The 57671-nt window shown below is 71.9% G+C and carries 40 protein-coding genes (2 of these 40 only partly in view); 25 read left to right on the forward strand and 15 right to left on the reverse strand.

Translation table 11 applies throughout. The features are described 5' to 3' along the window. Both ACIBUY_RS01455 and ACIBUY_RS01460 read left to right on the forward strand, forming a co-directional pair. Positions 1 to 579 carry the final stretch of a glycoside hydrolase family 43 protein gene (locus ACIBUY_RS01455; RefSeq protein ID WP_399151361.1) on the forward strand. The gene continues 885 nt to the left of window position 1, outside the view, so 579 of the gene's 1464 nt are visible here — the last part of the coding sequence; its start codon lies beyond the left edge, outside the window; its stop codon occupies positions 577 to 579. A gap of 12 nt (positions 580 to 591) precedes the next feature. Then, entirely contained in the window at positions 592 to 2382 is a 1791-nt protein-coding gene (locus tag ACIBUY_RS01460; protein ID WP_399151362.1) for a cellulase family glycosylhydrolase, read from the forward strand. A 6-nt stretch (positions 2383 to 2388) separates the two neighbouring features. On the opposite strand, the gene yicI is transcribed toward ACIBUY_RS01460, so the two are convergent. Next, positions 2389 to 4614, reverse strand: a complete 2226-nt coding sequence (gene yicI, locus ACIBUY_RS01465) for an alpha-xylosidase (protein ID WP_399151363.1) — start codon at positions 4612 to 4614, stop codon at positions 2389 to 2391. Continuing rightward, the gene (locus ACIBUY_RS01470) at positions 4611 to 7442 is read right to left on the reverse strand and encodes a glycoside hydrolase family 3 C-terminal domain-containing protein (RefSeq protein ID WP_399151364.1); all 2832 of its coding nucleotides are present in this window, start codon (positions 7440 to 7442) and stop codon (positions 4611 to 4613) included. Before ACIBUY_RS01470 ends, yicI begins: the two co-directional genes overlap by 4 nt. 246 nt (positions 7443 to 7688) lie before the next feature. On the opposite strand from ACIBUY_RS01470, the gene ACIBUY_RS01475 reads away from it, so the two are divergent. The 6 genes from ACIBUY_RS01475 to ACIBUY_RS01500 are packed head-to-tail and all read left to right on the forward strand — an operon-like array spanning position 7689 to position 16320. Next, complete coding sequence (locus tag ACIBUY_RS01475) at positions 7689 to 9368, forward strand: Tat pathway signal sequence domain protein (RefSeq protein WP_399151365.1); 1680 nt, start codon at positions 7689 to 7691, stop codon at positions 9366 to 9368. Further along, on the forward strand, positions 9368 to 10396 hold the full coding sequence (locus ACIBUY_RS01480; protein WP_365574767.1) for an ABC transporter permease subunit: 1029 nt from the start codon (positions 9368 to 9370) through the stop codon (positions 10394 to 10396). Before ACIBUY_RS01475 ends, ACIBUY_RS01480 begins: the two co-directional genes overlap by 1 nt. Then, complete coding sequence (locus tag ACIBUY_RS01485; protein WP_365574764.1) at positions 10393 to 11319, forward strand: carbohydrate ABC transporter permease; 927 nt, start codon at positions 10393 to 10395, stop codon at positions 11317 to 11319. The genes ACIBUY_RS01480 and ACIBUY_RS01485 overlap by 4 nt, the downstream gene beginning before the upstream one ends. Before the next feature lie 8 nt (positions 11320 to 11327). After that, complete coding sequence (locus ACIBUY_RS01490) at positions 11328 to 13352, forward strand: beta-galactosidase (RefSeq protein WP_399151366.1); 2025 nt, start codon at positions 11328 to 11330, stop codon at positions 13350 to 13352. Then, positions 13342 to 15555: a glycosyl hydrolase family 95 catalytic domain-containing protein gene (locus tag ACIBUY_RS01495; protein ID WP_399151367.1), complete on the forward strand. Its 2214-nt coding sequence runs from the start codon at positions 13342 to 13344 to the stop codon at positions 15553 to 15555. The genes ACIBUY_RS01490 and ACIBUY_RS01495 overlap by 11 nt, the downstream gene beginning before the upstream one ends. Before the next feature lie 42 nt (positions 15556 to 15597). After that, positions 15598 to 16320: a hypothetical protein gene (locus tag ACIBUY_RS01500; RefSeq protein ID WP_365574756.1), complete on the forward strand. Its 723-nt coding sequence runs from the start codon at positions 15598 to 15600 to the stop codon at positions 16318 to 16320. 18 nt (positions 16321 to 16338) lie between these two features. On the opposite strand, the gene ACIBUY_RS01505 is transcribed toward ACIBUY_RS01500, so the two are convergent. Continuing rightward, a complete protein-coding gene (locus ACIBUY_RS01505; protein WP_365574753.1) occupies positions 16339 to 17358 on the reverse strand; it encodes a LacI family DNA-binding transcriptional regulator in 1020 nt (339 codons plus the stop codon). 244 nt (positions 17359 to 17602) lie between these two features. Between ACIBUY_RS01505 and ACIBUY_RS01510 the strand changes: the two genes are divergently transcribed. Next, entirely contained in the window at positions 17603 to 20329 is a 2727-nt protein-coding gene (locus ACIBUY_RS01510) for a hypothetical protein (RefSeq protein WP_399151368.1), read from the forward strand. 30 nt (positions 20330 to 20359) lie between these two features. Here ACIBUY_RS01510 and ACIBUY_RS01515 read toward each other — a convergent pair whose 3' ends face one another. Together ACIBUY_RS01515 and ACIBUY_RS01520 are read right to left on the reverse strand one after the other, a co-directional pair. Continuing rightward, positions 20360 to 21298 carry a TIGR03564 family F420-dependent LLM class oxidoreductase gene (locus ACIBUY_RS01515; protein ID WP_399151369.1) on the reverse strand — a complete coding sequence of 313 codons (939 nt, stop codon included), beginning with the start codon at positions 21296 to 21298 and terminating at the stop codon, positions 20360 to 20362. A gap of 66 nt (positions 21299 to 21364) precedes the next feature. Beyond that, positions 21365 to 22552: an ROK family protein gene (locus tag ACIBUY_RS01520; protein ID WP_365574741.1), complete on the reverse strand. Its 1188-nt coding sequence runs from the start codon at positions 22550 to 22552 to the stop codon at positions 21365 to 21367. 245 nt (positions 22553 to 22797) lie between these two features. On the opposite strand from ACIBUY_RS01520, the gene ACIBUY_RS01525 reads away from it, so the two are divergent. Beyond that, the gene (locus ACIBUY_RS01525) at positions 22798 to 23784 is read left to right on the forward strand and encodes a TauD/TfdA dioxygenase family protein (RefSeq protein ID WP_399151370.1); all 987 of its coding nucleotides are present in this window, start codon (positions 22798 to 22800) and stop codon (positions 23782 to 23784) included. Between the two features lie 167 nt (positions 23785 to 23951). Here the strand turns inward: ACIBUY_RS01525 and ACIBUY_RS01530 are convergent, their stop codons facing one another. The 5 genes from ACIBUY_RS01530 to ACIBUY_RS01550 all read right to left on the reverse strand — a co-directional run bounded on the left by ACIBUY_RS01530 (position 23952) and on the right by ACIBUY_RS01550 (position 30688). Then, positions 23952 to 26417: a CBM35 domain-containing protein gene (locus tag ACIBUY_RS01530; RefSeq protein ID WP_399151371.1), complete on the reverse strand. Its 2466-nt coding sequence runs from the start codon at positions 26415 to 26417 to the stop codon at positions 23952 to 23954. Positions 26418 to 26491: 74 nt separating this feature from the next. Beyond that, positions 26492 to 27307 carry a carbohydrate ABC transporter permease gene (locus ACIBUY_RS01535; protein ID WP_365574733.1) on the reverse strand — a complete coding sequence of 272 codons (816 nt, stop codon included), beginning with the start codon at positions 27305 to 27307 and terminating at the stop codon, positions 26492 to 26494. Further along, complete coding sequence (locus ACIBUY_RS01540; RefSeq protein WP_365574730.1) at positions 27304 to 28215, reverse strand: sugar ABC transporter permease; 912 nt, start codon at positions 28213 to 28215, stop codon at positions 27304 to 27306. The genes ACIBUY_RS01535 and ACIBUY_RS01540 overlap by 4 nt, the downstream gene beginning before the upstream one ends. Position 28216: 1 nt before the next feature. Next, positions 28217 to 29548 carry an extracellular solute-binding protein gene (locus tag ACIBUY_RS01545; protein ID WP_365574727.1) on the reverse strand — a complete coding sequence of 444 codons (1332 nt, stop codon included), beginning with the start codon at positions 29546 to 29548 and terminating at the stop codon, positions 28217 to 28219. A gap of 81 nt (positions 29549 to 29629) precedes the next feature. Then, a complete protein-coding gene (locus ACIBUY_RS01550) occupies positions 29630 to 30688 on the reverse strand; it encodes a LacI family DNA-binding transcriptional regulator (RefSeq protein WP_365574724.1) in 1059 nt (352 codons plus the stop codon). A gap of 100 nt (positions 30689 to 30788) precedes the next feature. Between ACIBUY_RS01550 and ACIBUY_RS01555 the strand changes: the two genes are divergently transcribed. From ACIBUY_RS01555 to ACIBUY_RS01585, 7 genes are all read left to right on the forward strand, one after another. Beyond that, positions 30789 to 32918, forward strand: coding sequence for an alpha-galactosidase (locus ACIBUY_RS01555; RefSeq protein ID WP_399151372.1), 2130 nt, complete (start codon positions 30789 to 30791; stop codon positions 32916 to 32918). Positions 32919 to 33254: 336 nt separating this feature from the next. Beyond that, positions 33255 to 33740 (forward strand): GNAT family N-acetyltransferase, encoded by a 486-nt coding sequence (locus ACIBUY_RS01560; protein ID WP_399152145.1) that lies wholly within the window; start codon positions 33255 to 33257, stop codon positions 33738 to 33740. 73 nt (positions 33741 to 33813) lie between these two features. After that, the gene (locus tag ACIBUY_RS01565) at positions 33814 to 34527 is read left to right on the forward strand and encodes a YoaK family protein (protein WP_365573960.1); all 714 of its coding nucleotides are present in this window, start codon (positions 33814 to 33816) and stop codon (positions 34525 to 34527) included. A 285-nt stretch (positions 34528 to 34812) separates the two neighbouring features. Beyond that, positions 34813 to 35040 (forward strand): type A2 lantipeptide, encoded by a 228-nt coding sequence (locus ACIBUY_RS01570; RefSeq protein WP_399151373.1) that lies wholly within the window; start codon positions 34813 to 34815, stop codon positions 35038 to 35040. A 141-nt stretch (positions 35041 to 35181) separates the two neighbouring features. Beyond that, a complete protein-coding gene (locus ACIBUY_RS01575) occupies positions 35182 to 35982 on the forward strand; it encodes an HlyD family efflux transporter periplasmic adaptor subunit (protein ID WP_365573965.1) in 801 nt (266 codons plus the stop codon). Next, positions 35979 to 38216, forward strand: a complete 2238-nt coding sequence (locus tag ACIBUY_RS01580) for an NHLP family bacteriocin export ABC transporter peptidase/permease/ATPase subunit (protein ID WP_399151374.1) — start codon at positions 35979 to 35981, stop codon at positions 38214 to 38216. Before ACIBUY_RS01575 ends, ACIBUY_RS01580 begins: the two co-directional genes overlap by 4 nt. Before the next feature lies 1 nt (position 38217). After that, positions 38218 to 41058 (forward strand): NHLP bacteriocin export ABC transporter permease/ATPase subunit, encoded by a 2841-nt coding sequence (locus ACIBUY_RS01585; RefSeq protein ID WP_399151375.1) that lies wholly within the window; start codon positions 38218 to 38220, stop codon positions 41056 to 41058. Between the two features lie 17 nt (positions 41059 to 41075). Here ACIBUY_RS01585 and ACIBUY_RS01590 read toward each other — a convergent pair whose 3' ends face one another. From ACIBUY_RS01590 to ACIBUY_RS01605, 4 genes are all read right to left on the reverse strand, one after another. After that, positions 41076 to 41702, reverse strand: coding sequence for a response regulator (locus tag ACIBUY_RS01590; RefSeq protein ID WP_399151376.1), 627 nt, complete (start codon positions 41700 to 41702; stop codon positions 41076 to 41078). Between the two features lie 136 nt (positions 41703 to 41838). Beyond that, complete coding sequence (locus tag ACIBUY_RS01595; protein ID WP_365573977.1) at positions 41839 to 42963, reverse strand: sensor histidine kinase; 1125 nt, start codon at positions 42961 to 42963, stop codon at positions 41839 to 41841. A 41-nt stretch (positions 42964 to 43004) separates the two neighbouring features. Then, positions 43005 to 43472, reverse strand: a complete 468-nt coding sequence (locus ACIBUY_RS01600; RefSeq protein WP_365573980.1) for a hypothetical protein — start codon at positions 43470 to 43472, stop codon at positions 43005 to 43007. Between the two features lie 69 nt (positions 43473 to 43541). Then, positions 43542 to 44240, reverse strand: a complete 699-nt coding sequence (locus ACIBUY_RS01605) for a GntR family transcriptional regulator (RefSeq protein ID WP_365573983.1) — start codon at positions 44238 to 44240, stop codon at positions 43542 to 43544. A gap of 196 nt (positions 44241 to 44436) precedes the next feature. Between ACIBUY_RS01605 and ACIBUY_RS01610 the strand changes: the two genes are divergently transcribed. The 5 genes from ACIBUY_RS01610 (at position 44437) to ACIBUY_RS01630 (ending at position 50821) form a co-directional block, all read left to right on the forward strand. Next, positions 44437 to 45771, forward strand: coding sequence for an MFS transporter (locus ACIBUY_RS01610; protein WP_365573986.1), 1335 nt, complete (start codon positions 44437 to 44439; stop codon positions 45769 to 45771). After that, a complete protein-coding gene (locus ACIBUY_RS01615; protein WP_399151377.1) occupies positions 45768 to 46931 on the forward strand; it encodes a GAF domain-containing protein in 1164 nt (387 codons plus the stop codon). Before ACIBUY_RS01610 ends, ACIBUY_RS01615 begins: the two co-directional genes overlap by 4 nt. Before the next feature lie 15 nt (positions 46932 to 46946). Then, positions 46947 to 47852, forward strand: coding sequence for a polysaccharide deacetylase (locus ACIBUY_RS01620; RefSeq protein ID WP_399151378.1), 906 nt, complete (start codon positions 46947 to 46949; stop codon positions 47850 to 47852). Between the two features lie 130 nt (positions 47853 to 47982). Beyond that, complete coding sequence (locus tag ACIBUY_RS01625; protein WP_399151379.1) at positions 47983 to 49275, forward strand: purine-cytosine permease family protein; 1293 nt, start codon at positions 47983 to 47985, stop codon at positions 49273 to 49275. A gap of 13 nt (positions 49276 to 49288) precedes the next feature. After that, positions 49289 to 50821, forward strand: a complete 1533-nt coding sequence (locus ACIBUY_RS01630; RefSeq protein WP_399151380.1) for an amidase — start codon at positions 49289 to 49291, stop codon at positions 50819 to 50821. On the opposite strand, the gene ACIBUY_RS01635 is transcribed toward ACIBUY_RS01630, so the two are convergent. Further along, positions 50764 to 52020, reverse strand: coding sequence for a hypothetical protein (locus ACIBUY_RS01635; protein ID WP_365574001.1), 1257 nt, complete (start codon positions 52018 to 52020; stop codon positions 50764 to 50766). The two genes, ACIBUY_RS01630 and ACIBUY_RS01635, sit on opposite strands and share 58 nt — an antisense overlap. Before the next feature lie 355 nt (positions 52021 to 52375). Here ACIBUY_RS01635 and ACIBUY_RS01640 point away from each other — a divergent pair, with 355 nt between their 5' ends. The 3 genes in view from ACIBUY_RS01640 to ACIBUY_RS01650 are tightly spaced (at most 60 nt apart) and all read left to right on the forward strand, a layout consistent with a single transcriptional unit that may run on beyond the window. Then, positions 52376 to 55270: a peroxidase family protein gene (locus ACIBUY_RS01640; protein ID WP_399151381.1), complete on the forward strand. Its 2895-nt coding sequence runs from the start codon at positions 52376 to 52378 to the stop codon at positions 55268 to 55270. Then, positions 55257 to 56660, forward strand: a complete 1404-nt coding sequence (locus tag ACIBUY_RS01645; RefSeq protein WP_365574007.1) for a hypothetical protein — start codon at positions 55257 to 55259, stop codon at positions 56658 to 56660. The genes ACIBUY_RS01640 and ACIBUY_RS01645 overlap by 14 nt, the downstream gene beginning before the upstream one ends. A gap of 60 nt (positions 56661 to 56720) precedes the next feature. After that, a protein-coding gene (locus ACIBUY_RS01650; protein WP_399151382.1) for a serine hydrolase domain-containing protein crosses the window boundary here: on the forward strand, positions 56721 to 57671 show its 5' portion. The gene runs 195 nt beyond the window's last position; the window shows 951 of its 1146 coding nt (coding positions 1-951); its start codon is at positions 56721 to 56723; its stop codon lies beyond the right edge, outside the window.

The following is a 57671-nucleotide window of genomic DNA, read 5'->3' on the forward strand; positions in this document are numbered from 1 at the left end:
GACTTCGACGACGCCGCTCTGGCGCACTGCTGGATCTCGCCGCGCCGGCGTTCCCCGCTGCACTGCACCACGAAGGAGCGCCCGGGTTCGCTGACGCTGCACGCCCTCGGGGATTCGCTCGACGCACCCGACGTGGTGTTCGCCGGGTACCGGCAGCAGCATCCGTCGTGCCGGGTCCGGGCACGCGTCGACCCGGCGCACGGGTGCGGCGGCCTCGCCGTCCGGCTCGACGAACAGCACCACTACGAGATCGAGGGCGACGCCGACGAGGTGCGGGTGCTGGCTCGCATCGGCCCGTTGCGCACCGTCGTGGCGTCGCGGCCGGTGGCGGACGGGCCGCTGGTCCTCGGTGTCGACGTGATCGCGACGAAGGAGCTGCGGGGCGCGCGCTCGGGCCCCGACACGCTCGCGTTCGGGGTCGAGGAGTCCGACGGCACGTTCACCGCGCTCGCCTCCCTCGACGGCCGCTATCTGTCGACCGAGGTGGCCGGTGGCTTCACCGGCCGCGTCATCGGCCTCTACGCGGCCGACGGCACCGCCCACTTCGACTGGTTCCACTACGAGCCGCTCGCCCACTGAAGGGAACCGCACATGAATCTGCGTACAAGACATCTGCGTACGAGACATCCGCGTACCAGGCATCTGCGTACAAGGCATCTGCGTGTGAATCAGGGAGCCCGCAGACGCGGCGTCGCACGCGTGGCGGGCCTCGTCCTCGTCCTGCTCGCCGTGCTGGGCGCCCCCTCGGCCGCGGTGGCGGCACCGGTCGCCCACCACCCGGCCCGCGCGGCCACCGCCACGGAGACCGTCGCGGCGATGCAGCCCAGCTGGAACCTGGGCAACACGCTCGACGCGATCCCCGACGAGACGTCCTGGGGCAACCCGCTCGTCACCAAGGCGCTCTTCGACACCATCAGGGGACAGGGCTTCCGCAGCGTCCGGATACCCGTCACCTGGGGCAACCACCAGTCGGCGCAGGCGCCTTACACGATCGACGCCGCCTTCATGAGCCGGGTCCGGCAGATCGTGGACTGGGCGCAGGCGGACGGTCTGTACGTCGTCCTGAACGTGCACCACGACTCGTGGCAGTGGATCAACAAGATGGCCACCGACCACGACGCGGTGCTCGCCCGCTACGACGCGAGCTGGCAGCAGATCGCCGCCGCGTTCCGGGACGAGCCGCGCACGCTGCTCTTCGAGAGCATCAACGAGCCGGCCTTCGACAACGCCGACGACGCGCAGAAGATGCGCCTGGTCGACGAGTTGAACACCTCGTTCCACCGCATCGTGCGCGCCTCCGGAGGCACGAACGCGGACCGCGTCCTCGTCCTGCCCACCGTCGGCTCCACCCCGGACCAGGCCCTGATGGACAGCCTGGCCACGACGATGGACGGGCTCGACGACCCGAACCTGGCGGCCACGGTGCACTACTACAGCTTCTGGCCGTTCAGCGTGAACATCGCGGGATACACGAAGTTCGACGCCACGGTGCAGAAGGACCTGACCGACACCTTCGGGCGGATGCACGACACCTTCGTCGCGAAGGGCATCCCCGTCTACGTGGGCGAGTACGGGCTGCTCGCGTACCCGGACCAGTTCCACGTGGACTACCTGGAGCGCGGTGAGGCCCTGAAGTACTTCGAGGCGATCGGACACGCGGCGCGCACCAGCGGGGTCACCACCGCACTGTGGGATCCGTACTCGCTGCTGAACCGGGAGACGCTGCAGTGGCGCGACCCGGCCCTGTTCGCGCTGATCAAGGCGAGTTGGACGACGCGCTCGGGGACCGCCTCGTCGGACCGGGTGTACGTCGCGAAGTCCACGCCGATCACCGCGCAGCAGCTCACCCTGGACCTCAACGGCAAGAAGTTCAGGGGACTTTGGCAGGGCGGGACCCGGCTCACCGTGGGTGCCGACTACACCGTGTCCGGCGATCAACTGACCCTGACGGCGGCCGCGTTGACCCGGCTGACCGGTGACCGGGCGTACGGCGTGAACGCCACGCTCCAGGCCAGGTTCTCCTCCGGGGCGCCCTGGCGGATCGACGTGACCACGTACGACGCGCCGGTCCTCGCCGCCGCCACCGGGTCGACCGCGGCCCTGGCGATCCCGGCCGACTACCGCGGCGACAGCCTCGCGACGATGGAGGCCAGGTACGCCGACGGCAGCAACGCGGGGTCGGCCACGTGGACCCCGTACCAGCAGTTCGGCACCGCGTTCACGCCGGACTACGCGGGCGGCACGCTCCGGCTGACGGCCGACTTCCTCGGGTCGCTCAAGGACGGTGCCCCGGTGACGCTGACCTGCCACTTCTGGAGCGGCGCCACGGTGTCGTACCAGGTGACCAGGTCGGGGGACGCGGTCACCGGTACGACCCGCTAGCAGCGGCTACAACTCCCTTACCTGATAAGGGAGTTCAGTCCCGCTCACCTCCACCCGGACCGCCCCGCCGTCCGCGTCCCGGAGCACCCGGTACGCGGCGGCGGGGTTCCCGTCGTGGCCCGGCACGGTCACCGTCACGTCCCGCGCCTGCGGCGTGACGAGCAGCGTCAGGCCGTCGGGCCAGTCGCCGTCCGGGCGCCGGTCGTCCGCGCCCATCGGCAGCACCGCGCCCGGGCGCACGTACACCGGCAGGCTGTCGAAGCCGTGCGTCTCGCGGCGCCAGCAGGGGCCCTGCACCCGCTCGCCCGTGAGGAGCTGCGTCCACGTGCCCTCCGGGAGGTAGAACTCGACGTCCCCCTCCTCCGTGAAGACCGGGGCCACGAGGAGGTCGGGGCCGAGCAGGTACTGGCGGTCGAGGGTGCGGCACGTCGGGTCGTCGGGGAAGTCGAGCACCATCGGGCGCATCACCGGGACGCCGGTGCGGTGGGCCTCGACCGCGGCACCGTACAGGTACGGCATGAGGCGGTGCTTCAGGAGGGTGAACTGCCGTGCCACGTCGACCGCTTCCTCGCCGAACGCCCACGGGACGCGGTACGAGACGTTGCCGTGCAGCCGGCTGTGCGAGGACAGCAGGCCGAAGGCGAGCCAGCGCTTGAAGACCGCCGGGTCCGGGGTGCCCTCGAAGCCGCCGATGTCGTGCGACCAGAAGCCGAAGCCCGACAGGGAGAGCGACAGGCCGCCGCGCAGCGACTCTGCCATCGCCGTGAACGAGGCGAAGCAGTCGCCGCCCCAGTGCACCGGGAACTGCTGGCCGCCGACGGTCGCCGAGCGGGCGAAGACGACCGCCTCGCCGCTGCCCCGCTCCTTCTCGAGCAGCTCGAAGACAGTGCGGTTGTAGAGCTGCGTGTAGTAGTTGTGCATGCGCTCCGGGTCGGAGCCGTCGTGCCAGACGACGTCGGTCGGCACGCGCTCGCCGAAGTCCGTCTTGAAGCTGTCGACGCCCATGTCGAGCAGGCCGCGCAACTTGCCCGCGTACCACTCGCGGGCGGCCGGGTTCGTGAAGTCCACGAGCGCCATGCCGGGCTGCCACAGGTCCCACTGCCACACGTCGCCGTTCGGGCGGCACACCAGGTGACCCGCGGCCGCGGCCTCCGCGAACAGCGCCGACTTCTGTGCGATGTAGGGGTTGATCCACATGCTGATGCGCAGGCCGCGCGCCTTGAGGCGGCGCAGCATGCCGACCGGGTCGGGGAAGACGTCCGGGTCCCAGGTGAAGTCCGACCACTGGTACTCGCGCATCCAGAAGCAGTCGAAGTGGAAGACGGTGAGCGGGATGTCCCGCTCGGCCATGCCGTCGACGAACGACGTCACGGTCGCCTCGTCGTACTCCGTGCAGAAGGAGGTGGTGAGCCACAGGCCGAACGACCAGGCGGGCGGCAGGGCCGGGCGGCCGGTCAGCGCGGTGTAGCGGCGCAGCACGTCCTTCGGGGTGGGGCCCGCGACGACGTAGAACTCGACGGACTGGTCCTCGACGCTGAACTGGAGCTGCCCGACGGACTCCGAGCCGATCTCGTAGCTCACCTTGCCCGGGTGGTTCACGAGGACGCCGTAGCCGCGCGAGGAGAGGTGGAACGGCACGTTCTTGTAGGCGAGTTCGCTGCTGGTGCCGCCGTCGGCCTGCCAGATGTCGACGGTCTGACCGTTCTTGACGAACGGGGTGAAGCGTTCGCCGAGGCCGTAGATGTGCTCGCCGACGCCGAGGGCGAGCTGGGTGACCATGTGGTGGGCGCCGTCGGGGGTGGTCATGAAGGCGGCGCCCTTGCGGTCAAGTCCCGCGAGGCGGCGGCCCGTTGTGGTGTCGAGGAATTCGAGGCCCCACTCGCCCGCCGTGTCGAGACGCAGGGTGAGCGGACCCGTCGCGAGTTCGACGACGGAGCCTTCGCGGGTGACGCGGGCGCCGCTGCCGTCCTCGGTGGGCTGCAGCTCGAAGTCGGGGCCACGGCGCTTCTTGCCCGCGTGATGCGTGATGCGGACGCCGATCACCCCCTCGGCGGGCGAGAAGCAATCGACCGTGATGAGCGGCTCGTTGAGGGTGTCGCCCCGGCCGCTGACGTGGCGTACGGCGGCGTACGCGCTGAACCGGTCGGCGGTGGCCCGTACGTCACGGACCTCGGTGGCGTACGCGGCGCGCACCCCGTCGCGCATCCGCCAGAAACCGTCGGTGAACTTCATGCGTCGATCCCCCGTGACGTGTCGTCGGTTCCCCGTGGCAGGAACGTGAGGCGGGCGAGGCGGACGTCACCGCTCAGCCGGACCCGCAGGTCGCGGATGCCTTCGGCGGTGAAGTCGGCGTCCAGTGTGACGTACGTGTACGGCCCACCCGTAGCCGGGACGGTGACCGGTTCGGCGCCCTCGACGGTGACAGTGCCCGCCCCGGCGACCTCGAACCGGACCGCGCGGACGCCTTCGGTGCCGAAATCGCAGGCGCGGTAGAGGAGTTCACCGGTGCCGGTGACGGCGTCGCCGCGCGTCTTGGCGCGGTCGACGATCTCGGTTCCGTTCTGTTCGTCGTACGTCGCCGGGTCCAGGCCCTGCTCGACGACCGGCCGCGGCACGGGCGCCTCGCCGTCGACGGTCAGCCGGGCGGTGAGCCGGATGTCCTCGCTGGAGGCGCCGACGAGCAGTTCGTACGTGCCCTGGGCGACGCTCCACCGGCCGCGCGCGGCGTCCCAGTGGCCGAGCTCGGCGAGCGGCACCGTGAACGTGACGCGCTCGGCCGCACCGGCGTCGAGCGTGATCCGGCGGTATCCGGCCAACTGGCGTTGCGGGCGCGGCACTTGGGCGTCGAGTGCGCGGACGTACAGCTGCGGGACCTCGTCCGCGGTGCGCGTCCCGGTGTTGGCGACGGTGACCGTGCATTCGAGGCTCTCGGCGGCGCGGCGCACGAAGAGCCCCTCGTAGGCGAACTCCGCGTACGACAGGCCGTGCCCGAAGGGGTAGAGCGGCCGCCCCTCGAAGTAGAGGTAGGTCTGCCGGGAGCCGATCACGTCGTAGTCGAGCAGGTCGGGCAGGTCGGTGTCGGCGGCGTACCAGGTCTGCGGGAGGCGTCCGGCGGGGCTGACGTCACCGGCGACGACCCGGGCGAGCGCGCGGCCCGCGGCCTGGCCGCCGTGTGCGGTCCACAGCAGCGCGGGGAGTTCGGCGGCCGCGTCGGGCACGGCGTACGGGTAGGCGCTGACCAGGGCGAGCGCGGTCCGCGGGTTGGCGGCGCGGGCGGCGCGCCACAGGCGGTCCTGGTGCGCGGGCAGGGCGAGCGTGGTGCGGTCCTGGGTCTCTCGGCCGTTGATGTGCGGATCGTTCCCGGCGACGACCAGCACGACGTCCGCGTCGGCGGCGGCACGGGCCACGGCGTCCGCGCCGCGCTCCACGACATCGACCTCAAAAGTCGTGCCCTGGTCGGCAACCTTCACGCCGTCGGCGGCGACCTGTACGTACCCGCCGGTTCCCACGTGCTTGAGGAGGTGTCCGTTTCCATGCGGTTCCAGGGTGAACGCCTCCTGGACGACCCAGCCGCCGGGCTGCTCGGCGGACGCCCGCACATACCGGTCGTCGGCGACGGAGAGGTAACGGCCGTCGGGGGCGCGCAGCGTGAGGACCCCGTTTTCCGAGTCGCCCCAGTCGACCAGGGCGAGCGTGCTGCCCCGGTCGGGGTCGGTCGTGAGCGGCGGGAGATCCGTGCGGCCCGCGAGGAGCGCCGGGTCGAGCGCGCCCTCGGCGCCGCGGGCCTCGGACGGGGCATCGGCCTCGGGGACGTACAGCCAGCCCTCCTCGCAGCGCAGCCGCACCCGGTCCACGCCCTCGGCGAAGGTGACGCGATCGGCGCCGAAGCGCTCCAGGACGCCGTCGAGCGGGGTGGAGCGGTGGATGAAGGTGCCGCTGTACCAGTCGGCCTTGCACTCGTCGGCGAGGAGTCCGACGACGGCGATGCGGGTGTCGTCGGCGAGCGGCAGCAGTCCGTCGTTCTTGAGGAGCACGACGGCCTGTTCGGCGGCTTCCAGGGCGAGGGCACGATGGGCCTCGCTGTCGAAGTCCCAGTCGCCGTCGAAGGGTTCGGTGTCCGCGAACTCGCCGAGCCGGGCCCGGACATCGAGCTGACGGCGGACCGCGGTGTCGATGTCGGCCTCGGCGATCAGGCCCTGGTCGAGGGCGCCGCGCAGCCGGCTCACCATCGTCGTCGAGTCCGTGCCGTGGTCGGTGAAGCTGTCGACGCCCGCGATGAGCGCGGCGGCGGTGGCCTCCTCATGGGTGTCGAAGTAGTGCTCGGAGTCGACGAGATTGCTGGGCGCGGTCGCGTCGGAGCAGACCATGAGCTCCTGCTCGGTCCAGGTCCGCAGGTGCTCCTCGAGATACGGGGAGACGTGGTTGGGGCGGCCGTTGACCAGGTTGTAGGCGGGCATGACGCCGGCGACAGCGCCTTCCTCGACGGGCCGCCTGAAGGCCCTGAGGTCGTACTCGTGCAGGACGCGGGGGCGCACGGACGAGCTGGTGGTGTCGCGGTCGGTCTCGTTGTTGTGGGCGAGCCAGTGCTTGAGGACGGGGGCGGTGCGCCAGTACGTGGGGTGGGTGCCGCGCAGGCCGCGCGTGTACGCGGTGGCGATGGCGGCGGTGAGATGGGGGTCCTCGGAGTAGCCCTCCTCGTTGCGGCCCCACAGCGGGTGGCGCAGCAGATTGACCGTCGGCGCCCAGACGTTGAGGCCGACCCGGTCGTCGCGCCCGCGCATCGCCCGGACCTCGGCGGAGACGGCGTCGCCGACCCGGCGCACCAACTCGTCGTTCCAGGTCGCGCCGAGCCCGACCGCCTGCGGGAACACCGTGGCCCGGCCCATCCAGGCGACGCCGTGCAGCGCCTCCTGTCCGGTGCGGAACGGGGCGAGGCCGAGGCGCTCCACGCCCGGCGTGAACTGGTGCAGGAGCGCGATGCGTTCGTCGAGCGTGAGCCCGTCGAGGAGAGCGTCGACGCGCTTGCCATCAGGAGAGGCGTTGGGAGGCAGTTCGGTCACGTGTGGATCCCTTGACTTGGCGTGCCAGTGGGTGGAGACGATCTTCGATGGAGGGTGCGGAAAGAATCTTCGAAGCGCTTCGATGCTCCGTACAACGCCTGTCGAGTGTCAAGTACATTGCACGGAACCCGTGTTCAGGAATCCGATGCACGAACCTTGTGACCCCCGGAAGCGGTCCCTTAACCTCGCTGCAATATCGAAGCGCTTCGACAATATGTGCGACGCGTTGCCCGAAGGGATGCTGCAATGACGCCGAACTTCCCCTCCCCGAACCCCGGTCCCAGCCGGAGAACCTTCCTCGGCTCGACGGCGGCGGTCGCCGTCGCGGTGGCCGGCGGGGGCTCGTTGCTCGCCGCGTGCGGCGGGTCGGAGAACACGGACCGGGAAGGTGCGACCTCCGCCAAGAACGCGCAGAAGCTGCTGCCGTCGTTCGTCGCCAGCAAACTCGCCCAGCCCGACATCCCCGCGAAGAACGGCTCGCCCGCCGGCTACACGCAGAAGGTGGACCTGTCGGCACTTGAGACCTCGGTGCCGGAGAAGCTGGGGACCGGCACTTCCTTCAAGATAATGTCCCCGTTCTGGGGCTCCCCGCCCAAGCCGGACTGTGCCTACTACACCCAGCTCGACAAGATCGCCGGAACCGACATCACCTGGCAGAACCAGGACGGCATGAAGTACGGCGACAAGCTCGGCGCGATCCTCGCCTCCAGCTCCATACCCGACATGGTCGTCATACCGAGTTGGGAGCTGACCGGCAAGATCCCCAGCGCGGTCACGTCCAAGTTCATGGACCTCAGCCCCTATCTGGCCGGCGACAAGGTGAAGAAGTACCCCAACCTGGCGGCGATCCCCTCCGACGCCTGGCGCATGGGCATTTTCGGCGGCGCGCTGCGCGGCATCCCCATGCCCATGGCCATCGCCGCCGGCAACGCGCCCTTCTACCGGAAGGACATCTTCGACAAGAAGGGCTGGCAGCCTCCCAAGTCGCCCGACGAGTTCCTGAGCTGGGCCAAGGAGGCCACCAGCGCGAGGGCGAAGGTGTACGCCTGCGGCGACATGTGGTGGATCGCGCAGAGCATCTTCGGCCTCCAGCCCGCGGGAACGCCCGGCTGGAACATCGGGGACGACGGCAAGCTGACGTACCGCATCGAGCACCCCGAGTACCTCGAGGCCCTGGAGTGGACGCGCAAGCTGTTCGACGCCGGCGTCGTCCATCCCGATGACAAGGCACGCACGGGCGACCCGGGCCAGCGGTTCACCGCGGGCCAGGTCCTCGTCTACCAGGGCAACCTCGACGACTGGTACCGCAAGACCGCCGAACAGGCCACGTCCAACCCGGACTTCCGCATCGAGGCCTTCGACATCTTCGGCGCCGACGGCGGCAAACCGGTGCTGTATGCCGGGCAGCCCGCCACCATCTGGTCCTTCATCCGCAAGGGCGCCTCCAAGGACGTCGTCCTCAACGCGCTCGCCGCCGCGAACTTCTCAGCCGCGCCCTACGGCACCAAGGAGCGGATGCTCGTCGACTACGGCATCGAGGGCACCCACTACACCGTCAAGAACGGCGTCCCGGTCAAGAACGACCGCGGCAACGCCGAGGTCCTCAACGCCTGGGCGATGCTGGCGCAACCCGCCCCGTTCACCGCACACCCCGACTTCCCCGAGGTCGCCCGCAAGCAGGTCGAGTGGCAACAGCGGCAGGGCGCTTCCATGAAGAAGACCTCGACGTTCGGCATGAACATCATCGAACCGTCCCGGTACGCCAACCTCGGCACCCCGTTCGAGCAGCTGGAGCTCGACTACGCACGCGGCAACAAGAAGCTGTCCGACGTGCAGCAGGCCATCTCCACCTGGAAGTCGTCGGGCGGCGACAAGCTGCGGGACTGGTACAAGAAGCTCCTCGACGCGAACGGCAGTGCCAACTGATGTCCATCACGACCGGGAGCAGGCCCGGTGGCACGCGGCTCCCGGCGACCGTCGAGGAGCCGGCCGCCGCGCTCGCCGCGTCGAAGAAGCGTGCGCGCTCCACCATCCCCTGGCGGGGGCGATGGCGCCGGGACCGGGTGCTGATCCTCATGACGCTGCCCGCCGTCATCCTTGTCCTCGTCTTCAACTACGTACCTCTGCTCGGCAACGTCGTGGCCTTCCAGGACTACGACCCCTACATCTCCAGCAACGGCGTCACTGCGATCTTCCACAGCCCGTGGGTGGGCATCGAGCAGTTCAGCCGCATGGTGGACGACGCGTTGTTCTGGGAAGCGGTCAAGAACACGCTCGTGCTCTTCGTGCTCCAGCTCGTGCTGTTCTTCCCCGTCCCCATCGCCCTCGCGCTGCTCATCAACAGCGTGATCCGGCCCCGGGTGCGGGCCGTGGCACAGGCGATCATGTATCTGCCGCACTTCTTCTCGTGGGTCCTCGTCGTCACCGTCTTCCAGCAGATCTTCGGCGGGGCGGGCATCATCGCCCAGACCCTCCAGGACCACGGCTGGGGCGGCTTCGACCTGATGACCAACGGCAGCCTGTTCAAGTTCCTGGTGACGGCGCAGGCCGTGTGGAAGGACGCCGGCTGGGGGATCATCGTGTTCCTCGCCGCGCTGGCCGCCGTCTCCACGGATCTGTACGAGGCCGCCGCCATGGACGGCGCGGGCCGCTGGCGCCGCATGTGGCATGTGACCCTCCCGGCGCTGCGCCCGGTGATCGCGCTGCTCCTCGTGCTGCGGGTCGGCGATGCGCTCTCGGTCGGGTTCGAGCAGTTCCTGCTCCAGCGTGACGCGGTGGGCACGGGCGCCAGTGAGGTCCTCGACACGTACGTGTGGAGCATGGGCCTGCAGAACGGGGACTTCAGCTACGCGGCCGCGGTCGGCCTGGCCAAGGGCGTCATCGGCATCTGTCTCGTGCTGGCCGCGAACAAGTTCGCGCATCTGCTCGGCGAGCAGGGGGTGTACCAGAAGTGAGTCTCAACACGCAGTTGATCCGCAGCCTCCAGGCGCCGCCGCGGCCCGTGTGGGAGGAGCCCCCGAGCAAGGCCGGGCTCACCCTGAAGAGCGGCTTCCTCGCCCTGTGCTGTCTCGGCGTGCTCGGCCCGCTGTGGATCGTCATCGTCACCAGCCTCTCCCCGAAATCGGTGATCGACCGGGTGGGCGGCCTGGTGGTGATCCCGCAGGGCATCACCTTCGTCAACTACAAGGAGCTGCTCAGCGGCGGCCAGGTGAGCCGGGCCGTCATGGTCTCGGTCGGCGTGACACTGTTCGGCACGCTGTTCTCGATGGCCGTGTCGGTGCTCGCGGCCTACGGACTGTCCCGGCGCGGCAGCCTCGGCCACCGGTTCTTCCTCATGACGTTGATGGCGACGATGTTCTTCGGCGCCGGCCTCATCCCGACGTACCTGCTGGTGCAGTCGCTCGGGCTCACCGACACCTATCTGTCGCTGATCCTGCCGACCGCGGTGAGCGTCTTCAACATCCTGGTCCTGCGGGCCTTCTTCATGGGCATCTCGCCCGAACTCACCGAGTCGGCCCGCATCGACGGGGCCGGGGACCTGCGGATCCTGCTCACGATCGTCATGCCGCTGTCCCGCGCGGTGCTCGCCGTCATCTCCCTCTTCTACGCGGTCGGGTACTGGAGCTCCTGGTTCAACGCCTCCATCTACCTCAGCGACCAGCGGATGCTGCCGCTGCAGAATGTCCTCATCCAGCTCGTGATGCGGCACACCGAGGCGCCGACCGGCCTCCAGGAAGCGGTCCGCACGGGTCAACTCTCCCCCCTGGGGCTCCAGATGGCCGTCATGATCCTCGCCCTGATCCCGGTGGCCATCGCCTCGCCCTTCGTCCAGCGCCACTTCAAGCAGGGCATGTTGACCGGAGCGGTGAAGGGATGACGGAAGAGATGACGGAAAGGACGGCGGTCTCCAGAATGCCGATCGCCCCCGACGGCCGCCTCCTGTTCGGCGGCGACTACAACCCCGAGCAGTGGCCCGAGGAGGTCTGGGCCGACGACGTCCGCCTCATGAAGGAGGCCGGGGTCAACTCCGTCACCGTCGGCGTCTTCTCCTGGGCGAAGCTCGAACCACGGCCCGGGGCACGGGAGTTCGGCTGGCTCGACCGGCTGATGGACCTGCTGCACGCGCACGGCGTCGGCGTGGTCCTGGCGACGCCGACCGCATCGCCGCCGCCGTGGCTGGGCCGACTCCACCCGGAGACGCTGCCGCGCGACGAGAACGGGCAGACCGTGTGGTGGGGCTCGCGGCAGCAGTTCGCCCACTCCTCCAGCGCCTACCGCCGCTACGCCGCGGCGATCACCGAGGACCTCGCGAAGCGGTACGGGAACCACCCGGCCCTGCGGATGTGGCACATCAACAACGAGTACTGCACCTTCGACTACGGAACCGAGTCGGCCCGCGCCTTCCGTGACTGGCTGCGCGCGAAGTACGACACGCTGGACGCCCTCAACGAGGCCTGGGGCACGGCCTTTTGGAGCCAGCACGTCGAGACGTGGCAGGACGTCATCCCGCCGCGTCGCGCCCAGTACATGCGCAACCCCACCCAGGTCCTCGACTTCCGCCGGTTCACCTCGGACGCGCTCATGGAGTGCTACGTCGCCGAACGGGACATCGTGCGGCGGCACTCCCCCGCCCACGTCCCGGTCACCACGAACTTCATGCCGTTCTGGACCGGGCAGGACGCGTGGGCGTGGGCCGAGGAGGAGGACGTCGTCTCCGTCGACGCGTACCCGGATCCGCGGGACCCGCTGGGCGGCCAGTACAACGCCATGATCGCCGACATGACGCGCAGTCAGGCCCGGGGGCCGTGGATGCTGATGGAGCAGGCGGCGGGCCCGGTGAACTGGCGCGGGGCCAACCACCCCAAGCCGCCGGGACTGAACCGGCTGTGGTCGCTGCAGGCCGTGGCGCGCGGCGCGGACGCCGTCTGCTACTTCCAGTGGCGCCAGTCCCGGCAGGGCGCGGAGAAGTTCCACTCGGGGATGCTCAGTCACGCGGGCGAGGAGGGGCGGACGTTCGCCGAGGTGCGGCGGATCGGCGCCGAGCTGACCGGACTCGGGGCCGCCGCAGGTGCTCAGGTCCCCGCCGACATCGCGGTGTTGCACGACTGGCACTCGTGGTGGGCGGGCGGCCAGGAGGGCCGGCCGTCGTCGCACGTCGCGTACGAAGAGGTGGTGCGGGCCTGGCACCGGGCCCTGTGGGAGGCGCATCTGACCGCCGACTTCGCGCACCCCGGGCACGACCTGTCCGCGTACAAGATGGTGGTCGTGCCGCAGCTGTACCTGCTGAGCGACGCGGCCGTCGAGAACCTGGTGGCGTACGTGGACGGGGGCGGGACGCTCGTCTCCGGGTTCTTCACCGGGGTCGCCGACCCCGACGACCGGGTGCGGCCCGGCGGCATGGACGCCCGGCTGCGGCAGCTGTTCGGCATCCGCACCGTGCACGAGTGGTGGCCGCTCGAGCCCCAGGAGACCGTGCGGTGCGGCGAGTTCGGCGGCACGCTGTGGTCGGAGGAGCTGGCCGCGGCGGACGGCGCCGAGGTGGTGGCCGCGTACCGGGGCGGTGAGCTCGACGGTTTCCCGGCCGTGCTGCGCCGGGGCCGGGCCTGGTACCTCTCCACGCTTCCCGAACCTCCGGCCCTGCGCGCGCTGCTCGCGGACGCGGCCGCCGGAGCGGGCGTACGGCCTCCGCTGTCCGGCCTCCCCGCAGGCGTGGAGGCCGTACGCCGCGGCGAGCTGCTGTTTCTGCTGCACCACGGGCGCGGCGAGGTCACGGTCGCGCTGCCCGACGGGGCGGCGTACCGGGATCTCCTCACGGGCGAGGAGCACACGGGCTCCGTGCCGCTCGGCCGGTTCGGCGTGGCGGTCCTCGGGCCCGTGTCGAAGGTGGCGCGGGGGTCCGGTGCCGCCTGAACATCCGCACGGCACGTGGGAGCAGGTGCCGGCCGGACGCTGGGAGGACGCGTTCCTCAGCGGCAACGGCCGGCACGGCGCCCTCGTGTTCGGTGATCCGCACGACGACCGGGTGATCGTCACGCACCATGCGCTGGTCCGCCCGGACGCCGGCCCGCAGCCACGCCCGCCCGCGCTCGCCGCCCAACTCCCCTCCCTGCAGGACCGGTTGCTGGCCGGTGACGTGAGCGCCGCCGAACGGTTCACGGACGGCCGCGAGCTGCGGTGGGTGCGCGCGTTCCATCCGGCGTTCCAGACGCGGTTCGTCCGCGACAGCTTGGTGTGGCGCGGCTACCGGCGCACGGTCGACTTCGCGACGGGCGTCGCCGAGGCGCGCTGCGGCGGCTGGCACAGCCGGGTCTTCGTGTCGCGCGCGGACGACGTCCTCGTGCAGTACGCCACCGCGCCGGGCCTCGACGGGGAACTGTCCCTGGACCAACGGCTCACCGGGGCACCGGCCCGGCTCGGGGTGGGCCGGGGTGTCGTACTGACCGCGCAGGGTGCCCAGTTGACGCTGCGCTGCCGGTATCCGCAGAGCGACACGGCGTACACGGGGGTGACGCTCGCGCTCGTCGACGGCGGGCGCACCTCGATGGGCCGCACGGGTGTCCGGGTCGACGGCGCGACCGGGCTTCTGCTGCTCACCCGGGTGCGGCGGCACCTCGGGGAGCTCGACGCGGCCACGGAGGCGGCCGCGCTCGGCGATCTGGTGGTCGGGGACGGCGATCCGGCGGCGACCTACGCGGAACTGCTCGCCCGGCACGAGACGCCGCACCGCGCCGCGTACGAGCGGGTGGCCTTCGACCTGAACGCGCCGCGCACCGAACGCGGCCTGTCCGGCAGCGCGCTGCTCGAACTTCCCCGCAGCCACGCCCTGTTGGAGCGGCTGTTCGCGGCGGGCCGCTACCACCTGCTCAGCTCGTCGGGGGCGCTGCCGCCGCGACTCACGGGGCTGTGGACCGGCGAGTGGGACACCGCGTGGTCGGGGGCGTTCACCACGGACGCCAATCTCAATCTGCAGACGGCGTCCGCGGTCGCCTGCGACCTTCCGGAGGTCACGCAGGCACAAGGCGCCCTGATCCAGGGCCAGTTGGCGGACTGGCGGGACAACGCGCGGGAGATCTTCGGCGCCCGGGGCATCGTCGCGCCCGCGCACACCGACGGCGAGTCGGGGCACGCCTACCACTTCCAGCGCGCGTGGCCGATGCACCTGTGGACGGCGGGCGCCGACTGGCTGCTCACCCCGCTCGTAGAACAGGCCGAGACGACCGGCGAGCGGCCCGCCTGGCTCGCCGCGGCCGTCACCGAACTCGCCCTGTTCTACGAGGACTTCCTCACCCGCACCGATCCCGACGGGCGCGTGGTGATCGTCCCGTCGTACTCACCGGAGAACCGCCCGGCGAACGCGAGCTGGGGCACCCTCAACGCCACGATGGACATCGCGGCGGCCCGGCACGCCCTGCGCACCGCGGCCGCCTGGCACCCCGGGCCCGACGGCGACCGGTGGAGCGCGCTCGCCGACCGGCTGCCCGACTACCGGGTCAACTCCGAGGGCGCACTGGCCGAATGGGCCTGGCCGGGCCTCGAGGACGCCTACGACCACCGGCACCTCAGCCACCTCTACCCGGTGTGGCCGCACCACGACATCAACCCGTACGACACCCCGGAGTGGGCCAAGGCCGCGCACCGGGCCCTCGAACTGCGGGGCGCCGAGAACGACTCGGCGCACGGCCATCTGCACCACGCCCTGGTCGCGGCCCGGCTGCGCGACGCGGGGCGGGTCACCGACGCCCTGCAGCACGTCCTGACCGGCGACTACTTCCACCGCTCGCTGATGAGCGCGCACTACCCGCGCCGCGACGTCTACAACGCGGACGCCGCGCACACCCTGCCCGCGCTGCTCGTCGAGTCGCTGCTGCAGTCCACTCCGGACCGGCTCGTCCTGCTGCCCGCACTGCCGCCCTCGTGGGCGCGCGGCTCGGTGACGGGCCTCACCACCCGGTTCGGCGCGCGCGTCGACCTGACGTGGGGCGGCGGCACCTGCACGGCCGTGCTGCACCCGTCGCGTGACGCGCACGTGGACCTCAAGACCCCCGTCCGCGGACCCGGGCGGCTGCGCCTGGCCGCGGGCGAGGACCGCGAACTCACGGTGAGGACGCGGTAGTTCACCCGGGCATTTCCCCCCACCGACCATGGAAGGGACACCATGGCACACACCTCACGCAACAGATCTCTGAGCCGCCGCACCGTCCTCGGCTCGTTCGCCGCGGCCGGGGCGGCGCTCGCCCTCACCGCGTCACCCGCTCAGGCGTTGGTCTGGTCGTCGTCCGACCAATGGGGCAACTACACCACGTCGGACGGCTACACCCTCTACAACAACATCTGGGGTTCGGGCGCGGGATCCCAGTCGATCTGGGCCAACTCCTCGTCCAACTGGGGCGTTTGGGCCAACCACCCGAACACGGGCGGCATCAAGTCGTATCCGAACGCGAAGAAGGTCGTCGGCAAGAAGATCAGCGCGCTGTCCTCCCTCAAGAGCAGCTACAACGTCAGCGTGCCGTCGTCGGGCGCGTACAACACGTCGTACGACATCTGGGACAGCGGCCACGCCAACGAGATCATGCTGTGGGTGAACTACAACGGCGCGGTCGGCCCGCTCGGCAGCTCCATCGGCAACGTCACGCTCGGTTCCCACACGTGGACCGTGTACGTGGGATCCAACGGGGCGAACAACGTGTACTCGTTCCTGCGCACGTCCGACTCCACGTCGGGGACCGTCGACATCCTCGCCGTCCTCAAGTGGATGAAGGACACCAAGGGCCTGATCGGCGACGCGACCATCGGTGACGTGCAGTTCGGCTACGAGATCACGTCGTCGTCCGGCGGTCTGAACTTCGTGACGAACAGCTTCGGCGTAACCAGCAGCTGAAGCCCCTGTACGCGCGGCTCAGACGCCACCGACGGGCGCCTGGGCCGCGCTTTCGCGCACGGTCAACTCCGGTGCGAGCAGCGCCACTTCACTGCCCGAGCCGCGCCCCTCGATGCGGGCGACGACCTGCTCGACGGCGCGCCGCCCCATCTCCTGCGCGGGCACGGCGACGGAGGTGAGCGGCACCGAGGCGTGCGCGGCGACCTGCTCGGGGCAGACGGCGACGACCGACACGTCCTCGGGCACGGCGCGGCCCGACTGGCGCAGCAGGGCGAGCAGCGGGTCGGTCGCCGCCTCGTTCTGCACGACGAACGCGGTGGTGCCGGGCCGCTCGTCGAAGATCCGCGACAACGTTGCCGAGACGGAGGCGTACGAACCCTCGCACGGGCGGTGCAGCAGCCTGAGCCCCAGCTCGTTGCTGCGCTCGCGCAGGCCGGTCAGCGTGCGCTCGGCGAAGCCGGTGCGCCGCTCGTACACCGCGGCGGCCTCGCCGATCACCGCGATCTCGCGGTGCCCGAGGTCGGCCAGGTGCTGGGCGCAGGCGGCGCCCGCCGCGGCAAAGTCGAGGTCCACGCAGGTCAGTCCCGTGGTGTCGGCGGGCAGACCGATGAGGACGGCGGGGCGGCTCGCGGTGCGCAGCAGCGGCAGCCGCTCGTCGTCCAGCTCGACGTCCATCAGGATCATGGCGTCGGCGAGCGCGCTGCCCTCGATGCGGCGCACCGCCTGGGCGCCCTCCTCGCCGGTGAGCAGCAGGATGTCGTAGCCGTGCGTGCGGGCGGCGGTGGCGACGGCCATCGCGATCTCCATCATCACCGGCACGTACATGTCGGTGCGCAGCGGCACCATGAGGGCGATGATGTTCGACTTGCTGCTGGCCAGGGCCCGCGCGCCCGCGTTCGGGTGGTAGCCGAGCTTGCGGACGCTGTTCTCGACGCGCTCGCGGGTGGCGGCGGAGATGGACCGCTTGCCGCTGAGGACGTAGCTCACGGTGCTGGCGGAGACTCCGGCGTGCCGGGCGACCTCTGCGAGCGTGACCATGTCGTTCTCCTGAGCCGTGACGAGGGGACGCCGAAGCGAAGCGATTCGACGGGGCAGGTTGCCCGTTGACTGTTCGGAATGCCGACCCTATGGCGATCAACGGGTACCTGTCCATAAGTCTGTCGAAGCGCTTCGACTACGGGACGGAGCCCCGACGACTCCGCTCAGGGTACTGACAGGGTGCCTTGATCGGACAGGAGCGGGGCATACCCTGGTGGGCCTACTGGTACCGGAGGGAGCGCGGGTGAGCGAGCACGGCGGTGGGGGTGGCGAGACCTCGTACAACTCCGTGGCGGGCGGGACCGTGGTCCACGGTTCCGTGATCCAGGCGCACCGCATCGAGTCGCTGCACATCGACCAGTACGTGCCGCCGCCGGCGCGCCAGCTCCCCCACGACACGGGCCCGTTCGTCAACCGGGTGCGCGAGTTGGACCAGTTGCACTCGGTGGCCAGGACGGCGGACGGCCCGAGCGGCCCGCGCACCGTGCTGCTGACCGGGCTCGGCGGGATCGGCAAGACCAAGCTCGTGGCCCACTGGGCGCACCTCGGGGACCTGCGGGAGTGGTTTCCGCGGCATCTGTACGTCGACCTGGAGGAGATGCGCCGGGACGGGGCCGTCGATGTCGCGGCCGTCCTGCGGGGGTTCCTGACCGGCCTCGGTGTGCACCGGGAGCTGCTGCCCACCGACCGCCCCGGGCTGACGGCGCTGTACCGCAGCATGACGGCCACCGGGCGGGTACTGGTCGTCGTCGACAACGCCCAGCACGCGGCCGAGGTGCGCGGACTGACGCCCGGCCAGGGCCTGCTGGTCGTCACCAGCCGGAAGCTGCTGACCGCCCTGGTGACGCGGAACGGCGCGGTGCCGATCGTCGTGGAGCCGCTCGACAAGACGGCCGGCGTGGAGTTGGTGCGCGAGTGGTCGAAGGACGCGGCCGAGACGACCGCGGCCGAGCTGGTGCGATTGTGCGGCGGGCTGCCCCTGGCGCTGCTCACCGCGGGTGACTGGCTCGCGGACCGGCCCCATCTGGGCCTGGAGCACGTGGTGCGCACGCTCGCGGCCGAGGACCTGCTGACCGCCGACCCCACCGACGGGAGCCCCTCGATGAGTTCCGTCCTCGACGCGGTGCACGACCAACTGCCCGTCGCCGCGCAGCGGTTGTACGCCCTGGTGGGCGCCGCCGACCTCGTCGACCTGACCCACCCGCTCGCCCGGGTCGCGGCCGGTTCGGACGCGGACGCGGACACGGCGATCGGCGCCCTGGTCAACGCCCATCTCGTCACGCACACCGGCGAGGGCCACGACCGGTACCGTCCGCACGACCTGGTGCGCGCGCACGCGCGGGCCGTGGCGGGCCGGCTGTCCGCGCCCGAGCGGCAGGAACTGCTGGCGGACGCGGTCGACCTGTATGTGGACCTGACGGCACACGCCGACCAGGTGGTGGGCGGCAGCGGCCGGTTCAGGATGCAGCCGCGGCCCCGGCCCGTCGGCCATGACCTGTTCGGCACGCGCGCGCAGGCGCTTGACTGGCTGGACGCCGAGAGCGCCAACCTCCGGGGGATCACCCGGGCCGCCATGGCGGGGGAACGGCACGACGCGGTGTGGCGGATCTGCGAGTCGCTGTGGCCGTGGTTCAACGCCCGCCGCCCCTTCGCCGCCTGGCTGGAGCTCCAGGACAGGGGTGTCGAGGCGGCGCAGTGGCTGGGGCGGCGCGACGTCGAGGTGCGGATGCGCAACCAGCTCGCGCGCCACCACTACACGCTCCGGGCGTTCGACGACGCGGAGCGGGAGCTCGCCGTGGCGGACGCACTGCTCGACCTCGTCGACGACGCCGTCCTGCACGGCATGGTGCACGAGACCCGTGGACTGACCGCTCTCGCGGTCGGCCGCGACCAGGACGCACTGGCCCTGTTCGAGCGCGCGCTGCACGCCAACCGGCGTGCAGGAGACGCCCATGGCATCGCCGTCCAGACCTACAACCTCGCCCAGGCCCGGATCGCCGCCGGGGACTTCACCGCCGCCCTTGCCCTGCTCGACGAGGTCACGGCCCTGACGGACACGGGCTCACCGATGCGCACCAAGATCGACCTGGTCCGCGCGCGGGCGCTGCGCGGGCTCGGTGACCTCGACGCCGCCCTCGACGCGGCGATCACCGCGGCGGAGCTCGCGGCCCTGGACCGGCTGACCCTGCTCGCGGCGACCGGCCTCGACGAACTCGACCCGCTCTCCCCCGCGGCGGCGTTCGCCCGGCAGGCCCCGCGCCTCGACCCCGAGGGCGATCTGTACGCGCAACTCCTCGACGCGGAGCGGAAGTTCGACCGCGGGGCGCTGCGCCCGGTGATCGACGGCCAGCTCGAGGACGTGGACCGGTCGGGCGAGCTGACCCGGGAGCGCATGTACGCGTTCCTGGCGGGGCGCGGGGTGCGGCCGCCCTCGACGCCGCCCGTGCCGACCCCGGTGCCGGAGCCGGAGCCGGTCGAGGGGCGCCCCGCGGCGACGTACGACGTGACGGGCGACGCGCATCCCGACGGCGTGGTGGACCTGGAGCGGCGCCCCGTGGTCGCCGGGCACCATCGCGAGGCGCGCGGCTTCTACGCGGCCGCGGTCGAGCAGGGGCATCGCCAGTGGCGGCAGTCGGCGGAGGTCGTGGCCCGCACCGCGGTGGACGCCGATGCCGAACTGCCCGCCGTGGACTGGCTGTCGACGGCCGCCGATGACTTTCCCGACCAGGACGTGCTGGTCGCGGCGGTCGACGAGGGGCGGGCCCTGGTGCGTCCGCGCGGCGGCCCCCTCCTGGAGGCGCACGCCGAACGCACGTGGGGCGCGGCCCGTCCCGCGCTCGATCCGCTGCTGCTCGGTGCGGCCGTGCACGTGTGGCTGGTGGGCGGCGGCAGCGAACAGCGTTTGCTGGACGGCCTGTTGGTGCGGACGGGGCGCCGTCACGTGCGGATCGGGTTCCGCGCCGCACCCTGATCGCTTCGGTCGTCGGCCAGGCCGGGACGGTCAGTCGCCGCGGGCCAGTTCGCCGAGCACCTCCCACGTGCGCAGGCGGGATTCGGGCCCGTCGGCCTCGGTGCCGGAGACGACCACCTCGGTGGCGCCCGCGTCGCGGTAGCGGCGGACGGCGTCCACGAGGTTCTTCTCGTCGCCGAGGACGGCGAGTTCGATGGGGTGGTCATGTCCGGAGAGCTCGATGACCCGGGCGTAGGACGGGATCTGCGCGTAGAAGGACATCTGCTCGTGGAGCTTGGCGCGCAGGGCGTCCGGGTCGGGGGTGACGACGCCGGGCACGAAGGCGACGATGCGCGGGGCCGGGCGGCCCGCCTCCTCGGCGGCCCGGGTGAGCTCGGGGACGATGTGCTGCTCCAGGGCGCGCGGCCCGGCCAGGTACGGCAGGATCCCGTCGGCGAGGCGGCCGCTGACGCGCAGCGCCTGGGGCCCCATCGCGGCGACGAGGAGCGGCACCGGCGGCTCGGCGCCGGGCACGGCGACGGGCAGCGGGCTCCGCGAGGTTCGCGCGGTGAGCAGCTCACCCTCGAAGTCGGCCTGCCCCGTGTGCACCAACTGCCGTACCACGGTGAGGAATTCACGCAGTCGCGCCACGGGCCGTTCGAAGGGCAGCCCGAAGGCGCCTTCGGCGACCAGCTTGGTGCCGAGGGCGAGCCCCAGGTGGAAGCGCCCACCGGTGGCCGCCTGGACCGTCTGCGCCTGACTCACGACGGTCAGCGGGTGGCGGCCGAAGACGGGGATCGCGGAGGTGCCCAGGTGGATCCCGGGGACGGCGCGGCCGACGAGGGCAGCGAGCGTCGGGGCGTCGTGGGCGAGCGTCTGGGCGAACCACAGGGAGGCGAGCCCGGACGCGCGGGCCTCGCGGGCCCTGCGCACGGCGTCGTCGATGTCATGGTCCGGGCCGGTCATGTCGAGTGTCACTCCGACTGTCATGACGGGGAGAACGCGATCACGGGGAGTGGCAATTCCCCCTGGATTGTGAACAGTTCATGTCGCCGCTCACGCCCGCAGCGGGTTCTGGAAGAGAGGGTGCAGCAGGACCGTCCCCGCGGCGACGGGCAGCACGTCCGCTCCGGCGTGCGGGCCGACGATCCGCTCGGGCTCGTCGCAGACGTGCGAGTGGTCGACGGCCGCGCCCCTGATCTCCTCCAGGTACACGGGGTCGAGGAGGCTCGACTGCTCGGTGACGACGACGAGATCGGGGTTGAGCACGTCGAGGAGGAGCCCGACGGCGCGGCCCACGGCGCGGGCGCGGTCGCGCAGCAGCCGGTCGGCGCGCGGGTCGCCGGTGGCCACGGCGTCCCACAGCCGCATCGAGTCCGGTGCGGGGATGATGCCGAGCCGCGCGGCCGTGGCGGCGAGCACCGTGTCCGACGCGGTCGCCTGCAGGCACCCGGTGCGCCCGCACGCGCAGGGCGCGAGGGAGTCCGGCACCGGGAGGTGCGCCACGTCGCCGGCGCCGGAGCGGGGGCCGCGGTGCACGACGCCGGCGATGCCGAGGGCCGCGTCGACGACGTTCCCGACGAAGAGGTGGACGAGGCTGCGGCGCGCGGCGGGCCGCCCGTAGAGGATCTCCGACTGGGCGATGGCGCGGGCGTGGTTGTCCAGGCGTACGGGCAGGCCGAGCGCGCGGGAGAGGTCCGCGGCCAGCGGGCGGTGGTGCCAGCCGAGGGCGTCGTGCCGCACGACGGTGCCGTCCCGGCCCGGTTCGACCCAGCCGCCGAGCATGGCGCCGACCCCGAGCAGCGGCCGCCCCGGCCGCTGCTCGGCGAGGAACTCCCCCAGTGCGCGGGCGACTTGGCCGGCCAGCTCCTGCTCCGCGATGCCGTCGTGCCGCAGGGTGCGGCGGGCCACGACGCGGCCGCGCAGGTCCACCAGGCCGAACGTGGAGGCCGGTACGCCGATGTGCAGTCCGGCCGCGAGCGGTCCGTCGGGCTCGCCGGTGTGCAGGTCGACGGGTATCCGGGGGCGGCCCACGGTGCCGGCCGACGCCCTCTGCGGCAGGTCGCGCAGCAGGCCGCGGCGGCCCAGGTCGGTGCACTGCCGGGACACGGCGGCCGGGCTCAGACCGCTGAGCCGGGCGACGCCGCCGCGGGCCACGGGGCCGTGGTCGAGGACGGTCCGCAGCACGGTTGCGGCGTTGGCGTCCCGTCGGCCGTCACCGGCCCTGCGCGTGGGGTTCGGCATCCGGCAGAGCCTACGTGCGTGCGGCGCGGTTCCGTAGGGCCAGTATTGCGGGGTCGTGAATTCGCCGGGCGGTGGGGCCGCATCCGTGTGTCCCTCAATGGTCCAGCTCAGAACGGTTGTTCGCGGATCGGGCGAGGCGCTGCGGCGCCACCGACGACGGTTGACGCCGTCCGGCGGCGATTGCCACGCTCCGGCGCATTGCTTCCCCTCCGAAACGAACTCCGTCGAGAGGACACCCACCCACCATGACCACGCCCACGGTCTCCGCCTCAGCCCCGGCCGCACTCACCGTCACGCGACTCAACGGCCGCCTCGGCGCCGTCATCGAGGGTGTCCGCCTCGGCGGCGACCTCGCCCCCGCCACGGTCACCGGCATCCGCGAGACGCTCCTGAGGCACAAGGTCGTCTTCTTCCGCGGCCAGGAGCACCTCGACACGGACTCCCACGAGGCGTTCGGCCGCCTGCTCGGCACGCCGGTCGCGCACCCCACCGTCCCGTCCACGGACGGCCGTTACTCGTTCCCGATCGACTCGGACCACGGCGGCCGCGCCAACCAGTGGCACAGCGACGTGACGTTCGTCCCGGCCTATCCGGCGTTCTCGATCCTGCACGCCCGCACCATCCCCCCGTACGGCGGCAACACCCTGTGGGCCAACACCGCGACGGCGTACGAGAACCTGCCGGACCCGCTCAAGGCCCTCGCCGAGAGCCTGCGCGCCGTGCACTCGAACGACTACGACTACGCGGCGCTGCGTCCCGACGCGGTCCCGGAGCAGCTGCGGCGCTTCCGCGACGTCTTCGCGAAGATCAAGTTCCTGACCGAGCACCCGGTCGTCCGGGTCCACCCGGAGACCGGCGAACGGACCCTGCTGCTCGGCAACTTCGTGCAGCGCATCCAGGGCCTGACCGGGCGTGACTCGCGCGACCTCGTCGAGCTGTTCCAGCGGCACGTCGAGCGGCCGGAGAACACGGTCCGCTGGCAGTGGCGGGTCGGGGACGTGGCGATCTGGGACAACCGGGCCACGCAGCACTACGGCGTCGACGACTCCGACGACCACGAGCGCAGGCTGGCCCGCGTCACCATCGACGGCGACGTCCCGGTCGGTGTCGACGGTCGCAGGTCCACGCTCCTGTCCCCCGAGTCGGTCCCCGAGCCGGAGCACGGCATCGCGTCCGGCGCCTCGACCGCGGCGACCGGCACCCCGACGGCCGTCCCGACGGCGGCCGCGTGAGCGCGCCCTGATCGCGCAGGTGACGCACTCACAATGGGTACAACGCACAGCTCACCGGCCGCCTCGGATGGCTCGTTCACCGGCGGCCAGGAGCTGCACACGGGCCAGTCGCGCCTCGGGGACGCTCACGCTCGGCATCGAGACCGGCTGAGCGTCCCCGCGCGCCTTCAGCCGCGCACCGCGGCGAGTTGAATGCGGTCGAGGCCGGGCGCCGCACCGGTCGCGTTGGCGAACGTGACCGTGTTGGCGCCCGCCTTCAGTGTGACGGGCACGCCCAGCGTCCAGTAGTCGTCCGCGCTCCAGGTGTTCTTGAAGGTCGCCCGGTGCGTGACGCCGCCGACCGTGATGTCGGCGGTGCGGGAGATGATGTCGGTGTTGTAGGCGTGCCCGTTGTCCTTGCGGTCGTTGTGCGCGTAGGAGACGACCAGGACGTACGCGCCCGCGCGCGGGGCGTCGACCGTGAAGGCGGCGGTGCTCTGCGCGCTGCCGCCGAGCGAGCCGATGTAGCTGCCGCCGCTCGCGTGCGGGCTCTCCACCAGCCGGGCGCCGCCTGCCAGTTGGGCCCGGTCCGCCTCGTACGCGAGGACGCCGCGCTCCGATCCGGTGCCGGTCACGTCGAGGGCGCGCAGGCTCGTCGGGCCGGTCGCCGTGATCCGGTTGTTGCCCTCGACGAGGTAGAGGCGCTGGGCGCGGCCGGGCTGCGCGGTGACCTTCTCACCGTGCAGGGCGAGCCGTACGGGATCGGTGGCGCGCGGGGTCACCGTGTAGTAGCCGTCGCGGGGCGCATACACGTCGAACACCGCCTTGCCTCCGGGGCGCAGGTCGAGGGCGCCCGTGCCGGTGCCCGTGGCGTCCGCGTAGTCGAAGCCGGTCCTGCCGCTGATGTCGGCGAGCGTGGCCTCGTAGGACGTGGTGGGCGTGCGGTGTTCGGTGAGGTCGACGCGGTCGAGGGTGACCTCGTTCGTGGCGTGCGCGAGCGTCAACGTGTGGGCGCCCGCCGGGAGTTCGAGCGTGACGTCCTGCTTTCCTCGGTAGGTCCAGTTCTCCGTCGAGGGGTACGTGACGGGGGTGGCGGCCTCGACGCCGTCGACGAGGAGTCGCTGCGTGGCGGGGGCGCCGGACTGGTTGCCGTAGAGGATCGAGAGGTCGTAGCGGCCGTCGCGCGGCACCGTCACCCCGAACTGCACCGCACTGTCGGCCTTGTCGAGCGAGCCGACGTCCTTCGTGCCGGACGCCGCGTAGCCGTTGGCGTTGTTCACCGTGCCCTGGGTGTGGACCTGGCCCGAGGTGATGGTGGCGTCCTCGGCCTCGTACGACGTGGACCACGGGACGTCGGCCGCGGCGGGAGTGCCCCGGCCGGCCGGGGTGAGCACGATGCGGTACGCGGACATCTTGCGCAGGTTCTTCATCGGCACGGTGACGGCGCCGTCGTCGGCGACCTTCAGCTCGGTGCGGCTCAGGACCTGGGGTGCGGCGTGCGCACCCTCGTATCCGGACCACACGGCCTCGGAGACGGTGGCGACGACACCGGTCCCGAACACCTTCGGGTCGACGTGCCCGACGGTGACGTCCGTGTCACCGGCCGCGCCGCCGAGGAGTATCTGCGCCTGCCTGCGCCCGGTGTCGTAGGAGGCGAGGCCCTGGAGGGTGTCGATGGCGTTCGCGGTCGGTGGGGTCACCCGCACCGTGTCGCCGGTCAGTCCGGCGTACCAACGCAGCAGCCACCAGCCGCCGTTGGGGATGTTGGTGTGCACGACGTTGCCGGAGAGGTTGCCCGCGGCGTCCCAGTAGGCCTGGTTCGCGTACACCTTGTTGCGCTCGAACATGCCGATCCACTGGACGAGTTGACCGGGCACGGAGAGGTCGCGGCGGTTGGCGTACTCGTCGATGTTGATGGGGAGCGGGTCGATGCCGAGCCGCTTCTCCAGCGCGCGGTAGGTGTCGTAGTGGCTCTGGAAGCTGCTCAGGGAGCCGGGGCCGAGTTCGTGCCAGGTCAGTACGTCCGGCAGGACGTTGTTCGACTGGGCGAACGAAAGGAAGTCCGGCATGAAGCGGCTGTTGTACTGCGTCTCGTTCGGGCCCGCGATCCGCGCGTCCGGGTCGAGGGAGCGGATGCGCTGGTAGACGGTCTTCCAGTCGGCGAGGAAGCGGTCGCGGGCCGTGGTGTAGGTGGCCGTGTCGGCGGAGCCGAGGCCGCTGTACCAGATCCAGTCCGGCTCGTTGAAGGGGACGTAGACGAAGTGGTCGCTGTGCTCGGCGTCGCGGACCTTCTTGACGATGGAGTCGACCTTGGTGAGGTAGTCGTCGAGTCCGAGGTCCTCGTAGGGCCAGTGCTGGTAGATGTCCTGCATCATGACGTTCACGTCGCCGGTGCCGCCGTTGCTGCGGAAGAACGACTTCGACACCTCGACGGCGTCGCCGTTCGGGTGCTGGAGACCGCCGTCGGGCTTCTGGCTGACGCTGGTCAGCTTGAGCGGCGAGAGGATCGCGTCGCTGGGCACGCCGTCGTCGCTCAGTCCGTACAGGGCGCCGTTCGCGCCGCGCAGCACCGGCCCCTCGGAGGCGGCGAGGTCGACGGAGAGTCGGGGCGCCGCCGCCTGGGCGGGCGGGGCCGAGTGCAGGGTTCCTGCCATGGCAGTTGCTCCAAGTACCAAGGCTGCTAGGGCCGTTGAGGCTTTTGATGCGCGGGATCTGGTGCGAAAGAGGGTCATTTGACGGCTCCACTCGTGATTCCGGACACGATCTTGCGTTGCGCCACCAGGAACACCGCGACCATCGGCAGGCTCATCACCACGATGTACGCAAACACGAGATGCCAGTTGTTGAGGTACAGCTGGGCACTCGCCACCTGGTAGAGGTTGAGCGGGAGGGTGGCCGCGTCGCCGCCCCCGAGGACGAAGAACGCGTAGAACACGTCGCTCCAGGCGTAGAGCATCACCATGATCGTGGCGGTGGCGACGACCGGGCGCAGGAGCGGCAGGATGATGCGGGTGAAGATGCGCAGGGGGCTCGCGCCGTCCATGCGCGCGGCCTCCTCCAGTTCCAGGGGGATGGTGCGGATGAAGCCGGTCATGAAGAAGATCGACGTCGAGAGGTACATGCCGGTGTAGACGGCGATCATGCCGGGCCTGGTGTTCGCGAGGCCCAGTTGTCGCAGCTCCATGACGATGGTGATGACCGCGGGGGGCAGCAGCAGTCCGCTGATGGTGAGTGCGTACGCGGCCGAGACCAGCTTGGACTTGCGGCGGGCGAAGACCCAGGCGGCCGCGGCGCCGAGGACCAGCACGAGGGCGACCGAAGGGAGCACCACCGCAAGGGAGTTGACCAGTCCGCGCAGCATCTTTCCCTGGTCGAGGGCGTCGGCGTAGTTGCTCGCGGGCTGCCAGTGGCGGGGTGGCGAGAGGTTCGGCCGGACGGCCTCGCCCTGCGGTTTGGCGGAGGTGACGAGGACGAGCCAGAGCGGGACCCCGACCGAAATGCCCGCCAGGACAAGGACGGTGACGGGCCGCCAGAAGCGGGTCACAGGAGCTGCTCCCTTCGGCGCAGGCCGACGACGAGCGGGATCGCGATCGCCACGACGACCAGGAACAGGACGAGGCTCATCGTCGACGCCTGCGCGTACAGGCCCTGCCCGAAGACGCGGAACATGTAGAGGTTGAAGACCTCGGTGGAGGCGGCCGGGCCGCCGCCCGTGGTGGCCTGCACGATGTCGAAGGTGTTCATCGAGCCGATGAGGGCCGTGGTGACGTTGAAGGTGACGGCGGGCGCGAGCATCGGCCAGCGCACCGAGCGGAACGTCCGCCAGGGCCCGGCGCCGTCCATCCGGGCGGCCTCCAGCATGTCGCCGGGGATGCCCTTGAGTCCGGCCAGGTAGATGAGCATCGACAGGCCCATCCACTTCCAGCCGTGCACCGCCGAGACGAGGACGAGGGTCCAGGTCGTCGAGCCGAACCACGGGATGTCCAGGCCCGCAAGGGAGTTGACCGCGCCGTCCTGGTCGAACAGGGCCTGGAAGACGTAGCCGACGGCGAGCGCCGAGATCAGGACCGGCAGGAAGAAGACGGCGCGGAAGAAGCGGTTGAAGGGGGTGTCGCGCTCCAGGAGCAGGGCGAGCCCGAGCCCGAACGCGTTCTGGAAGAGCGCGGCGAGGGCGGCGTAGAGCAGCGTCGTGCGCAGGGCGCGGACGAGCGAGCCGTCGTGCAGGACGGTCTGGAAGTTGTCGAGTCCGGTGAACGAGATGCCCGCGTGGTACGAGGACCAGTTGGTGAACGGGTAGTAGAAGTTGAGCAGGTTCGGCAGGAGGAAGAACGCCACGAAGAAGACGACGGCGGGGAGCGCGAACCACCACGGGTGGTGGACGGCGGCGCGCGGCAGTCTGCCGACGCGCTTGCGCCCGCGGCCCGTTGCGCGGTCGAGGACCAGGTCGGCCATGTCAGAAGCCCGGTGCGCTCTGTGCCTTGGCGACCTGGGCGAACTGGTCCTGGATCGCCTGCGCCACCTGCTCCGGGCTCTTCTTGCCGTAGATCATGTCGGCGAGGTACAGGTGGGTGTCCGGGGCGACGATGGCCTTCGCCTGGAAGACGCCGCTCGCGGTGGGCAGCGCCTTGATCTGGGCCTGCGAGGTCCCCGGGAGTCCGTCGGGCGAGGGCACGCCCGGCTGCACCGACGGGATCTTCATCGCCTTGAGGTAGGCGGGGTAGTCGGTCTCCAGCCAGAAGTCGAGGAACTGGCGGGCCGCGTTCTGCCGCTTGGTGTCCCCGGTCCTGAAGGCGACGACGCCGTTGGTCTGGTCCGGTGAATACATGCCGGTGGCCGAGGAGTTGGAGATCGGGAACCAGCCGAGCTTCTTGTCGATGTCCGCGGTGGAGTGCTTGGCCTGGAGCTGCGACTGGAAGGAGGTGACGTTGAGGACCATCGCCGCGTCGCCGTTCCACAGGGCGTCGGCGGAGCCGGTGAAGGTGCCGGTGCGGTAGTTCTTCTGGGCGAGCCCGGCGCCGAGCAGTTCGTCCTTGTACTTCGTGACGGCCTTGACGACGACCGGGTCGGTCCACTTCTGCTTGTTCTCGTTCAGGCCCGTCCACCAGCTCGCGGGCAGGTCGGTGAGCTGGACCTGCATCTGCCACTGGAGGGGCCATTTGTCGCCGCCCGCCTCGTAGAAGGGCGCGGCACCCGTCTTGTCCTTGACGGTGTGGGCGAGGTCGAGCAACTGGTCGTAGGACTGCGGCAGTTGGCTCTCCGTGATCCCCGCCTTCTTGAAGACGTCCTTGTTGTAGTAGACGCCGAGCATGGCGGGGCTGGTGACGATCGCCGCGTACCGCTTGCCCTTGATGACGCCGAGCTTCTTCTCCGTGTCGCCCAGCTTGCCGACCCAGGGCTCGCTGTCGAGGGTGAGGAGGTTCTGCTGCGGCTGGATGAAGGGGAGCGTGGAGATCGAGGGCTGCCAGAACATCAGGTCGGGCTTGTCGCCGGAGGCGAGCTTCGTGGGGACGTTCTGCTCGTACAGGTCGGGTATCGCCTGGGTGTCGACGCTCGCGCCGGTCGCCTTCTCGAAGGCCTCGATGACCTGCTTGGGGGCGTTGACCGTGTTCTGCGCGGTCCACATCGTCAGGTGGACGCCGTCGAGCTTCGCCGTCGGGTCGACCGCGCCGCCGGCCGCGGCGTCCGCGCCGCCGCCGTCGTCGACGCTCGGATCGCTGCACGCCGTCAGGGACAGGGCCGCGGCGCACAGCAGCGCCAGGGCAGGGAGAAGTCGTCGCTCTGTCATCCGGGTATGCCTCACTGCGAGAGGCCCGCTCCGGGGTCCAACACCTGGGCGGGCAGGGTGGGTTGAGGTGACCGTGCACAATCAGCGGGGGGCGGGGCCCGTGCTCTCCCGTACGACGAGCGCGGGCGCGGAGACCACGGGGTGCGGCGCGACCGGCGCGTCCTGTTCGACGAGTCCGTGCAGCGCCTGGAACGCGGCGCGGCCGAGTCCGGTGAAGTCGAGGCGCACCGTGGTCAGGGACGGGGTGAGGTACGCGGCGTGCGGGATGTCGTCGAACCCGGCCACGCTCACGTCCTGCGGCACCCTGCGGCCCGCCTCGCGCAGGGCGCGCAGCACACCGACCGCCATGTCGTCGTTGCCGCACAGGATCGCCGTGACGGACGGGTCGGCGGCCAGCCTGCGGCCCGCCTCGTAGCCGGCTCCCGGGCCCCAACCCCCTTGTGCGGGGCGGGGTTCGGGGGCGCCGGCCGCACGCAGGGCCTCGCGCCAGCCCACCGTACGGATGTGGGTGCGGCGGGTGCTGGAGGGCAGCGCCACGTAGTGGACCGTGGTGTGGCCGAGGCCGAGCAGGTGGCGGGTCGCCTCGTGGGCGGCCACCCGGTCGTCGGTCCACACCCAGGGGCTGCCTCCCGCGGGCGGCTTCGCGGGGGTCTCCACGACGCCGACCACCGGATGCCCCTGCGGCACGGAGGCCAGGGCGCGCACACCGGCCGTGTCGTAGGCGATGACGATGAGTCCGCCGCCCGCGTCGACGGCCCGCTCGACCTGCGCGCGCACCGCGGTGTCCTCCGCGGCTTCGAGGACGCCGATGCTCATCGTGTACGAGGCGGCGCGCGCGGCCTCCTCGACGCCTTGCAGGATGTGCGCGTAGCCGTGGTTGGTGGTGTCGGCCGTGAGCACCGTGACCGCCTTCGTCCGGCCGCTGGCCAGGGCGTGCGCGGCCGCACTGCGCCGAAAGCCCAGCTCCTCGATGGCGGCCAGCACCCGCTCGCGGGTTGCCGGTTTGACGCTCGGGTGGCCGTTGATCACACGGGAGACGGTCTGGTACGACACCTCGGCCGCGGCGGCGACGTCCCTGATGCTGGCGGCCCGGGGGCCGCCCGTGCCGCCTGCGCTCCTTGTGTGACCGGTCACATTCATGCCAGGATTGTGACCGGTCACACGGGGGTCGTCAAGAGACCGTAACGGGGTATTCACGCGGTGGACTCCGCCGCACCCCGCGAACTCATGGGGAGGGACGTTGACCGAGACGGCAGCGAACGAGGCGCACGGGGAAGGAAGTTGGGGCTCCCCCGAGCCCTTCGCGTGGGGGCATGCGGCGCTCGACGCGCGCTTCGCCCCGGCGCCGGACGGAACGCTCCGGGTGACCCGGCTCGGCCGCCCGGGAGACGGGCTGCCGGAGGCGCCCGCCGGGCGGGCACTGCCGCTCGTGGAGGTGACCGCGGTCGGGCACGGGGCGGGCTGGTCGGGGCCGCGGTTCGCCGCGTCCTCGCTCGGCGGGCGGCTGCGGTACCGAAGTCACGAGATCGACAGGGACGGCGTCTGGCATCGACTCACCGTCCAACTGTCCGATCCCGTCACCGAGTTGGCGGTGACGGTGGAGTGGTGGTCGCCGGACGGCCTCCCGGCCGTACGCTCCCGGGTCACCGTCCGCAACCCGGGCCCGCACCGCGTCGTCCTCCAGGCCGTCAGCAGCCTGCTGCTCGGGGCGCTGCCGTCCCCCGACGCGCTCGACGTGCACCGGGGCCGCAACGACTGGCTGGCGGAGTGCCGTTGGGAGAGCGAGCCGCTGCGCCGGGCCGTGCCCGATGTCGGACGCGCCTTCCACGAGCACGACGGGCGGGCCGCGTTCGCCCTTGCCAGTAGGGGGAGTTGGCCGACGGACGGGCATCTGGCGATGGGGGCGCTCAGCGACGCGGCGGGCGGCCGGGCCTGGGTGTGGCAGATCGAGTCGGCGGCCGGCTGGGCGTGGGACAGCGGGGAGGCGGAGGAGGGCGCGTACGTCGCGCTGTACGGGCCGACGGACCCGGCGCACCAATGGCGTGAACGGCTCGAACCCGGCGGTGAGTTCACCACCGAGTGGTCCGCGCTCGCGCTCGGCTCCGGGTTCGAGGACGCGGTGGGGGCGCTGACGGCGTACCGACGGCTGGTCCGCCGTCCGCACCCGGACCACCAGGCCCTCCCCATCGTGTTCAACGACTACATGAACACGCTCATGGGCGACCCGACCACGGACAAGCTGCTGCCGTTGATCGACGCGGCGGCACAGGTGGGCGCCGAGTACTTCTGCATCGACTCCGGTTGGTACGACGACGACCAGCAGGGCTGGTGGGACAGCGTCGGCGCGTGGCTGCCCGCCGAGCGGCGCTTCCCCGACGGGGGCATCCAGCGGGTGCTCGACCACATCAAGCGGCGCGGGATGGTGCCCGGGCTCTGGCTCGAGCCGGAGGTGGTCGGGGTCCGCTCGGACGTCGCGCGCTCCTTGCCGGACGCGGCGTTCGTACGGGTCGACGGGGTGCGGGTGACGGAGCACGGCCGCCACCAGCTGGACCTGACGCATCCCGCGGCCCGGGCGCACCTGGACGCGACGGTCGACCGGATCGTCGGTGACTGGGGCGTCGGCTATCTCAAGCTCGACTACAACATCACCGTCTCCCCCGGCGGTCCGCGCCTCGGGCACGCGCGGGCGTGGCTGGACTTCTTGCGGGGCGCGCTCGACCGGCACCCGGGGCTCGTCGTCGAGAACTGTGCGTCGGGCGGCATGCGGATGGACGGGGCGTCGCTGGCGGTGGTGCAGTTGCAGTCGACGAGCGATCAGCAGGACCTGCTGCGCTGCCCGCCGATCGCGGCGTCGGCCCCGACGGCCGTGCCGCCGGAGCAGGGGGCGGCGTGGGCGTATCCGCAGCCCGGGTTCACCGATGCGGAGATCGCCTTCACGCTCGGCTCCGCACTGCTCGGGCGGATCCATCTCTCCGGCCACCTGGACCTGATGACCGACGCGCAGCGGGACCTCGTCCGCGAGGCGCTCACGGTGTACCGGGGGCTGCGGGACGACCTGCCGTCGGCGACCCCGTTCTGGCCGCTCGGGCTGGCGCGGTGGGACGACGCGTGGCTGGCGCTCGGGATGCGCAGCGAGCGTGCCGCGTACGTTGCGGTGTGGCGGCGCGGCGGTGACACGGACCGGCTTTCGCTCCGTGTGCCGCGCCCTGCACGGCAACGGGAACGGGGCGGGCTGACGGCCCGGTTGCTCTTCCCCGGGGAGGGCGGCGGGGCGGTCGCGTGGGACGGGGAGCGGTTGACGGTGACAGTGCCGGACGGGGGGCCGCGGATGGTGCTCGTGCGGCTGACGGAGGCGGGCGCGGCGGAGTAGGGCCCGCGGGGCGTGGCAGGATGCCGCGATGACCTCCAGCTCGCGGATACCGCCCGTCGTCCCCGCAGGCCGACTGGCCGCCATGGATCAGCCGGTGTTCGCTCTCACGGGCGGCCTGGAGCTGCGGCCCTAGGGCGTGTCTTCAAACTCCCGTCTGCCTCACGACGCCTGGCACGCACTCTCGCCGCACCGGGCGTAAGGCCAAGTACATCCAGTACGAGGCCTTGCACCCGGCACGCCGAGAGCACGCACCAGACGCCGCGCGGCCGCCCTGCGGGCGTGGGGGTCCCCCCGGCCGAAGGCTGGGGGAGGGAGTTTGAAGACACGCCCTAGCGGCTGTCCGATGCCGCCGCTCTGGTGGTCGCGAGTCGGGATCCCGCCGTACGCCGGTGGAACCGGCTGGTGGTGGAGGACGTGGAGGAGGCACGCGCGCGTATCGAGCGGATGCACGCGCGGTGGCGGGCCGAGCGCAGTGCGATCTGGGCCGTCGCCCCGCCGGACGGCGACCCGCTCGGGATGATCGGTCTCGGGGACATCGATCCGGCCGGCGGCAGCGCCGAGTTCCTGTACTGGGTCCTGCCCGCGGCGCGGGGGCGCGGGGTCGTCGTCGAGGGCACGCGGCGCCTCAGCCGGTGGGCTCTCGACGAGCTCGGCCTGCATCGGCTGCGGCTGTGCCACTCGGTGGCCAACCCCGCGTCGTGCCGGGTCGCGGTCAAGGCCGGGTTCGCCCTCGAAGGCACCATGCGCGGCGCCCTGTTGCACGCGGACGGCTGGCACGACGAGCATCTGCACGCGCTCGTCCAAGGGGACATCCAGGTCTGAAGGGCCCGAACCGACGGGTGGGCCGGGGCGCGCCCCCGCCGCACGGGACCGCGGCGCCCCTACGGTCGACGCCATGAACCCACGCGCCCAGCTCTCCCTCCTGCTGCTCGCCGGGGCGTCCGGCGCCGTCGACGCCCTGGCGTTCACCGCCCTGGGCACCGTCTTCGCCGGGGTGATGACCGGGAACCTGGTGCTCCTCGGGATCTCCGCCGGGCGCGGGGACGGGGCGGATGTCGCCGCTCCCTTGTACGCACTCGCCGGGTACGCCGTGGGGGCCGCGGTCACCGCGCTCGTGTGCCGGGGCGTCGAGCGGCGGGACGCGTGGGCCGGGCGGGTCGTGGCCTGTCTCGGGGCGCAGTGCGGGGTGCTCGCGGGGGTCGCCGTCGTGGGCGGGGTGCTCGACGGGCGGCCCGAGGGTGGCTGGCGGTCCGTGCTCCTCGTGGCGGCGGCCCTCGCGATGGGTGGGCAGTCGGCGGCGATGGTCGCGGCCGGGGCCGCGCCGACGACGTACTTCACGGGGACGCTCACCACGCTCGTCACGGGCACCGTCGACGGGGCGGCGCGCGGGGCGGGGCAACTCTGGGTCGCCGGGCGCCTGTTGGCGGTGGTCGCCGGGGCCGCGGGCGCGGTCGCCGTACGCGCGGCAGCGCCCTCGTGGGGATTTGTGTCACCCGCCCTGCTCACGGCCGCGGCCGTCGCTTGCCAGAAACCTGCACAGCATGCGCGAAGGGCAGTCACGACGGTTCACGAAAATCCATTGCACCGTGCAGACGACAAAGCCCATTGATGCGCGGGTGTCCCATTTGCTGAAAGCGAACGAAGTCGTCTCGCCATTCACGCCGTGAAGGTTGTGAAGGTGCTGCCAGCGGTGCGTGAACGACCCTGCACCTAGCGGTAATTGAGCCCGCACATCCCCTCTGACCGGGCACCTTCCGATTGGCTGTGCGACGCGTCAACGTGCTTTGATCCAGCCCACCGCGGGACGTCGACGATTCGGCCCCGGCCGCATTCCGGCGCCTTCCGCGTTTTTCGAAATACCCAGAGATACCCCCACTGAGAAGGGCGGCTCACCATGAGCAACACCCCCAAGGTCGAGACCCTCGAGATTTCCGACGCCGAGCTGGACAACGTCTCCGGCGGTCTCGTCGGCGGCCTCGTCGGCCAGGTGACCGGCACCGTCGACGGCATCGCCCCGGTCTCGGGCGTCGTCTCGGGCCTGACCAACACGGTCGAGGGCCTGACGGGCCTCAACACGGGCGCCGTCACCGGTCTCGCCACCGGCCTGGTCGCCGGCCTCTGAGCCGATTCGATCCGACGGATCGCTCCGCCCCGACCTGACCGGCGGGCGGACCCAAGGCCTCGGGACATCCGGTCCCGGGGCCTTCGGGCGTGGTGTGTGCGGGCCGGTGCCCGCTCCTGAGCAACGTAAGGGAAACTCCCCGTGCAGTTCCGCCAACAGGCCCTGAGCAAACTGCAGTCGCCGGAGGAGCTCGATCTCCCGGTGCGGCTCGCGCGGCCGCAGGGGCTGCTCGTCCTCGCGGTGACCGTCGTGGTGATGGCCGCCGCGAGCGTGTGGGCCGTGACCGGTTCGGTGTCCTCGACGCTGAAGGCCGGCGGCATCCTCACCTACGGACAGGGCAGTTACGTCCTGCAGACTCCGGTCACCGGTCAGGTCACCGGCCTGTACGTGAAGGAGGGACAGCGGGTGCGCGCCGACGCACCGCTGCTCAAGGTCCGTACGCAGCAAGGGGACTCGGTCGTGCGGGCCATCGACGCCGGGCGGGTCTCGGCGCTCGTGGCGCGGATCGGATCGGTGGTCACCACGGGCGCGGACGTCGCGACGGTGGAGCGGACCGCCTCCGCGCACGATCCGCTGCTCGCCGTGCTGTACGTGCCCGCGACCGGCGCGGGGAACGTCCCGGCGGGGGCCTCGGTGGATCTCACGGTGCCCGCGGCCCAGCAGTACGGGGTGCTGCGCGGCACGGTGAAGGCGGTGGGGCGGGCCCCGCAGACCCGGCGGCAGGTCGCCGACCTCCTCGGGGACGGGGAGCTGGCCGCCCGGTTCGCCGACGACGGCACGCGGGTGCCGGTCATCGTGAAGCTCGTCAAGTCGCCCCGGGGGACGTCGGGTTACGCCTGGTCGAGCGGCGACGGGCCGCCGTACTCCCTGACCTCCATGACGCTCGCGTCCGGCGCCGTGCACCTCGCCGCGCAGCGCCCGATCGACTGGCTGCTGCCGTGAGCGCGCCCACGCACGCCTCGCTGCCGCCCGCGGGCCGCCGCCCCGACCGCCGTCGCGCCCGGCCCGCTCCGCCGCCGAAGCGCCGCAGGACGGTCCGTACGCCGACCGTGCTGCAGATGGAGGCCGTCGAGTGCGGCGCCGCGGCGTTGGCGATGGTCCTCGCGCACCACGGACGGCACGTCCCGCTGGAGGAGTTGCGCATCGCGTGCGGCGTCTCCCGGGACGGCTCGCGCGCCAGCAACCTCCTGAAGGCGGCGCGCAGTTACGGCATGACCGCCAAGGGCATGCAGATGGAGGCGGACGCGCTCGCCGAGGTCCAGGGGCCCGCGATCCTGTTCTGGGAGTTCAACCACTACGTCGTCTACGACGGCACGGGCCGCCGGTTCGGGCGGCGCGGCGTGCACATCAACGACCCGGACAAGGGCCGCCGGTTCGTGGCCATGGAGGACTTCGACACCAGCTTCACGGGTGTCGTGCTGGTCCTCGAGCCGGGCGACGACTTCCGAACGGGCGGGCGCCGACCCGGAGTTCTGAAGGCGCTGCCCGGGCGGCTGCGCGGCACCACCGGCACGATGGTGGCCGCGCTGCTCGCGAGCCTGCTGCTCGTGGGGGTGGGCGCGGCGGTGCCCGCGCTCAGCCGGACGTACATCGATCTGTTCCTGATAGGTGATCAGACGTCCTTGCTGGGTGCGCTGTTCGCGTCGATGGGCGCGATGGTGGCGCTGACCGGTGTGCTCACCTGGCTGCAGCAGGCGAATCTGCTGCGCGGCCGCATCATCTCCTCGACGCTGAGCAGCGCCCGCTTCTTCGGGCATCTGCTGCGCCTGCCCGTCACGTTCTTCGCGCAGCGCAGCCCGGCCGATCTGGTGCAGCGGCTCCAGTCGAACGACGCGGTCGCCGAGACGCTGGCCCGCGATCTGACGGCGGCCGGGGTCGACGGCATCGTGGTGCTGCTGTACGCGGCGCTGCTGTGGACGTACGACCCGCAGCTGACGCTGGTCGGCGTCGGCATCGCGCTGCTGAACGTGGTGGCGATGCGGATCGTCGTACGGCTGCGGGCCACGCGCACGCAGAAGCTGCGGGCGGACACGGCGCGGCTGACCAACACCTCGTACACCGGGCTGCAGTTGATCGAGACGATGAAGGCGACCGGCGGGGAGGACGGGTACTTCCGGCGGTGGGCGGGGCAGCACGCGACGACGCTCGAGGAGCAGCAGCGGCTCGGCGTGCCGAGCGCCTGGCTCGGCATCGTCGCGCCGACGCTCGCCACCCTCAACAGCGCGCTGATCCTGTGGATCGGCGGACTGCGGGCCGTCGAGGGGCATCTGTCGGTGGGACTGCTGGTCGCGTTCCAGGCCCTCGTCACCCGCTTCACCGCGCCGATCACCCGCCTCAACGGGGTCGCGGGTCGCGTGCAGGACTTCGCCGCCGACGTCGCGCGGCTCAAGGACGTGGAGAACTTCCCCGTCGACACGCTCTACGCACGCCCGGAGACGGTGCACAGCACGCGCCGGATGAAGGGCCACGTCGAACTGCAGGAGATCACCTTCGGCTACAGCCCGCTGGACAAGCCGCTCCTGACGGGCTTCTCGCTGACGGTCGGACCCGGGCAGCAGGTCGCCCTCGTGGGCGGCTCCGGCAGCGGCAAGTCGACGGTGTCCAGGCTGATTTCGGGCCTGTACGCGCCGTGGGAGGGCGTCATCCGGATCGACGGGACGCGCCTGGACGACATCCCGCGCGGGGCGCTCGCCGCGTCCGTGTCCTTCGTCGACCAGGACGTGTTCCTCTTCGAGGGCACGGTCCGCGACAACGTGGCGCTGTGGGACCCGTCGATCCCGGACGAGGCGGTCGCGGACGCGCTGCGCGACGCGTGCCTGTACGACGTGGTGGCGCGCCGCCCCGGCGGGCTGCACGGTCGCGTCGAGCAGGACGGCCGCAACTTCTCCGGCGGCCAGCGTCAACGCCTGGAGATCGCACGGGCGTTGGTGCGCCGGCCGAGCATCCTCGTGCTCGACGAGGTGACGAGCGCGCTCGACGCCGAGACCGAGCAGGTGGTCATGGACAACATCCGGCGGCGCGGCTGCGCGTGCGTGGTGATCGCGCACCGGCTGAGCACGGTCCGCGACAGCGACGAGATCGTGGTGCTCGACCACGGCCAGGTCGTCGAACGGGGCCGTCACGAGCATCTGGTGGCGGCCGGGGGGCCGTACGCCGAGCTGGTCAGGGAGCACTGAAATGACGTACACACAACCGGAGTCCACGTCGTCGGACCAGGTCGTGGCGGCGTTCGGCGGGCTCGGCTCGCCCGTCGACTGCGCGGGCCTGCGCAGCCTGCCGCTGGAGGGGCCGCAGGTGCTGTGGCTCGTGGTGGGCGGCGCGCTCGACCTGTTCGCCGTGGACGTGTACGCGCAGGGGCACTGGCACTTCCTGGGCCGCCTCGAGCCGGGCACGCTGCTGCTCGGCCCGGTCGAGGGCACGCAACACACGCTCGTGGGGCGGCCGTTGACGGGGTGTGCGGTGCGCCGGGTGCCGCTGCGGGAGCTGCCGTACACGCCGCCCGCGCACGACGGCACGTACGACATGGCGTGGAGCCTGCTGGAGGAGGCGTTCGCGCTCGGCGTCGGGCGGGGGCAGCGGGTGCTCTTCGAGGCGCCGCTCGACGGCCGGTCCCCGAACGACGGGTTCGACGGGTTCGACGGCGACGACGGTGACGAGGGGGTGCTGTGGCCCCAACTCGCCCCGGGCAGTGTCCAGTACGGGTCCGCCTACGCCGCCGACGCGGCCGCCGATCTCCTGGTGGACGGTGCGCTGTGGCAGCGGATGGTGCACCAGCAGTACCGGCTCCTTTCGACGCTCGACCGCTGGATCGAGCGCGTCGAGAGCGCCCACGAGGACCGTGCGGCGGCCGGGATCCGGGCCGGGGAGGCGGTCCGCGAGCAGGCCGACCGGGCGCTGCTCGCCTCGATCGCCCCGAGCGGACCGCAGCGGCGCCGCGGGGACGGGTCGCGGGCCGGGGCCGACGCCACGTACGCCGCGTGCAGGCTGGTGGCGGGCGCCTGCGGCATCCGGCTGGTGGAGCCGGGCCGCGGCGGTGCGGTCAGCGACCGGATCGACCCGGTCGAGCGGATCGCGGTCGCCTCACGCATCCGCACCCGCCCGGTGCGTCTGGCCGGCGACTGGTGGCGGCAGGACACGGGCCCGCTGGTGGGCTTCCGGGCCGCGTCCGGGGCGCCGGTCGCACTGCTGTGGCGGCGCGGCGGCTACGAGGCGGTGCACGGCTCGGGCGAGCGGCGCACCCGCGTCGACGAGGACACCGCGGAGGACTACGAGGAGCGGGCGGTGATGCTCTACCGGCCGCTGCCCGAGGGCGAGTTGACGCCTGGCCGGCTGATGCGGTTCGGGCTGCGCACGGCGGCCGGTGACGTGCGCAGGCTGCTCCTTGCGGGGCTCGTGACGGTGGGCCTCGGCGCCCTCGTGCCGATCGCGACGGGCCAGGTCCTCGGCACGTACGTGCCGAACGCGCAGACGAGTCTGATCACGCAGGTGTCGCTCGCGGTGGTCGTCACGAGTGTCGTGTCCGCGGCTTTCATGCTGTTGCAGAACATGACCGTGCTGCGGGTCGAGGGCCGCGTGGAGAGTGTGCTCCAACCAGCCGTCTGGGACCGGCTGTTGAGACTGCCGACGCGGTTCTTCGCGGTGCGCTCGACCGGTGAGCTCGCGAGCGCGGCGATGGGGATCAGCGCGATCCGCAGACTGCTGTCCGGGGTGGGCCCGGTCGTCGTGCAGTCGCTGACGATCGGCGCGATGAACCTCGTCCTGCTCCTCGTGTACAGCGTGCCGCTCGCGCTCGCGGCGCTCGGCATGCTGGTGCTCGTGGCGGCGGTCTTCCTCACGCTCGGGCTGTGGGAACTGCGCTGGCAGCGACGCCTCGTGGAGCTCGGCAACAAGCTCAACAACAAGGCGTTCCAGACGCTGCGCGGGCTGCCGAAACTGCGGGTCGCGGGGGCGGAGAGCTTCGCGTACGCCGCGTGGGCGAAGGAGTTCGCGCGCAGCCGGGAGCTGCAGCGCCGGGCGGGCCGCATCAAGAACGTGACGACGGTCCTCAACTCGGTCTATCTGCCGCTGTGTTCCCTGGTGATGTTCATGCTGCTGGCAGGTCCCGCGCGCGGGAGCCTGTCGGCGGCGGCGTTCCTCACCTTCAACACGGCGGTGACGATGCTCCTGACGTCCGTGACGCAGCTGACGGGCGCGCTGATCTCGGCGGCGGCGGTGCTGCCCATGTACGAGCAGATCAAGCCGGTGCTCGACGCGGAGCCCGAGGTGCGGGAGGCGGCGACCCAACCCGGGGAGCTCTCCGGCGCGTTGGAGGCCCGCGGCCTGTCCTTCCGCTACACCGACGACGGCCCGCTGGTCCTCGACGACGTGTCGCTGTCGATCAGGCCCGGCGAGTTCGTGGCGGTGGTCGGCGAGAGCGGCTGCGGCAAGTCGACGCTGCTGCGGCTGCTCATCGGTTTCGACGGCCCGACGTCCGGCCACGTCCTGTACGACGGCCAGGACCTCTCGGCGCTCGACCAGGCGGCGGTGCGCCGCCAGTGCGGGGTCGTCCTGCAGAACGCCCAGCCGCTGACCGGGTCGATCCTCGACTGCATCTGCGGCGCCGAGGCGTTCTCGCAGGAGGAGGCGATGGCGGCGGCCGAGATGGCGGGGCTCGCCGAGGACATCAAGCGGATGCCGATGGGGCTGCACACGATGATCGCGGGCGGCGGCGCGATTTCCGGCGGCCAGCGCCAGCGCCTGATGATCGCGCAGGCGCTGATCCGGCGGCCGCGCCTGCTGTTCTTCGACGAGGCGACGAGCGCCCTGGACAACGAGACGCAGCGCATCGTCATCGACAGCACGCGGGCGCTGCGGGCGACGCGGGTCGTCATCGCGCACCGCCTGTCGACCGTGCTCGACGCGGACCGGGTGATCGTGATGTCGGGCGGCCGCGTCGTCCAACAGGGCACGCCCACCGAGCTGTTGGCGGACACGCAGGGGCGGCTGCACGAGCTGGTGCGACGGCAGATGGCGCACTGACACAGCCGGGGCGCTTCTTACAACCAGCCCCGCTCGTCCGCGACCCGCAGTGCCTCCATGCGATTGCGCGCGCCTGTCTTGGAGATCACCGAGGACAGGTAGTTGCGGACCGTCCCCTCGGAGAGGAACAGGGCCCCGGCGATGTCCGCGACCGAGCCGCCCGCGCGGGCCGCGTCGAGGACGTCCCGTTCGCGTGCGGTCAGCGGTGAGTCGCCGGCGGCCAGGGTCGCCGCGGCCAGCTCGGGGTCGACGACGCGCTCGCCGCGCACGACCCGGCGGACGGCGTCGGCCAGCGCCTCCGGGGGCGCGTCCTTGACCACGAACCCGACGGCCCCCGCGGCCATCGCCCGGCGCAGATAGCCGGCCCGGCCGAACGTGGTGAGGATGACGACCCGGCACTCGGGCAGCGCGGCCGTCAGTGCGGCCGCCGCGGCGATCCCGTCGGCGCCCGGCATCTCGATGTCCAGGAGCGCGACGTCGGGCCGGTGGGCGCGGGCCGCGGCCAGCACCTTGTCGCCGCTGTCGACGGCGGCCACGACCTCGAAGTCGTCCTCCAGGTCGAGCAGCGCGGACAGGGCACCGCGGATCAGATCCTGGTCGTCGGCGAGCAGCAGCCGGATCGGCGGGTTCGGCCCGGTCGTCATCGTGTGCCACCTTGCTCGTCGGGTCGGCGCACGGCAGGCCCGCGCCCCGCGTGATCCTGTCGCCGCCCGCACATCGAGGGCGCCCAGAACACCATCACCGTGTGCCGCCCCGGGCCCGGCGGGAAGCAGGTCCCCGTCACCGCACGCCGCCCCTCGCCCGAGCCGCGACGGACACCCGCAGGCGCCAGCCCCGCGGTCGCACCGGTCCCGCCTCCACCGTGCCCCCGGCCGCCGCCGCCCGCTCCCGCAGGCCGGTCAACCCGTTCCCTGCAGCAGCGGTCCCACCGCGGCCGTCGTCGCTGATCTCGACCGAGGCAGCCGTCAGTTCGATCGTGCAGTGGGCGGCCCGCGCGTGGCGCACGACGTTGGTCAGGCCCTCGCGTACGGCCCAGCCGAACAGCTCCTGATGGGCCGGGGCGACCGCGTCCGTCGCCGTCGGCAGCCGGGCCGTGATCCCCGCGGCCCGCAACAGCTCGCGCCCGCGGGCGAGTTCACCGGCCAGCGTCACCTCGCGGTAGCCGGTGACCGCGGCGCGCACCTGCGTGAGGACCTGCCGGGACAGCTGCTCGACCTCGGTGATCTCGTCGACGGCGCGCGCGGATCCCGCGGCGGCCAGTTTGCGGGCGAGGCCGCTCTTCACGGTGATGACGGTCAGCGAGTGGCCGAGCAGGTCGTGCAGGTCGCGGGCGATGCGGTCGCGCTCCGTCTGCCGGGCGAGCCGGGCGACCTCGGCCCGCGCCTCGACCAGAGCCTCGTTCTGCTGGGCGATCTCCCCGAACGCGTACACGGTCAGGGCGGTGAACACGAGCGCGACGGCCTCCATCCAGGCGGGCCCGGTGTGCCAGGGCCGGACGGCCCACGGCACGACGACGGCGGCCAGCGCGCCGCCTCCGATGAGCACGGCGGCGTAGCGGCGTCGGCGCAGTGCGGCGAACGAGACGATCACGGTGCACAGGAAGAAGGCGAACTCGTGGGCGAACGGCAGCGCCGCGAGGAAGAGCGCGGTCAGGATCAGGAAGGGGAGGCTCGGGTGTCGGACCCGGCCGCGTCCCACGGCCACCGTCCCCACGACGTAGCAGACGCCGAACGCGGCGACGACGAGCCAGCCCGCCCAGCGCGCGGCGCCGGACGAGTACTGGGCGACGCCGACCATGGTGACGGCGGGGTAGGCGAGCATCCCGGCGGCCAGCGCCATCCGCCGCCAGCCTTCGGACCAGCGCTGCGGATCGCGGCTCGCCGCCGGTGTGCCCCGCATCTCCATGGCGGGCACGCTAACACCGGCCCCCGCCGGCAGGTCCGGGGTCACGCCGAGCGGAACAGGGCGCGTACGTCCCGGCCGTTGACGTCGATCACGACGGCGAGCAGCAGCATGCCGCAGACGGCCTGTTCGAGGCGCAGCCACACGGGGAAGAGGCCGGGCAGCGCCACGATGACGGCGACGGCCACCGTCATCGCGGCCGTGACGATGCGCAGCCGGCGGTAGGCGCCGCGCGAGCCGCGGGCGGCCACGGCGGCGAACCGGTACGTGAAGACCGCGCTCCCGGCGACGATGACGGTGCGGGTCCACACCGCGTCGTCGACGACGCCCGCGTGGTGACGGAGCAGGACGACGGCGACGAGGGTCGCGGCGCTGAGGGCCAGGTAGCAGCCGATGAGGCGCTTCGCGGTACGCAGGGCGAGGAGTGTCGGCTGCGGGGACTGCGTCGCGTACGGGTTCGCGTTCGGGTTCGGGTTCGAGTTCGGGTTCGCGTTCGCGTTCGTGGAAGTCATGCCGTCATGGTCGGCTCGGCGGCACGGTGCCCGGCAGTGAGTTCGCCCATGAGCCACCCATGACATATGTCAGGGTTCGCGGCCGGACCCCGAAGCCTCCGCGGGAGCCGGCGGCGGCTCCGTGTCGAACAGGACCCGGACCGCCACCTCCCGGTAGTGGCGCACGTGGTGCAGCGCCCGGTCGGCGGCCAGCTCCACGTCGCGGGCGGCGATCGCCTCGTACAGCGAGCGGTGCTCCTCCCACACCGCCTGCGGGTCGTCGACCTGCTGGAAGAGCCAGCGCATCCGGCCTTCGAGGGGTTGCAGGGTGGCGGCGAGGAGGGTGTTGCCCGCGATCTCGACGATGTGGTGGTGGAAGGCCGTGTTGGCGCGGGAGATGCGGTCGGGCCTGCCGGTGCGGGTGGCCTTGTCGGCGCTGGCCAACAGCCGTCCGAGCGCGTCGATCCGGGGCTTCTCCGCGCGTTCGGTGGCGCGGCGCACGGCCAGCACCTCCAGGGCCTCGCGCAGGTCGAACAGGTCGAGCACGTCCTGGAACGCGAGCTGCTTGACGACGATCTTGCGTGCGGAGACGGCCTCCAGGAAGCCCTCGCTGAGCAGCGCCCGGATCGCCTCGCGCACGGGGATGCGGGACACCCCGAACTCCTCGGCCACGTCGCGCTCCAACAGCCGGTCCCCCGGCCGGAGTTGACCGGCGATGATCCGGTCCCGGATCCCCTCGCAGACCTGGTCGCGCAGCCAGCCCGCCTCGCCGGAACCCGCTTGTGCCATGTTTCCTCCCCGTCAATGAACGCTCACGGTATACCAACGCCTTGACGCGGGGCACTCCCGTCAGCATCCTTTGGTATGCCATAGCGCTGAACATGCACGTCACAAGCTTCTCCATCTGTCCGCTCGGCCGCTGCCCACGGCCTTGCGCAGCATGCCCTTCCGCAGCTCGTCCCCCTGCCGAACAGAGGGTGTTGACATGTCGTCAGCCAATCCGGCCCCCGCCACCGAGGCGGCCGCAGCACACGAGAGCGCCCCCAAGTCCCCGCCCACCCGCACCCGTTGGAAGGTCTTCCTGCTCCTCCTCGGGATCGTCACGCTCAACTACATCGACCGCGGCTCCGTGTCCGTGGCCCTGCCCCTCATCACCGCGGACCTGCACCTGTCCAAGGAGGTCACGGGGTTCGTCCTCAGCGCGTTCTTCTGGACGTACGCGCTGATGCAACTGCCCAGCGGCCGGCTCATCGACCGGTTCGGTCCGCGCCGGATGGCGGGCGGTGCCTGCGTCGGCTGGGGCGCCGCGACCGCCCTGACCGCGGCGGCCGGCGGCGTCGGGTCCCTCCTCGCGGCGCGGCTCGCGCTCGGCGCGGTCGAGGCCCCGGTGATGCCGGCCGGCGGCAAGCTCAACGCGCACTGGCTGCCCGCGAAGGAGCGCGGGCGCGGCGCGGTACTGATGGACGGCGGCGCACCGCTCGGCTCGGCGCTCGGCGGCATCGCGATCTCCGGCCTCATCGCATGGACCGGCAGCTGGCGCATCAGCTTCGTCGTCGCCGGGGCGGTCACGGTCGCCGTCGGCTTCCTGGCCCTGCGGTTCCTGCGCGACACCCCGCGCGAGCACCCCGGCGTGAACGAGGCCGAGGCCGCCGCCATCGAGCGGGCGCACGCCGCCGAGGACGCCGCGGCCCCGGGCGAGGACCGCCCGGCGAAGCTGCGCGGCTACCTCACGTACCGCTCGTTCTGGGGCATGTGCCTGGGCTGGATGGGCTTCAACGGCGTCTTCTACGGCCTGCTCACCTGGGGTCCGCTGTACCTCTCCGAGTCCAAGGGCTTCGACATCAAGTCGATCGGCTGGTCCACGCTCGTCATCTTCGGCGCCGGGTTCGTCGGCGAGCTGACCGGCGGCTGGCTCGCCGACCACTGGCGCTCACGCGGCGCGGGCGCCAACACCGTGCTGCGCACCCTGATGGGCGTCGCGGGCACGGCCGTGATGGCGGGCCTGCTCGGCGTCGTCCTGGTGCCGGACCCCATGACGGCGGTCGCCCTGCTCTCCGTCGTCCTGTTCTTCCTGCGCTGGGCGGGCCTGTACTGGGCGCTGCCCTCCACGCTCGGCGGGCGCGCCAACGCCGGTGTGGTCGGCGCCGCCATGAACCTGTCGGGCAACGTCGCCGGGATGGTCACGCCCGTCGCGGTCGGCTTCATCGTCGGCGCCACCGGCTCGTACACCTGGGCGCTGCTCTATTTCGTCGGCGCGGGCGCCCTGTTCACCGCCGCGTCCCTGGTCATCGACTACTCGAGGAGGCTCGTCGTCCGATGAACGATCACCGTCCGCTGCGCGTGGGGATGCTCACGCCGTCGTCCAACACCTGCCTGGAGCCCGTGACGTACGGGCTGCTCCAGGGCTCGGCGGCCCTGGCCACCGCGCACTTCGCGCGGGTACCGGTCACCCGGATCGCCCTGGACACCGGCAGCGACGCCCAGTTCGGCCGGGAGCCGATGCTCGCGGCGGCCCGGCAGCTCGCCGACGCCAAGGTCGACGTCCTTGTGTGGAACGGGACTTCGGGCTCCTGGCTCGGCGTCGAGCGGGACCGCGCCCTGGCCGACGCGCTCACCGCGGAGACCGGCATCCCGGCCACCACGTCGACCCTCGCGCTGCTCGACGCGTGCGCCGCGTACGGGGTGACCCGGCTCGGGCTCGCGCTGCCCTACACCCGTGACGTGGCCGACGCGATCGTGACGACGTACGCGAAGGAGGGCGTCGACTGCGTCCTCGCGGAGCCCTTCGGCGAGGACGACAACGAGTCGTTCGCCCGGATCCCGGCCGCGGACGTGGCCCGGCAGATCGAGGCGGCGGCCGCCGACGGGGTGCACGCCGTGGCCGTCGTGTGCACGAACGTGCACGGCGCCTTCGAGGCCGACCGGCTCGAACGCGCCCTGGACGTCCCGGTGTTCGACTCGGTGACGGCCACGCTGTGGCGCGCGCTCGACCTGGCAGGGGCGCGGCCCTCGTGGCCCGGGCACGGGCAGTTGCTGCGCGACGGCAGCCTGCGCGCCCGCGTCCAGGCGGTCCTCGGCGAACTGCTGCGGGCGACGGGCGCGGACCGTACGACGTTCCGCGTCGACCTGCCGGACCACGCGCTGCACGTGGACCTCACCGCGGGCGAGGCGCTGCGCCCCGGCGTGCGGTCCATCCGCCGTGACGCCTCGCTCGACCAGCGGCGGCTGAACACGGTCGCGTGGCTGGAGGCCGAGCGCCGCCCGCTGGTGCAGCCGCACTTCCGCGACGCGCCGCATCCGCCGCAGGCCCTGACCGACGTGTACGGCGTGCGCGCCCAGATGTTGTCGCCCGTGCAGTCCGGTGGTGCGCTCACCGGCTGGCTCTCCGTGCACAGCACGCGCGAGCGCGACTGGACGGCCGCCGACCGGCGGGCCCTCGCCCTGGCCACCGAGGCCCTCACCGCTCAACTCCCCCGCTAGAAGGAGCAGTTCCCCATGCGCAAGAACATCCAGATAGCCCTCGGCGTCGACGTCGACGCGGTCGCCGGCTGGCTCGGCAGCTACGGCGGCGAGGACTCCCCCAACGACATCCAGCGCGGCGTCTTCGCGGGCGAGATCGGCACCCCGCGCCTGCTGAAGCTCTTCGAGCGGTACGGGATCCGCACGAGCTGGTTCATCCCGGGCCACTCCATCGAGACGTTCCCCGAGCAGACCCGGATGGTCGTGGAGGCGGGCCACGAGGTCGGCGCGCACGGCTACTCGCACGAGAACCCCATCGCGATGTCGCCCCAGCAGGAGGAGGACGTCCTCGCCAAGTCGGTCGAACTGATCGAGGAGTTCACCGGCCGCAGGCCCAAGGGGTACGTCGCCCCGTGGTGGGAGATGTCCGAGGCGACGGCCGGGCTGCTGCACACGTACGGCTTCTCCTACGACCATTCGCAGAACTACCGGGACTTCACCCCGTTCTACGCCCGCGTCGGCGACTCCTGGACGAAGATCGACTACACGGCCGAGGCGAAGGACTGGATGCGGCCGCTCGTGCACGGCCACGAGGTCGACCTCGTGGAGTTCTGCGGCAACTGGTACGTCGACGACCTGCCGCCGATGATGTTCAACAAGCACTCCCACAACAGCCACGGCTACGTCTCGCCGCGCGCCCTGGAGCAGGACTGGAAGGACCAGTTCGACTGGGTGCACCGGGAGTTGGAGTACGCCGTGATCCCGGTGACGCTGCACCCCGACGTGTCAGGACGGCCGCAGGTGCTGCTCATGCTGGAGCGCTTCATCGAGTACGTCTCCGGGCACGAGGGCGTCTCGTTCGTGACCCTGGAGGACGCGGCCGACGAGTTCCGCCGCCGCTTCCCCTTCGAGGGCACCGAACGCCCCGCCGACATGCGCTGACCTTTTACACCGCGGCAATCGAGGGCGCCCCACCGGAAACGCGGGGCGCCCTCGCGTGTAACGAACAGCTCCTACCTTCGCTCGCGTTTGCGGTATACCAACCGGCTCTCCTCACCCTCCGGAGGGGTACATGGCCAGCGCAGAAGAGTACGAACACGCACCTGTTCCGCCCGCCGCCCGCAAGAGTCTCCTGTCGGTGGCCGCCGTCTGGTTCGGCTTCCCGATGAATCTCGGCAACGCCGTCTTCGGCGGCGTCATCGTCTACAACCTGGGTCTGGTGAAGGGCCTGCTCGCGATCCTCGCCGGCAACCTCGTCCTGTTCGGCTACGTCGGTGCGCTCAGCCACTACGCGGGCCGCACCGGCAAGAACTTCGCGCTGCAGGCCGCCGACACGTTCGGGCGGCGCGGCCGGATCGCCGCGGCGGGCCTGCTGTCGACCGTCGTCATCGGCTGGTTCAGCTTCCAGATCGGGCTGACCGGTTCCACGCTCCAGGACACGCTCGGCTGGAACCCGCTGTGGGGCGCGCTGCTCGGCTGCGCCCTGTACACCCTGCTGACCGTCGCCGGGATCCGGGCGCTCGCCGTCGTCGGCATGGTGGCGACCCCGCTGTTCGTGGTCCTCGCCGCGGTCGCCATCGGCTACGGCACCTCGCACGGCTCGGGCGGCGACGCGCTGACCTATCAGGGGGCGGGCAGCACGCTGGGGTTCGGCGGCGCCGTGGCCATCGTCATCGCCGGGTTCTCCGACTCGGGGACCATGACCGCCGACTTCACGCGCTGGTCGCGCACCGGGCGCTCCGCCGTCACCGCCACGTTCTTCGCCTTCCCGCTCGCCAACTTCCTCGCCTACGCGCTCGGTGGCGTCGTCGTGGCGATCGGCGGCTCGGCCGATCCGGCGGCCGACGGGGGCGGCTTCCTGCCGCTGCTCACCGGGCACGGCCCGCTGCTCACCGCCGTCGCCGTCCTGTTCGTCTTCGTCAATCTGGGGTCGGTCGCCTCGCACTGCCTCTACAACGGCGCCGTCGGCTGGTCCGCGCTCACCCCGGCCCGGATGCGCCCGCTCGCCCTCGGCCTCGGTGTGCTCGGCCTCGTGTTCGCGCTGAGCGGGGTGTGGGGGCACTTCGTGGACTGGCTGAACCTGCTGGGCGTGTTCGTGCCGCCGATCGGCGCCGTGCTCATCACCGACCAGTACCTGCGCCGCAGGCGCGGCCCCGCCGAGCCGCGCGCCGTCCGCTGGAGCGCGCTCGGCTCCTGGGCGGCCGGAGCGGTCGTCGCGGGTCTCGTCCACCAACTGCTGCCGGACTCCGTCGACCCGCTGTTCGGCATCGTCGTCGCCGCCGCGGTGTACGCGGCCTGGGACCGGCGCGGCACCACCGCGCATCCGGCGGTCGAACCGGCCGCGTCCGTCACCACCCCCGTCTGAGAGGCCCCTGCACGTGAACCCCATCGAAGCGGACACCGGAGCGGACTCCGCGGCGGACGAGATCTGCCGGCTGTCCGCCACCGAGACCGTCGCCCTGATCCGGGCGCGCGCCCTGTCACCCGTCGAGGTCACGGACGCCGTCCTGGCCCGACTGGCCGCTGTGGACGGGGAGTTGCGCGCGTTCTGCACGCCCACCCCGGACCTGGCCCGGGCCGCCGCCCGGCGCGTCGCCGACGCCGTCAGCTCGGGCGAGGACCCGGGGCCACTGGCGGGCGTGCCGCTCGGGGTGAAGGACCTGATCTGCACCAAGGGCATCCGCACCACGTCGGGTTCGCACGCCTACGCGGACTTCGTGCCGGACGAGGACGACATCGTCGTCGAGCGGTCGGTGGCCGCGGGCGCCGTCGTCCTCGGCAAGACCACCGCGTCCGAGTTCGGCTACGCGGCCACCGGCGGCAATCCGCTCTTCCCCGAGACCCGCAACCCGTGGGACACGTCCCGCACCCCGGGCGGCTCCAGCGCGGGCTCCGCGGCGGCCGTCGCCGCCGGGCTCGGCCCCGTGGCCCTCGGCAGCGACGGCGGCGGCTCGGTGCGGATCCCGGCGGCGCTGTGCGGGATCTTCGGGTTCAAGGCGTCGATGGGGCGGGTGCCCGTGTATCCGGGGTGCCGCGACGAGCGCTTCCCCGGCGTCTCCGGCTGGGAGTCCGTCGAGCACATCGGGCCGCTGACCCGGACCGTCGCGGACGCGGCCCTGCTGCTGTCGGTGCTCGCCGGGCCCGATCCGCGCGACCGGCACTCGATCCCGTGCGCCGACGTCGCCTGGACCGCCCGCCGTCCGACGGGCCGGCTGCGCATCGCGTACAGCCCGGACCTCGGCCGGGTCGCCGTCGACCCCGAGGTGCGCCGGGTCGTGGACGCGGCGGCCCGCGTCCTCGAGCGGGACCTGGGCGCGGACGTCGACCTGGTCGATCTCCAACTGCCGGACTACAGCGAGGCGTTCGGGGCGATCATCGCCGCCGACACGGATCTCGTCGGCATGCGGGAGATGGCCGACCGGCTCGGCCCCGCGATGTCTCCGCACCTGACGGCGCTGCTGCGCACGCCCTGGACCGCGGAGCAGTTCACCCGGGCCCATCTGGTCCGCAAGGCCGTCGCGAACCGCACGGCCCGGCTCATGGCGACGTACGACCTGATCCTCACGCCGACCGCGGCGGTGGCCGCCTTCCCGGTCGGCACGCGCGGCCCCGAGGTGATCGACGGGCGGGCGGTGCCGGACGAGCACTGGACGTCGTTCACGCCGCTCGCCAATCTGACGGGGCTGCCCGCCGCCTCGCTGCCCGCGGGGTTCACCCGCGACGGCCTTCCGGTCGGCATCCAGCTCGTCGGGCGGCACCTGGCGGACGGCCCGCTCCTCGACGTGTGCGCCGCCTACGAGGAGGCGGCGCCGTGGCGTGACCTCTGGCCGCCGCTCAGAGCCTCTGTCACGACTCAGCGGACGTCGCCGAACTCGCTCAACACCCCTTCCGGAGCGAGCGCGTTGACGTAGTGGGCGGGGCCGTGGTCCTCGAAGGAGTACTTGAAGGGAATCGACCGGGTCAGCGCGAGCCGCGTCGCGAAGAAGGCGAGCGGGGCGACGACCGCGAGCCCGGCGAGGCTGTCCATCTGCGGGTAGGGCAGGGCCGGGTCGTGCCGTTCGACCCAGCCGCTGTCGCGGACGCGGCGCGGGACCGCGGCGAGGCGGCGCAGCCGGTGCAGCGGGCTGGTGCCGCTGAGCAGGTCGCCGGGGAGCGAGACGCCCTCGGCGGCCGCGTCGGCCGCCGCCGCGAACACGGCGTCCAGGCCGCGCCGGGGCCTGCGGTAGTGGAACTCTCGGCCGAACGGGGCGTACGGGCCGACGGGGCGCGGCGGCAGTGCGGGCACGACGTCGCGGTCGTGGATGTAGCGCAGGAAACGGTCGCGCAGCAGGTGCGTGCCGTTGCTGTCGGTGGCCCGTTCGCAGGCACGGGCGAACTCCGGGCCGCCGAGCATGGGTTGGCCGAAGGTGTAGACGGCGCGCAGGCAGCGGGCGATGTGCGCGTAGCGCGGTTCGTGGACGAGGGTGACCGCCATCAGCGCGGCCATGGCCGCGCCCAGGCTGTGCCCGGTGATGTAGAGCGCTTCGAGCCCGGGGCCCTGCACGCCCTGCTCCTCCGGGTCGACGGATTCGCCGCGCACGGCCCGGTCCAGGGCCTGCAGGACGAGATACCGGGTCGCGCGCATGTTGCGGTAGAAACCGGCGTGCACGGGGTGGCGCACCCCGTCGAGGTCGACGCGGAGGGTGTCCGGGTGGACGTCGGCGTCGGTGAGGATGCTGATGATGTCCTCGGGCTGGGTGCCGCGGTAGCACAGGATGGCCACGCGCCGGTCCCGGTCCTGAATGAGGTAGGCCGCCGAGGCGATGTACAGGGCGTCGACGCGCTGTTCGAAGACCCGGCACCGGTTGTCCTCCAGGCCGAGCCGGGTCGCCATCAGCGCGACGGTGCCGGCGTCGGCGCCCTGGTCGAACCCGGCGTACGCGTACGCCGAGCACGTCGCCAGGACGTGCGCGAGCACGCCGTCCGGGTCGGGGTGCCCCTTGTCGTCCAGGAGGCGTTCGAGCAGGTCGGGGTAGACGGGGAACGTGGTGTGCCCCGGTTCCACGAGCGTGGGTTCCTTGCAGGGGCGTACGTCGGCGAAGCTCGGGCCGTGCGCGGTCGTGTCCCGCATGAGTGCCTCCCGGGGAGGGCGGGTTGCCGAGCACACCACTGGCGCCGGACGGCGTCAAGGCGTCGCTGACCGGCCATCGGCGGGGCCGTCGCGAGGGGCGGGTGAGGGGTGCGCGGCGCAGGGTGCGCGGCCGTCCGCCCGGCCGGTTCTGCGCCGGGCGTTGACGAGCCCAAATCCCTTGATGCGTACGGGAGTTCGTGCCCGGGGCCGGGTCCGGGACATGGCGGGAACCGTCGCTGCGGGGCCTGTCGCGGCGCCGATAGCGTCGCTGGCCCCTCCCCTTCCGCGTACGAGACTCCGCATCCGGATCCCGCACGACCTCCCGACGCACTGCACACGACAGGGACGGCAACCGATGGCCGAGACCGAACGTCACACACCGTACGAGTCGGCACAGTACGAACGGTACGAGGGCGGCAGTCCCGAGGCCGAGCGCCTCGTGTTCCAACGCCTCGCACAAGAGATCATGAAGGTTCAGGTCGCGAACCGGCGCGCCAGTGGCGCCCAGGGCTACGAGCGGACCTTCCACGCGAAGGCCGCGCTCGGCGTGGAGAACGCCCGGCTGCGCTTCGCCGACGACCTTCCGGCCGCTCTGCGCAGCGGCTTCGCGCAGCCCGGCGCCGAGTATCCGGCGACGGTCCGGCTCTCCAACGCCAGTGGGATGCGCGGCGCGGACGGCGCGCCCGATCTGCACGGCATCGCCGTACGCGTCCAGGTCACCGGCGACGAGAGCCACGACCTGATGGCGACCAGTCACCCGGTGTCGCACGCCCGCAACGCCCGCGAGTTCGTGGCCTTCGCCAAGGCGATGGCCGGTGCCCGCAGCCCGCTGCAGAAGGCCTTCGGGCTCTTCGTGAAGCTGCCCATCGCCGTGGGTCTCGGCACCGCGACCCGGATGCGGCGCAACGTCCAGGCGGCGACCCGGCATACCGTCAACAGCTTGGCCCGCGAGACCTATTGGAGCCGCGGCGCGCTGCTGTGGGCAGAGGCGGGCCCGGTCCGCTACCTGTTCCGGCCCGCCGTCGGCGGGGGCGGCGCCGAGCCGCGCCCCGACCGCCGTGACGCCAACTTCCTGAGCAAGGAGATCGCGCTGCGCCTGTCGCGCGGCGACGTGTCCTTCGATCTGTGCGTGCAGCGCTACGTCGACGAGCGCCGGACCCCGGTCGAGGACGCCTCCGTCGAGTGGCAGGAGGCGATCACCCCGCCCGTCGTGGTGGCCCGGCTGACGATCCCGCAGCAGGACGTGACGACGGCCGAGGCCGGTTCGGCGGCGCGGCGGATCGAGGAGCTGGCGTTCAACCCGTGGTTCACGACGGAGGACTTCAGGCCCCTCGGCAACATCAACCGGGCCCGCAAGGCCGCGTACCACGCGAGCAGCGCGCAGCGGCTCGGCACCCGGTTCACGACCGAGGAACCGTTCAGGAACCGGGTGTTCGGCGCGCCCGTCGGGTTCGCGTTCCGCGTGCTCAACCGCGTAGTGCCGTGGCACAGGCTGCCGTTGGAGGTCAGCCTGCTCAACCTGGTGTTCCTGCGGAAGGTGCTGCGCCGCCTCAACCTGATCGACACCGATGTGCCCGAGGCGCCGCCGAAGGCCGAGCAGGTGCCGGTCCCCGTGGACGAGCGCCTGCGCACCTCGCGGTCGTACGACGGGACGTACAACGATCTGTCGGCGCCGAAGATGGGCGCGGTCGGCGCGGCGTTCGGCCGCAACCTCAAGCCCGTCTACCGTCCTGACCTCTTCGACACCCCGAACCCGGTGACGGTCAGCCGTCAGCTCCTCACCCGGGACAGCTTCGTCCCGGCGACGTCGCTGAACATCCTGGCCGCGGCCTGGATCCAGTTCCAGGTGCACGACTGGGTGAACCACCGCCGCCACCCCGAGGGCGGCAAGACGGTCGAGGTGCCGCTGCCGCCCGGCGGCGGGACCTGGGTCAACAAGCCCGGTGGCCCTGAAGAGAACGCGATGCGGTTCGCCGAGAACGAGGGCATCGAGCTGCCCGGCGACAAGCCGCCGATCCTCTTCGGCAACACCGCCTCGCACTGGTGGGACGGCTCCGAGGTGTACGGCGGCGACGAGGCGACGGCGAAGCAACTGCGTGAACCCGAGGGCGGGGCACGGCTGTTGCTCGACGGCGGGCACATCCCCGTCGACCGCGGCGGCATTCCGATCACCGGGTTCAAGGACAACTGGTGGATGGGGCTCAGCGCCATGCACACGTTGTTCGCCCGGGAGCACAACACGGTGTGCGACGCGCTGCGCGCCGAGTACCCGTCGATGAGCGAGGACCGGATCTACCACACGGCCCGGCTCGTGGTCTCCGCGCTCATCGCGAAGATCCATACGGTGGAGTGGACGCCGGCGATCCTCGCGACGAAGGCGATCGACATCGGTCTGCGCACCAACTGGGAGGGCCCGCCGAAGAACTGGCTCAACCAGCTCGGGCTCTGGCTGCTCGAGTCGCACTCGCTGACCGGCATCCCGAAGACGCTGCCGGACCACCACGGCGCGCCGTACTCGCTCACCGAGGACTTCGTGACCGTGTACCGGATGCACCCGCTGATCCCCGACGACTACGAGCTGCGCGAGCACCACTTCGGGCAGCGCCTGGAGACCGTCGGCTTCAACGACATCCAGGGCGCGGCCGCCGAGAGTCAGATCCGCAAGACGGGCCTGGCGAACACGCTGTACTCGTTCGGCATCGCGCACCCGGGCGCGATCACGCTGCACAACTACCCGAAGTCGCTTCAGCACTTCCAGCGCGACGGCGAGATCATCGACCTGTCGGTGGTCGACCTGGTGCGCACCCGCAGGCGTGGCGTGCCGCGCTACAACGACTTCCGCGCGGGGCTGCACAAGGACCGCATCCGCCGCTTCGAGGACCTGACGCAGGAGCCGGAGACCCTGGCACGGCTCAAGGAGGTCTACCGCACCGTCGACGAGATCGACACGGTCGTCGGCCTGTTCGCGGAGAACCCGCCGACCGGCTTCGGCTTCTCCGACACCGCGTTCCGGATCTTCATCCTGATGGCGACGCGGCGGCTGCAGAGCGACCGCTTCCTCACCGTCGACTACCGGCCGGAGATCTACACGCCGCTCGGTATCGACTGGGTGGAGAAGGGCGGCATGAAGTCCGTCGTGCTGCGGCACTGCCCGGAGCTCGCGGGTCTTATGCCGCGCGAGGCGAGCGCGTTCGCGCCGTGGCGTCCGGTGCCGCCGACCGCCAACGGAGGCTCCGATGGCACCAGTTGACGACAGCGCGGCAGGCTCGGGCAGCCGCGGACTCGACGACCTGCTCGCCCGCCCGTTCCTGAAGACCGTCTGGCGGCGGCGCACCCACCGGGTCTCCCGGGGCGCGTCGGTGCCGGCCGGCTCGATGAGCTACCGCTCGCCGCACAAGGCGGAGCCGCTGAGCGAGCTGGAGGAGGCGGTGCTGATCGCGGTCACCGGCTCCACGGGGCTGACGATGCCGGACCGCCCGTTCGAGGACCCGCGCGACGGCAAGCCCATCATGGCCAAGCCGAACCTGACGATGACGGGCCGCACGGCGGGCAGCCCCGACAACGCGCAGGGCACGTACTTCTTCCTGATCAACGACAGCGGTACGTACTTCCTGCGCAGGCTGCCCGCGGCGCCGGACGAGCCGTTCGACGCGCAGACGCTCGTCGAGCGGGCCCGCAGGACAAAGGTGAAGATCCTCGACCACCGCCTGGACGTGGCGGAGGGGCTGCGGGACTTCCCGGCGTACCTGGACTCGAACCGCTTCCTGTCCAACCTGCCGGGCACGACCGTCCTCTTCCCGGTGGTCGACCTCTCGCACCAGTACATCAACGCCCTGATGTACCTGCTCACGCAGCCGGACGGGGCACGGCCCACCCTGGTGGACGACCGCAATCTGTACCGTCCGGCGGGCGTGAAGAAGTGGATCGACAACGGGTTCCTGAACAAGGACCTGAAGCTGCCGCTCGGCGCGCTCGGCCCGATGCGCACGCAGATCGAGGCCGATCTGCTGATGCAGACGGTGATGCTGACGGCGGAGGCGATGGGCCTGGGTGCCTGGATCCACGCGTCGATCAATCCACAAATCGCCCTGGGCGACCCGAAGTTCAGCAAGACGTACGGGAAGATGCTGGGCTTCACGTTCGTCACCCCGCGCTGGCGCCTGGCCGACCTGTGGCGCTGGCACGTCCCGCTGCCGAAGTACGCGACACTCCGCTCGCAGCCGGTCGGCCTGACCGACCCGGCGACCGGCGAGCCGCTGATCGCGGCGGCCTGCCCGCCCGCGCACGCCTCGATGTCGGACGCGGTCGACGCGATCGTCGAGTCGAAGTTCGGCACGGGCGGCACGTACGGCGACAAGGACGTCTTCTCCCGCATCTACAAGGAGGACTACGGACAGCGCTACCTCGCCGAGGCCAGCGAGTACGACGAGCGCGTCATCGACTGCGCCCGTGACATCTGTACGTACATCCTGTCCACGCACCGCCGCTTCCCCGCGCACACGGACGCCATCCACGTGCCCGGGATCTGGCTGCAGGCGCACCACGTGGAGGGCGAGTACTACGAGCGCTTCTTCACGAACGGGCTGACCGACGCCCATCGCGCGCACGACACGCTGTGGGACGGCGAACCGATGAGTTGAGACCGTTTCGGGGGTCACCCTTCACAGACGCATGCGACGCGACGACGAAGGGTGACCCCCATGACGACGACCGACTCCAGCGGCCTGGCGCACGTCCTGGCCCCGCACATCACCAAGGGGCCGGTGCCCGGCGCCGTGGGCCTGGTGGCGCGCGGCGACCGGGTCGAGATCGCGGCCGTCGGGCACACCGACGCCGAGGGCTCGGCCCCGATGCAGCGCGACACGATCTTCCGGATCGCCTCGATGACGAAGCCGATCGTGGCGGCGGCCGTGCTGACGCTGGTCGAGGACGGGCGGCTCGCGCTCGACTCGCCCGTCGCGCACTGGCTGCCCGAACTCGCCTCGCCGGCCGTGGTCCGCGAGCCGTCGGCGCCCGTCGACGACGTGGTCCCGGCGAACCGCCCGATCACCGTCGAGGACCTGCTCACCTTCCGCGCGGGCTGGGGCTTCCCCTCGGACTTCTCGCTGCCCGCCGTGCAGCCGCTGTTCGCGCTGATGGACCCGCACCACCCGCAGCGGGTGCCCGCCCCCGACACCTGGCTCGCGGCGCTCGCCCGCATCCCGCTGCTGCACCAGCCCGGCGAGGCCTGGCTGTACAACGCCTGCTCCGACATCCAGGGCGTCCTGATCTCCCGCGTCACGGGCCGGTCACTGCCGGACTTCCTCGCCGAGCGGATCTTCGAACCGCTGGGCATGCGCGACACCGGTTTCGAGGTGCCGGCCGCGAAGCTCGACCGCTTCACCAGTTCCTACGTGCCCACGGCCGACGGCGGCGCCGAACTCGTCGACCGGCCGGACGGGCAGTGGGCCGGCCTGCCCGCGTTCCCCTCCGGCGCGGGCGGGCTCGTCTCCACGGTGGACGACTGGTGGGCCTTCGCACGGATGCTCCTCGACGGCGGCGGCCCCGTGCTCGCGGCCGACTCGGTGCGGCGGATGACGACGGACCACCTGACCGAGGCCCAGCGCGCGGCGAGCGGCCTGTTCACCGAGGGGCAGGGCTGGGGCTACGGC

Origin of the sequence: Streptomyces sp. NPDC050085, from assembly GCF_044460595.1 — a bacterium.
Taxonomy (GTDB): Bacteria; Actinomycetota; Actinomycetes; order Streptomycetales; family Streptomycetaceae; genus Streptomyces.

Coding starts and splice junctions, on each gene's coding strand:
- ACIBUY_RS01625 (WP_399151379.1), top strand. CDS start 47,983: ATGGCCAGCGCAGAAGAGTACGAACACGCACCTGTTCCGCCCGCCGCC.
- ACIBUY_RS01615 (WP_399151377.1), top strand. CDS start 45,768: ATGAACGATCACCGTCCGCTGCGCGTGGGGATGCTCACGCCGTCGTCC.
- ACIBUY_RS01530 (WP_399151371.1), bottom strand. CDS start 26,417: ATGGCAGGAACCCTGCACTCGGCCCCGCCCGCCCAGGCGGCGGCGCCC.
- ACIBUY_RS01595 (WP_365573977.1), bottom strand. CDS start 42,963: ATGGAGATGCGGGGCACACCGGCGGCGAGCCGCGATCCGCAGCGCTGG.
- ACIBUY_RS01635 (WP_365574001.1), bottom strand. CDS start 52,020: ATGCGGGACACGACCGCGCACGGCCCGAGCTTCGCCGACGTACGCCCC.
- ACIBUY_RS01565 (WP_365573960.1), top strand. CDS start 33,814: ATGAACCCACGCGCCCAGCTCTCCCTCCTGCTGCTCGCCGGGGCGTCC.
- ACIBUY_RS01515 (WP_399151369.1), bottom strand. CDS start 21,298: ATGACAGTCGGAGTGACACTCGACATGACCGGCCCGGACCATGACATC.
- ACIBUY_RS01545 (WP_365574727.1), bottom strand. CDS start 29,548: ATGACAGAGCGACGACTTCTCCCTGCCCTGGCGCTGCTGTGCGCCGCG.
- ACIBUY_RS01610 (WP_365573986.1), top strand. CDS start 44,437: ATGTCGTCAGCCAATCCGGCCCCCGCCACCGAGGCGGCCGCAGCACAC.
- ACIBUY_RS01480 (WP_365574767.1), top strand. CDS start 9,368: ATGTCCATCACGACCGGGAGCAGGCCCGGTGGCACGCGGCTCCCGGCG.
- ACIBUY_RS01505 (WP_365574753.1), bottom strand. CDS start 17,358: ATGGTCACGCTCGCAGAGGTCGCCCGGCACGCCGGAGTCTCCGCCAGC.
- ACIBUY_RS01645 (WP_365574007.1), top strand. CDS start 55,257: ATGGCACCAGTTGACGACAGCGCGGCAGGCTCGGGCAGCCGCGGACTC.
- ACIBUY_RS01570 (WP_399151373.1), top strand. CDS start 34,813: ATGAGCAACACCCCCAAGGTCGAGACCCTCGAGATTTCCGACGCCGAG.
- ACIBUY_RS01620 (WP_399151378.1), top strand. CDS start 46,947: ATGCGCAAGAACATCCAGATAGCCCTCGGCGTCGACGTCGACGCGGTC.
- ACIBUY_RS01540 (WP_365574730.1), bottom strand. CDS start 28,215: ATGGCCGACCTGGTCCTCGACCGCGCAACGGGCCGCGGGCGCAAGCGC.
- ACIBUY_RS01550 (WP_365574724.1), bottom strand. CDS start 30,688: ATGAATGTGACCGGTCACACAAGGAGCGCAGGCGGCACGGGCGGCCCC.
- ACIBUY_RS01525 (WP_399151370.1), top strand. CDS start 22,798: ATGACCACGCCCACGGTCTCCGCCTCAGCCCCGGCCGCACTCACCGTC.
- ACIBUY_RS01590 (WP_399151376.1), bottom strand. CDS start 41,702: ATGACGACCGGGCCGAACCCGCCGATCCGGCTGCTGCTCGCCGACGAC.
- ACIBUY_RS01640 (WP_399151381.1), top strand. CDS start 52,376: ATGGCCGAGACCGAACGTCACACACCGTACGAGTCGGCACAGTACGAA.
- ACIBUY_RS01605 (WP_365573983.1), bottom strand. CDS start 44,240: ATGGCACAAGCGGGTTCCGGCGAGGCGGGCTGGCTGCGCGACCAGGTC.
- ACIBUY_RS01475 (WP_399151365.1), top strand. CDS start 7,689: ATGACGCCGAACTTCCCCTCCCCGAACCCCGGTCCCAGCCGGAGAACC.
- yicI (WP_399151363.1), bottom strand. CDS start 4,614: ATGAAGTTCACCGACGGTTTCTGGCGGATGCGCGACGGGGTGCGCGCC.
- ACIBUY_RS01500 (WP_365574756.1), top strand. CDS start 15,598: ATGGCACACACCTCACGCAACAGATCTCTGAGCCGCCGCACCGTCCTC.
- ACIBUY_RS01585 (WP_399151375.1), top strand. CDS start 38,218: ATGACGTACACACAACCGGAGTCCACGTCGTCGGACCAGGTCGTGGCG.
- ACIBUY_RS01490 (WP_399151366.1), top strand. CDS start 11,328: ATGACGGAAAGGACGGCGGTCTCCAGAATGCCGATCGCCCCCGACGGC.
- ACIBUY_RS01460 (WP_399151362.1), top strand. CDS start 592: ATGAATCTGCGTACAAGACATCTGCGTACGAGACATCCGCGTACCAGG.
- ACIBUY_RS01520 (WP_365574741.1), bottom strand. CDS start 22,552: ATGCCGAACCCCACGCGCAGGGCCGGTGACGGCCGACGGGACGCCAAC.
- ACIBUY_RS01600 (WP_365573980.1), bottom strand. CDS start 43,472: ATGACTTCCACGAACGCGAACGCGAACCCGAACTCGAACCCGAACCCG.